52 protein-coding genes (2 of these 52 only partly in view) are annotated in these 55,212 nt (G+C 71.6%); 22 read left to right on the top strand and 30 right to left on the bottom strand.

Features of this window, described 5'->3' with window-relative positions; all coding sequences use genetic code 11:
• Positions 1–1,116: the 3' portion of an ROK family protein gene (locus tag ACIQ8J_RS22390; RefSeq protein WP_403273997.1), read on the top strand. 126 nt of this gene lie to the left of the window's left edge; only the last 1,116 of its 1,242 coding nucleotides appear in the window; its start codon lies beyond the left edge, outside the window; the stop codon is at positions 1,114–1,116.
• A gap of 9 nt (positions 1,117–1,125) precedes the next feature.
• Here the strand turns inward: ACIQ8J_RS22390 and xylA are convergent, their stop codons facing one another.
• Positions 1,126–2,295, bottom strand: a complete 1,170-nt coding sequence (xylA, locus tag ACIQ8J_RS22385) for a xylose isomerase (protein WP_403273996.1) — start codon at positions 2,293–2,295, stop codon at positions 1,126–1,128.
• A 165-nt stretch (positions 2,296–2,460) separates the two neighbouring features.
• Here xylA and xylB point away from each other — a divergent pair, with 165 nt between their 5' ends.
• Together xylB and ACIQ8J_RS22375 are read left to right on the top strand one after the other, a co-directional pair.
• Positions 2,461–3,942, top strand: coding sequence for a xylulokinase (gene xylB / locus ACIQ8J_RS22380; RefSeq protein ID WP_403273995.1), 1,482 nt, complete (start codon positions 2,461–2,463; stop codon positions 3,940–3,942).
• Between the two features lie 348 nt (positions 3,943–4,290).
• Entirely contained in the window at positions 4,291–5,070 is a 780-nt protein-coding gene (locus tag ACIQ8J_RS22375) for an ATP nucleotide 3'-pyrophosphokinase (RefSeq protein WP_403273994.1), read from the top strand.
• Between the two features lie 298 nt (positions 5,071–5,368).
• Here the strand turns inward: ACIQ8J_RS22375 and ACIQ8J_RS22370 are convergent, their stop codons facing one another.
• The gene (locus ACIQ8J_RS22370) at positions 5,369–6,241 is read right to left on the bottom strand and encodes a class II glutamine amidotransferase (protein WP_403273992.1); all 873 of its coding nucleotides are present in this window, start codon (positions 6,239–6,241) and stop codon (positions 5,369–5,371) included.
• Between the two features lie 303 nt (positions 6,242–6,544).
• Between ACIQ8J_RS22370 and ACIQ8J_RS22365 the strand changes: the two genes are divergently transcribed.
• On the top strand, positions 6,545–7,087 hold the full coding sequence (locus tag ACIQ8J_RS22365; RefSeq protein ID WP_403273990.1) for an ATP-binding protein: 543 nt from the start codon (positions 6,545–6,547) through the stop codon (positions 7,085–7,087).
• A gap of 95 nt (positions 7,088–7,182) precedes the next feature.
• Positions 7,183–8,277 carry a glutamate--cysteine ligase gene (locus ACIQ8J_RS22360; RefSeq protein ID WP_403273989.1) on the top strand — a complete coding sequence of 365 codons (1,095 nt, stop codon included), beginning with the start codon at positions 7,183–7,185 and terminating at the stop codon, positions 8,275–8,277.
• Between the two features lie 59 nt (positions 8,278–8,336).
• Here ACIQ8J_RS22360 and ACIQ8J_RS22355 read toward each other — a convergent pair whose 3' ends face one another.
• Complete coding sequence (locus ACIQ8J_RS22355) at positions 8,337–9,011, bottom strand: HAD family hydrolase (protein WP_403273987.1); 675 nt, start codon at positions 9,009–9,011, stop codon at positions 8,337–8,339.
• Between the two features lie 439 nt (positions 9,012–9,450).
• On the opposite strand from ACIQ8J_RS22355, the gene ACIQ8J_RS22350 reads away from it, so the two are divergent.
• Both ACIQ8J_RS22350 and ACIQ8J_RS22345 read left to right on the top strand, forming a co-directional pair.
• Positions 9,451–9,822: a VOC family protein gene (locus tag ACIQ8J_RS22350; RefSeq protein WP_403273985.1), complete on the top strand. Its 372-nt coding sequence runs from the start codon at positions 9,451–9,453 to the stop codon at positions 9,820–9,822.
• Between the two features lie 315 nt (positions 9,823–10,137).
• The gene (locus tag ACIQ8J_RS22345; protein ID WP_403273983.1) at positions 10,138–10,293 is read left to right on the top strand and encodes a DUF6131 family protein; all 156 of its coding nucleotides are present in this window, start codon (positions 10,138–10,140) and stop codon (positions 10,291–10,293) included.
• Positions 10,294–10,307: 14 nt separating this feature from the next.
• Here ACIQ8J_RS22345 and ACIQ8J_RS22340 read toward each other — a convergent pair whose 3' ends face one another.
• From ACIQ8J_RS22340 to ACIQ8J_RS22330, 3 genes are all read right to left on the bottom strand, one after another.
• Positions 10,308–10,850 carry an FABP family protein gene (locus ACIQ8J_RS22340; protein WP_403273981.1) on the bottom strand — a complete coding sequence of 181 codons (543 nt, stop codon included), beginning with the start codon at positions 10,848–10,850 and terminating at the stop codon, positions 10,308–10,310.
• A gap of 172 nt (positions 10,851–11,022) precedes the next feature.
• On the bottom strand, positions 11,023–12,468 hold the full coding sequence (locus ACIQ8J_RS22335; RefSeq protein WP_403273980.1) for a glyceraldehyde-3-phosphate dehydrogenase: 1,446 nt from the start codon (positions 12,466–12,468) through the stop codon (positions 11,023–11,025).
• Between the two features lie 110 nt (positions 12,469–12,578).
• A complete protein-coding gene (locus tag ACIQ8J_RS22330) occupies positions 12,579–13,691 on the bottom strand; it encodes an AI-2E family transporter (RefSeq protein ID WP_403273978.1) in 1,113 nt (370 codons plus the stop codon).
• Between the two features lie 651 nt (positions 13,692–14,342).
• Here ACIQ8J_RS22330 and ACIQ8J_RS22325 point away from each other — a divergent pair.
• The 3 genes from ACIQ8J_RS22325 (at position 14,343) to ACIQ8J_RS22315 (ending at position 17,436) form a co-directional block, all read left to right on the top strand.
• Positions 14,343–15,299 carry a hypothetical protein gene (locus tag ACIQ8J_RS22325; RefSeq protein ID WP_403273976.1) on the top strand — a complete coding sequence of 319 codons (957 nt, stop codon included), beginning with the start codon at positions 14,343–14,345 and terminating at the stop codon, positions 15,297–15,299.
• 170 nt (positions 15,300–15,469) lie between these two features.
• On the top strand, positions 15,470–16,921 hold the full coding sequence (locus ACIQ8J_RS22320; protein WP_403274064.1) for an amino acid permease: 1,452 nt from the start codon (positions 15,470–15,472) through the stop codon (positions 16,919–16,921).
• Positions 16,922–17,043: 122 nt separating this feature from the next.
• Positions 17,044–17,436, top strand: a complete 393-nt coding sequence (locus tag ACIQ8J_RS22315) for a DUF779 domain-containing protein (protein WP_403273975.1) — start codon at positions 17,044–17,046, stop codon at positions 17,434–17,436.
• Positions 17,437–17,490: 54 nt separating this feature from the next.
• Here the strand turns inward: ACIQ8J_RS22315 and ACIQ8J_RS22310 are convergent, their stop codons facing one another.
• From ACIQ8J_RS22310 to ACIQ8J_RS22275, 8 genes are all read right to left on the bottom strand, one after another.
• The gene (locus tag ACIQ8J_RS22310; RefSeq protein WP_403273974.1) at positions 17,491–18,666 is read right to left on the bottom strand and encodes a winged helix DNA-binding domain-containing protein; all 1,176 of its coding nucleotides are present in this window, start codon (positions 18,664–18,666) and stop codon (positions 17,491–17,493) included.
• The gene (locus ACIQ8J_RS22305) at positions 18,663–18,857 is read right to left on the bottom strand and encodes a hypothetical protein (protein ID WP_403273973.1); all 195 of its coding nucleotides are present in this window, start codon (positions 18,855–18,857) and stop codon (positions 18,663–18,665) included. Before ACIQ8J_RS22305 ends, ACIQ8J_RS22310 begins: the two co-directional genes overlap by 4 nt.
• A gap of 118 nt (positions 18,858–18,975) precedes the next feature.
• Positions 18,976–19,767 (bottom strand): phosphatidylinositol-specific phospholipase C/glycerophosphodiester phosphodiesterase family protein, encoded by a 792-nt coding sequence (locus ACIQ8J_RS22300; protein ID WP_403273971.1) that lies wholly within the window; start codon positions 19,765–19,767, stop codon positions 18,976–18,978.
• A gap of 240 nt (positions 19,768–20,007) precedes the next feature.
• A complete protein-coding gene (locus tag ACIQ8J_RS22295; protein WP_403273970.1) occupies positions 20,008–20,667 on the bottom strand; it encodes an ABC transporter ATP-binding protein in 660 nt (219 codons plus the stop codon).
• On the bottom strand, positions 20,660–21,616 hold the full coding sequence (locus tag ACIQ8J_RS22290; protein ID WP_403273969.1) for an ABC transporter ATP-binding protein: 957 nt from the start codon (positions 21,614–21,616) through the stop codon (positions 20,660–20,662). The genes ACIQ8J_RS22295 and ACIQ8J_RS22290 overlap by 8 nt, the downstream gene beginning before the upstream one ends.
• Positions 21,613–22,479, bottom strand: coding sequence for an ABC transporter permease (locus tag ACIQ8J_RS22285; protein WP_403273967.1), 867 nt, complete (start codon positions 22,477–22,479; stop codon positions 21,613–21,615). The genes ACIQ8J_RS22290 and ACIQ8J_RS22285 overlap by 4 nt, the downstream gene beginning before the upstream one ends.
• Positions 22,472–23,437 carry an ABC transporter permease gene (locus ACIQ8J_RS22280; protein ID WP_403274063.1) on the bottom strand — a complete coding sequence of 322 codons (966 nt, stop codon included), beginning with the start codon at positions 23,435–23,437 and terminating at the stop codon, positions 22,472–22,474. Before ACIQ8J_RS22280 ends, ACIQ8J_RS22285 begins: the two co-directional genes overlap by 8 nt.
• Before the next feature lie 32 nt (positions 23,438–23,469).
• Positions 23,470–25,065, bottom strand: coding sequence for an ABC transporter substrate-binding protein (locus ACIQ8J_RS22275; protein ID WP_403273965.1), 1,596 nt, complete (start codon positions 25,063–25,065; stop codon positions 23,470–23,472).
• 155 nt (positions 25,066–25,220) lie between these two features.
• Here ACIQ8J_RS22275 and ACIQ8J_RS22270 point away from each other — a divergent pair, with 155 nt between their 5' ends.
• Positions 25,221–26,075 carry a class I SAM-dependent methyltransferase gene (locus ACIQ8J_RS22270; protein ID WP_403273963.1) on the top strand — a complete coding sequence of 285 codons (855 nt, stop codon included), beginning with the start codon at positions 25,221–25,223 and terminating at the stop codon, positions 26,073–26,075.
• Here the strand turns inward: ACIQ8J_RS22270 and ACIQ8J_RS22265 are convergent.
• The 4 genes from ACIQ8J_RS22265 to ACIQ8J_RS22250 all read right to left on the bottom strand — a co-directional run bounded on the left by ACIQ8J_RS22265 (position 26,062) and on the right by ACIQ8J_RS22250 (position 29,715).
• A complete protein-coding gene (locus ACIQ8J_RS22265; RefSeq protein WP_403273962.1) occupies positions 26,062–26,385 on the bottom strand; it encodes a DUF664 domain-containing protein in 324 nt (107 codons plus the stop codon). The two genes, ACIQ8J_RS22270 and ACIQ8J_RS22265, sit on opposite strands and share 14 nt — an antisense overlap.
• Positions 26,386–26,462: 77 nt before the next feature.
• Positions 26,463–27,572 (bottom strand): acyl-CoA dehydrogenase family protein, encoded by a 1,110-nt coding sequence (locus ACIQ8J_RS22260; RefSeq protein WP_403273960.1) that lies wholly within the window; start codon positions 27,570–27,572, stop codon positions 26,463–26,465.
• On the bottom strand, positions 27,569–28,750 hold the full coding sequence (locus ACIQ8J_RS22255) for an acyl-CoA dehydrogenase family protein (RefSeq protein ID WP_403273958.1): 1,182 nt from the start codon (positions 28,748–28,750) through the stop codon (positions 27,569–27,571). The genes ACIQ8J_RS22260 and ACIQ8J_RS22255 overlap by 4 nt, the downstream gene beginning before the upstream one ends.
• Positions 28,747–29,715 (bottom strand): NADPH:quinone oxidoreductase family protein, encoded by a 969-nt coding sequence (locus tag ACIQ8J_RS22250; RefSeq protein WP_403273956.1) that lies wholly within the window; start codon positions 29,713–29,715, stop codon positions 28,747–28,749. The genes ACIQ8J_RS22255 and ACIQ8J_RS22250 overlap by 4 nt, the downstream gene beginning before the upstream one ends.
• Positions 29,716–30,235: 520 nt before the next feature.
• On the opposite strand from ACIQ8J_RS22250, the gene ACIQ8J_RS22245 reads away from it, so the two are divergent.
• The 3 genes from ACIQ8J_RS22245 to ACIQ8J_RS22235 all read left to right on the top strand — a co-directional run bounded on the left by ACIQ8J_RS22245 (position 30,236) and on the right by ACIQ8J_RS22235 (position 33,851).
• A complete protein-coding gene (locus ACIQ8J_RS22245; RefSeq protein ID WP_403273955.1) occupies positions 30,236–31,663 on the top strand; it encodes an alkaline phosphatase family protein in 1,428 nt (475 codons plus the stop codon).
• A gap of 168 nt (positions 31,664–31,831) precedes the next feature.
• The gene (locus ACIQ8J_RS22240) at positions 31,832–32,992 is read left to right on the top strand and encodes an ABC transporter ATP-binding protein (RefSeq protein WP_403273954.1); all 1,161 of its coding nucleotides are present in this window, start codon (positions 31,832–31,834) and stop codon (positions 32,990–32,992) included.
• Between the two features lie 184 nt (positions 32,993–33,176).
• Positions 33,177–33,851, top strand: coding sequence for an esterase/lipase family protein (locus ACIQ8J_RS22235; protein ID WP_403273953.1), 675 nt, complete (start codon positions 33,177–33,179; stop codon positions 33,849–33,851).
• A gap of 24 nt (positions 33,852–33,875) precedes the next feature.
• Here the strand turns inward: ACIQ8J_RS22235 and ACIQ8J_RS22230 are convergent, their stop codons facing one another.
• Genes ACIQ8J_RS22230 through ACIQ8J_RS22220 form a run of 3 tightly spaced genes read right to left on the bottom strand, consistent with a single transcriptional unit; the run spans position 33,876 to position 36,159 of the window.
• Positions 33,876–34,814, bottom strand: a complete 939-nt coding sequence (locus ACIQ8J_RS22230; protein ID WP_403273951.1) for an ABC transporter substrate-binding protein — start codon at positions 34,812–34,814, stop codon at positions 33,876–33,878.
• Positions 34,811–35,485 (bottom strand): ABC transporter permease, encoded by a 675-nt coding sequence (locus tag ACIQ8J_RS22225; protein WP_403273949.1) that lies wholly within the window; start codon positions 35,483–35,485, stop codon positions 34,811–34,813. Before ACIQ8J_RS22225 ends, ACIQ8J_RS22230 begins: the two co-directional genes overlap by 4 nt.
• Positions 35,482–36,159, bottom strand: coding sequence for an ABC transporter permease (locus ACIQ8J_RS22220; RefSeq protein ID WP_403273948.1), 678 nt, complete (start codon positions 36,157–36,159; stop codon positions 35,482–35,484). Before ACIQ8J_RS22220 ends, ACIQ8J_RS22225 begins: the two co-directional genes overlap by 4 nt.
• A 187-nt stretch (positions 36,160–36,346) precedes the next feature.
• On the opposite strand from ACIQ8J_RS22220, the gene ACIQ8J_RS22215 reads away from it, so the two are divergent.
• Positions 36,347–36,637 carry a hypothetical protein gene (locus ACIQ8J_RS22215; RefSeq protein WP_403273946.1) on the top strand — a complete coding sequence of 97 codons (291 nt, stop codon included), beginning with the start codon at positions 36,347–36,349 and terminating at the stop codon, positions 36,635–36,637.
• Positions 36,638–36,708: 71 nt separating this feature from the next.
• Here the strand turns inward: ACIQ8J_RS22215 and ACIQ8J_RS22210 are convergent, their stop codons facing one another.
• Positions 36,709–39,891 carry an amidohydrolase family protein gene (locus ACIQ8J_RS22210; RefSeq protein ID WP_403273944.1) on the bottom strand — a complete coding sequence of 1,061 codons (3,183 nt, stop codon included), beginning with the start codon at positions 39,889–39,891 and terminating at the stop codon, positions 36,709–36,711.
• Between the two features lie 122 nt (positions 39,892–40,013).
• Complete coding sequence (locus ACIQ8J_RS22205; protein WP_403273943.1) at positions 40,014–41,228, bottom strand: cytochrome P450; 1,215 nt, start codon at positions 41,226–41,228, stop codon at positions 40,014–40,016.
• A gap of 228 nt (positions 41,229–41,456) precedes the next feature.
• Here ACIQ8J_RS22205 and ACIQ8J_RS22200 point away from each other — a divergent pair, with 228 nt between their 5' ends.
• From ACIQ8J_RS22200 to ACIQ8J_RS22190, 3 genes are all read left to right on the top strand, one after another.
• Entirely contained in the window at positions 41,457–42,050 is a 594-nt protein-coding gene (locus tag ACIQ8J_RS22200; RefSeq protein ID WP_403273942.1) for a hypothetical protein, read from the top strand.
• On the top strand, positions 42,037–42,810 hold the full coding sequence (locus ACIQ8J_RS22195) for a class F sortase (protein WP_403273940.1): 774 nt from the start codon (positions 42,037–42,039) through the stop codon (positions 42,808–42,810). The genes ACIQ8J_RS22200 and ACIQ8J_RS22195 overlap by 14 nt, the downstream gene beginning before the upstream one ends.
• A 146-nt stretch (positions 42,811–42,956) precedes the next feature.
• Positions 42,957–43,859 carry a carbohydrate-binding protein gene (locus ACIQ8J_RS22190; protein WP_403273939.1) on the top strand — a complete coding sequence of 301 codons (903 nt, stop codon included), beginning with the start codon at positions 42,957–42,959 and terminating at the stop codon, positions 43,857–43,859.
• A gap of 28 nt (positions 43,860–43,887) precedes the next feature.
• On the opposite strand, the gene ACIQ8J_RS22185 is transcribed toward ACIQ8J_RS22190, so the two are convergent.
• The gene (locus tag ACIQ8J_RS22185) at positions 43,888–44,922 is read right to left on the bottom strand and encodes a sphingomyelin phosphodiesterase (protein ID WP_403273937.1); all 1,035 of its coding nucleotides are present in this window, start codon (positions 44,920–44,922) and stop codon (positions 43,888–43,890) included.
• A 192-nt stretch (positions 44,923–45,114) separates the two neighbouring features.
• Here ACIQ8J_RS22185 and ACIQ8J_RS22180 point away from each other — a divergent pair, with 192 nt between their 5' ends.
• Both ACIQ8J_RS22180 and ACIQ8J_RS22175 read left to right on the top strand, forming a co-directional pair.
• On the top strand, positions 45,115–46,194 hold the full coding sequence (locus ACIQ8J_RS22180; RefSeq protein ID WP_403273935.1) for a dihydrodipicolinate reductase: 1,080 nt from the start codon (positions 45,115–45,117) through the stop codon (positions 46,192–46,194).
• Positions 46,194–46,673, top strand: coding sequence for a carboxymuconolactone decarboxylase family protein (locus ACIQ8J_RS22175; RefSeq protein WP_403273934.1), 480 nt, complete (start codon positions 46,194–46,196; stop codon positions 46,671–46,673). Before ACIQ8J_RS22180 ends, ACIQ8J_RS22175 begins: the two co-directional genes overlap by 1 nt.
• Positions 46,674–46,717: 44 nt before the next feature.
• Here ACIQ8J_RS22175 and ACIQ8J_RS22170 read toward each other — a convergent pair whose 3' ends face one another.
• The 3 genes from ACIQ8J_RS22170 to ACIQ8J_RS22160 form a co-directional block, all read right to left on the bottom strand.
• Positions 46,718–48,367, bottom strand: coding sequence for a GMC oxidoreductase (locus ACIQ8J_RS22170; protein WP_403273933.1), 1,650 nt, complete (start codon positions 48,365–48,367; stop codon positions 46,718–46,720).
• Between the two features lie 72 nt (positions 48,368–48,439).
• Positions 48,440–49,531 (bottom strand): hypothetical protein, encoded by a 1,092-nt coding sequence (locus ACIQ8J_RS22165; RefSeq protein WP_403273932.1) that lies wholly within the window; start codon positions 49,529–49,531, stop codon positions 48,440–48,442.
• A gap of 112 nt (positions 49,532–49,643) precedes the next feature.
• Positions 49,644–50,708, bottom strand: coding sequence for an NAD(P)/FAD-dependent oxidoreductase (locus tag ACIQ8J_RS22160; RefSeq protein WP_403273931.1), 1,065 nt, complete (start codon positions 50,706–50,708; stop codon positions 49,644–49,646).
• Between the two features lie 81 nt (positions 50,709–50,789).
• Between ACIQ8J_RS22160 and ACIQ8J_RS22155 the strand changes: the two genes are divergently transcribed.
• Positions 50,790–51,383 carry a helix-turn-helix domain-containing protein gene (locus ACIQ8J_RS22155; RefSeq protein WP_403273929.1) on the top strand — a complete coding sequence of 198 codons (594 nt, stop codon included), beginning with the start codon at positions 50,790–50,792 and terminating at the stop codon, positions 51,381–51,383.
• Positions 51,384–51,464: 81 nt separating this feature from the next.
• Here ACIQ8J_RS22155 and ACIQ8J_RS22150 read toward each other — a convergent pair whose 3' ends face one another.
• Positions 51,465–52,241 carry a LysR substrate-binding domain-containing protein gene (locus tag ACIQ8J_RS22150; RefSeq protein ID WP_403273927.1) on the bottom strand — a complete coding sequence of 259 codons (777 nt, stop codon included), beginning with the start codon at positions 52,239–52,241 and terminating at the stop codon, positions 51,465–51,467.
• A gap of 58 nt (positions 52,242–52,299) precedes the next feature.
• Here ACIQ8J_RS22150 and ACIQ8J_RS22145 point away from each other — a divergent pair, with 58 nt between their 5' ends.
• Positions 52,300–52,716 (top strand): DUF5997 family protein, encoded by a 417-nt coding sequence (locus ACIQ8J_RS22145; protein WP_403273926.1) that lies wholly within the window; start codon positions 52,300–52,302, stop codon positions 52,714–52,716.
• Between the two features lie 81 nt (positions 52,717–52,797).
• Here the strand turns inward: ACIQ8J_RS22145 and ACIQ8J_RS22140 are convergent, their stop codons facing one another.
• Together ACIQ8J_RS22140 and ACIQ8J_RS22135 are read right to left on the bottom strand one after the other, a co-directional pair.
• On the bottom strand, positions 52,798–53,703 hold the full coding sequence (locus ACIQ8J_RS22140) for a hypothetical protein (RefSeq protein WP_403607932.1): 906 nt from the start codon (positions 53,701–53,703) through the stop codon (positions 52,798–52,800).
• Between the two features lie 35 nt (positions 53,704–53,738).
• On the bottom strand, positions 53,739–55,212 hold the 3' portion of the coding sequence (locus ACIQ8J_RS22135; protein WP_403273923.1) for a hypothetical protein. The gene runs 734 nt beyond the window's last position; 1,474 of the gene's 2,208 nt are visible here — the last part of the coding sequence; the start codon falls outside the window, past its right edge — the gene reads right to left on this strand; it ends in the stop codon at positions 53,739–53,741.

The following is a 55,212-nucleotide window of genomic DNA, read 5'->3' as shown; positions in this document are numbered from 1 at the left end:
CGGGTGGGGCTGACGCGGCCCGCCGTCTCCTCCCTGGTGGAGCAGTTGCTGGAGAGCGGTTTCCTCACCGAGGCGGGCAAGACGTTCAGCGGTCAGGCGGGACGGCCCGGCACGGTGCTCAAGCCCGCCCGCACGGGCGCCGCCGGACTCGGCGTCGAGGTCAACATCGACTATGTGGCCGTCTGTGTGGTGGACCTGGCCGGGACGGATCGGGTGCGGCTGACCGAGCACGTCGACAACCGGGGAGCGGCACCCGCCGACGTGCTGGCGCGTGCGGCGAGGATCGCCTCCCGCGCACTGGGCTCCGCCCATGAGCAGGGACTGCGGCCGGTGGGCGTGACGCTCGCCCTCCCCGGCCTGGTCAGTGGCGGCAGGGTCCGCCAGGCGCCCAACCTGGGGTGGAACCTGGTGTCGGCGCAGGACCTGTTCGCCAGGGCGCTGGCCGCGCGACGCCCCGCCGATTCCGCGCTGCCCGTCCGCTCGGAGAACGAGGCCAATCTGGCGGCGCTGGCCGAGCTGTGGTTCGGCGGTCTGGGAAGTGTCCGCAGTTTTCTCTACGTCTCTGGTGAGATCGGCGTCGGGGGCGCGCTGGTGATCGGCGGCGAACTGCTGCGCGGGGCGCACGGGTTCGCCGGGGAGATCGGCCACACGGTGATCGATCCGGAAGGCCCTTCGTGCCGGTGCGGTTCGCGCGGCTGCCTGGAGCAGTACGCGGGCCAGCGCGCGCTGCTGCGGGCCGCCGGAATCGACGAGAGCGCCGGTGCCCAAGGCGTCGCGCACCTCGCGCTGCGGGCGGGGAACGGCGACGCTCAGGCGGTGGCCGCCATCGAGCAGGCCGGTCTGATGCTGGGGCGGGTGCTGTCGGGGGCGGTGAATCTTCTGGACCCGGACGCGGTCGTACTCGGCGGAATCTACCGGGACTTGATGCCGTGGCTGGCGCCGTCGGCCGACCGGGTGCTGTCGGGACGGGTGGTGTCGGGGCTGTGGTCGCAGGACAGCGGCCGGCTGCGCGCCTCCTCCCTGTCGGGGGAGGCGGCGCGGGGTGCGGCCGCTCTGGTCGTACGGGATGTCCTGGCCGATCCGGCCGCGTGGACGGGGTCCGGGCCGGGCCACTGACAACGGCCCTCAGCGGGCCCCGAGCAGATGGTCCAGCGCCAGCTGGTCGAGGTGTTCGAAGGCCATGCCCCGCTCCCCCGCCGCCACGACGTCGAAGTCCTCGAAAGCGGTGCGGTCGGCGAGCAGTCCGGCGAGGCCGTCCTCGGCGGTGGGGCGGGCCAGGTCGTCCACGCGTGCGGCGCGCAGCGCCTCGCGCACCTCGGGGTCGGCGCGGAAGGCGGCCGAACGCGCCTTCAGGATCAGGTAGTTGCGCATGTTGCCGGCCGCCGAGGCCCACACGCCCTCGATGTCCTCGGTGCGCGGCGGCTTGAAGTCGAAGTGCCTCGGGCCCGGGTAGCCGGCGGATTCGAGCAGGTCCACGAGCCAGAACGCGTCGCGCAGGTTGCCGGAGCCGAAGCGCAGGTCCTGGTCGTACTTGATGCCGGACTGGCCGTTGAGGTCGATGTGGAAGAGCTTGCCCGCCCACAGGGCCTGGGCGATGCCGTGGGTGAAGTTGAGCCCGGCCATCTGCTCGTGCCCGGTCTCGGGGTTGACGCCGACCAGTTCGGGGCGTTCAAGGCGTTCGATGAAGGCGAGGGCGTGGCCGATGGTGGGCAGCAGGATGTCGCCGCGCGGCTCGTTGGGCTTGGGTTCGACGGCGAAGCGCAGGTCGTAGCCCTGCTCGGTGACGTACGCGCCCAGCAGGTCGAAGGCCTCCTTCATCCGGTCCAGGGCGACGCGCACGTCCTTGGCGGCGCCGGATTCGGCGCCCTCCCGGCCGCCCCAGGCGACATAGGTGTGCGCGCCCAGTTCCACGGCCAGATCGATGTTGCGGAGGGTCTTGCGCAGGGCGTAGCGGCGGATGTCACGGTCGTTGGCGGTGAACGCGCCGTCCTTGAAGACGGGGTGGGTGAAGAGGTTCGTGGTGGCCATCGGCACGACCATGCCGGTGGTGTCGAGCGCCTGCCGGAAGCGCTTGACGCGGGCTTCCCGCTCGGTGTCCGAGGCGCCGAAGGGAATCAGGTCGTCGTCGTGGAAGGTGACGCCGTACGCGCCCAGTTCGGCAAGGCGGCGGACCGAGTCGACCGGGTCGAGGGCGGGTCGCGTCGCGTCGCCGAACGGGTCGCGTCCCTGCCAGCCCACGGTCCACAGCCCGAAGGAGAACTTGTCCTCGGGGGTGGGGGTGAAGCTTTCCGTCATCGTCTGCGCCACCTTGATGCGGTCCGTCCGGCGGCCACCGGAGCCATTTGTTTTCTTGCTTACCGAATACTGCATGATCGCAACAGCTTCCGTAACCCAGAGGCTTCGCCTAATTTGTTGCCCTGACATTCAAATCGCCTCCCACCTCGCAAAGCAGGTCTCCGGATGACCCACAGCCCGGTCGTCATCGGCGTGGACAGCTCCACCCAGTCCACCAAGGCCCTGTTCGCCGACGCCGCCACCGGAAGGCCGCTCGCCGTCGGCCGCGCCCCGCACCGCGTCGACGGCTCGGCGGGTGCCCGGGAGAGCGATCCGGAGGACTGGTGGCAGGCGCTGCGCGAGGCCGTCGCCGACGGGCTGAAGGAATCCGGAGCTCCGGCGTCCGCCGTCACCGGCATCGCGGTCGCCGGGCAGCAGCACGGCCTGGTCGTCCTGGGCCGGGACCGCCGGCCGCTACGCCCGGCCCTGCTGTGGAACGACACCCGCTCCGCCCCGCAGGCCGCCGCGCTCACCGCGGCACTCGGCGGCCCGCACGACTGGACCGCCCGTACCGGATCCGTACCGGTCGCCGCGGTGACCGCCGCCAAGTGGCGGTGGCTGCGCGAGCACGAACCTTCAACAGCCGGTGCCTGTAAGGCCGTTCGCCTGCCGCACGACTTCCTCACCGAACGGCTCGCGGGCGTCGCCGCCACCGACCCGGGCGACGCCTCGGGCACCGGCTGGTACTCCACCGCCACCGGATCGTACGACCCGGAGGTCCTCCAACTCATCGGCCTGAGCCATGAGTTGCTCCCCGCCGTGGCCGCCGCCGGAGGCACCCGCGTCGGCAGCCTGACCCCGTACGCCGCCGCATTCCTCGGGCTGCCGTCCGGTATCGCAGTGGCCGCCGGGACGGGCGACAACATGAGCGCCGCCGTGGGCCTCGGGCTCGGCGGCGCCGGGCTCCTCGACCACCCCGTGCTCAGCCTCGGCACCTCCGGCACGGTCTTCGCGGCGACTCGCACCCGGCCCGCCAACCCCGCCGTCAGCGGGTTCGCCGCCACCGACGGCGGCTACCTCCCGCTCGCCTGCACCCTGAACTGCACCCTCGCCGTCGACCGGATCGCCGCCCTGCTCGGCCTCGACCGCGACGACGCGGCACCCGGCGGCGAGGCCGTCCTCCTCCCCTACCTCGACGGCGAGCGCACCCCGGACCTTCCCGCCGCCTCCGGGCTGCTCACCGGCCTGCGCCACGCCACCACACCGCAGCAACTCCTCGGCGCCGCCTATGAAGGCGCCGCCGTCACCGTGCTGCGCGCGCTGGACGAGGTACTGCGCGCCTGCGGCCTCGACCCCGAGTCGCCCGCCGTCGCGGCGAGGCCACTGCGCCTCATCGGGGGCGGCACGCAGGGGCGCATCTGGGTCGAGACGGTACGCCGGCTGTCCGGGCGCCCCCTCGTCGTCCCGGCCGGTACGGAGCTGGTGGCCGTCGGCGCGGCAGCGCTCGCCGCATCGGCCGCCTCCGGCGTCGATCCGGTCGCGATCGCCCACGACTGGGGTACCGGCCGTGGCACTGAACTGCCGCCCGTGGAGCGTGACTTGGAGACCTGGGCGCGGGTCGGCTCCGTACTCGAACGCGCCGCCCCCAGCCTGCTCGGCCACCCCTGAACCCCCGCACACGGAACGGACGTTGCGCGAAGCATGGCCTGGGCCGCGCAGCCGTCGTGGGAGCGGGAGGCGGCCGAACCCCGCGAGATCCTGCGTTCCTGGCCGATCCGGGCAAGGTCCCGGACCCGTATGCCTGCCGACTCCCCCAGTCGGCACGACGTGGGGCCGTCCAGGGTTCGGATCTCGTCGGGGTGCGGCGTGATCGAGCCAGATTCCGCCTGGTCGGGAGTGGCGCGATCACCTGGAGGGGGTGATTCCTGTTGGGTCTTTCGCCAGAGGCCGTCCGCCGCCCCGTGTCTCACCCGGGGCGGCGGACGGCTGTCACCGAGAAGGGAATGACTACCACCGATGAACCTCAGCCGTACCGTCTCGCGGGCCGCGACCGCCGCCGCCCTCGCCACCGCCCTCAGCGCGGCCGCCGTCCACGGAGCCGCCGCAGGGCCCCTGACCGACAAGACGAGCAAGTCCCACAGCCTCAACCAGCCTGCGGATGACGGGGGTTGGAGCGGTGAGGGCCTGACCCTGAACGCCTCCGACAATGCCGCGGTCAACGCCTTCTACGACCGGGCGCAGGAGGCCGAGCGGACCATCAGTCCCCAGGTGCAGGCGGCCGCGCGGATCAGCGGCGCCGACGTCATCGGCTTCGACTACCGCCTCAAGTCGCCCGACTCACTGAAGCGCAAGGTCGCCACCTCCCTGAAGGAACACCCCGGCCAGCAGGTGAACCAAGCGCTGGCCGAGATCAGGGACTCGGTGCGTTACACCCTCCAGTGGCCGGACGGCCGCTACACCCAGGGCGTCACCGTCGCCTCCCACGTACTGTCCGCCTGGGGCAACGACAGCATCAAGTGGTCCAACACCTGGGGCCGCGCCAAGGGCTACAAGGCCGTCAACTCCTCGTGGCGGGCGCCCAGTTCGCACCATGCCTTCGAGGTCCAGTTCCACACGCCCGCCAGTAAGCACGCCCAGGAGGTCACCCACAAGCTGTACGAGGAGCAGCGCCTGCCCACCACCACGCACGAGCGCGCCCGCGAACTCCAGGCGCAGCAGGACGCGATCTTCGCCGCCGTCCCCGTCCCCCCGGGCGCCGACCGCCTGACCGCCCCGGCACCCGTGCCCGTCGGCTGACGAGGGCTCGTTCGCGGACACACACGTGTGTGTCCGCGGGGCCAGAAGAAGATCCGGCGAGGCGGCCCGCACGCCCCCGCCCGGACGCCCCGCGTCGCGGTCGGCGGCGCTCCGCAGTGAACCGGCACGGAGACAGCGACGCGTTCGGCTTGCGAAGCGGGCGCGAACGACCCGTTCCGCAGAGATCACGTCAGCAGAGATCACGCAATCCGAGGAGTGACGTCATGCCAGCAGGTTCCAGCGGGAAGCGGCAGCTGCGCAAGGCCCTCGGCCGCTGACGCGCGGCACCGGCCCCGGCTCAGCCGCTCGGCTTCTGCGAGTCGGCGGCACGGGCGGACATGTCGCTGAGGCGGAGCGGGTGGGCCGGAGGGTCCGGGAGGGCGAGGCGCCGGTCCGCGCGGCCGTCGGGCGTGACGTGGAGCAGCTCGCCGGGCTCCATCAGGCGCCACTCCGGATGGTCGTCCATGCGTTCACTGGCGACGACGACGGACGGAGCGTCGGCGAGGTCGCGGGAGTGGATGCGCATTCGGCCGGCCGTGCCGCTGTGGTCCAGGTGCCGCTCTCCGTGCTGACCGCCCGCCGCGCGCTCCAGTACGTGGAGTTCGTGCGTACCGGGGTAGCGCAGTGCCCACAGTTCGTCCGGGGTGGTGAGGATGAAGTTGAGGGAGTAGACGGGCAGTTGGGCGGCGATCCATCCGGCGGCACGCTCGATACCGGCACCGATGTCGCCGTTCTGTCCGCGGATTTCCCGGGTGATCAGGGCGAAGAACCGTTCGGAATCCGTGTCGCCGCCCACCAGGGACAGGTCCGGTCCCAGCCGGGCATCCAGGGCTTCCAGGCCTTCGACCACCCCGTTGTGGGCGAACAGCCGCCCGTCCTGCTGGAAGGGGTGGGTGTTGCGGGCCGCCAGGCCGCCGGTCGACGCGAGCCGGATGTGGGCGAGGAAGGTGGCCGAGCAGACCTGTCTGGCCTCGCTCGCGAAGGCGCGGTCCTCGTACGCGGCGTCGGGGGCCTTGCGGACCTGGGGCGTGCCGTCGGGGCCGAAGTACCCCAGGCCCGTCCCGTCCGGGTCGCGATGGCTCTGCGCCATGAGGCTGTCCGGGGCGTCAAGCAGCCAGAACGTGGCACGGCTGCGGCGCGGAGCGCTGCTCAGTCCGAACAGACGACACATGGACGCCACCTCCACCGACCGGCACCGGACCCGGGGCCTGCCCCGGGCATCGTCCACCGGTGAAGGCATGAGCGCAACGTATGCCGATGAACGCGGCGTATGCCGGGGCTCGCGCGTGCCCGCAACGCAGGCCGGTTCTCCGCTCCCGCACACCGGCACGCCGCTCCTGTTGCGCCTGCCGCCGTACGGGGCAATCCTGGAGTAATCCGCGCTGTGCTCATTCGGCTACTTTTGGTAGCCCTTGCGTGGTGGCGGACGCTGAGAGCGGCAAGGCGAGCCGCTCCCGCCGACAAGGGAGCCGCAGTGATCACCATCGAACCTTCCCGCCAGTACACCCTGAGCCTGCACGCGACGCCGGACCGCATCCCCCAGATACGCCGGATCGTCGCCGCCCACCTGCGGCACTGGCGCCTCGAAGCGATCATCCAGCCCGTCAGCCTCGGCGTGTGCGAACTGCTCACCAACGTCCACCAGCACACCACCGGCGACCGCTACTGCGTCCTGCAACTGCGCTGGGCCCGCCGACAGCTCACCGCCTCCGTCACCGACACCGACCCGCGCCTGCCCCGCCTCCACGGCCCGCGGCCCTTCGCCGAACGCGGCCGCGGACTGGCCCTGCTCGCCCACCTCAGCGACAGCTGGGGCACCCACCCGACCACCCACGGCAAAACCGTCTGGTTCACCCTCACCGCACAACCCCAGGCACTGCACCCCCTCACGCCCCTGCCACCCAAACCCATCCTCACCACCACCGCCACGGCCACCGTCCCCGCAATACCCCTCGTCGACGTCCGGCCCCTTGCCGGTACGCAGCGGGCGGAATCGCCGTGCGTCCGCAACGCCTGAGGCTCCAGGCCGGGCCCGGCGGGGTCGTCCGGTCGGCGCCGCCGCGGGCGCCGGGGAGCCGGTACGGACGGCCGGAAGCGGGGTACTCAGATCTCGTGATCACCATTGGGGTCGAAGAGGAATATTTGCTGGTGGACCCGGATTCCGGGCTGCCCGCGCCGCTCTCCGACGAGGTACGTGCGGCCGCCGGCCTGGGACCGATCGTGCAGGAGCGCGAGGTCCAGCCGGAGCTGCTCCAGGCGCAGGTGGAGGTCGCGACGCCCATCTGCGAGACCCTGGACGAGGTGGGCGGTCATCTGCTGCGGCTGCGCCACGCCGTCGGCGCTGCCGCGGAGCAGCTCGGCTGCCGGCTCGCGGCGAGCGCGGCGGCCCCGCTGGCGGCGGAAGCCCCCGCCGCCGTCACCTGCCAGCCGCGGTATCAGGCTCTCCACGCGCGGGCCCCGCAGATCGTGAACGAGCTGCTGATCAACGGGATGCACGTACACGTGGCCATGCCGGACCGTGAGGTCGGCGTCGCCGTACTGAACCGGATCCGCGTCTGGCTCCCGACGCTGCTGGCCATGTCGGCGAACTCCCCGCTCTGGCGGGGCCGGGACACCGGTTTCGCGAGCTGGCGCACCCCCGTCTTCAGCCGCTGGCCGGTCTACGGCCCGCCGCCGGTCTTCACCGACCTCAAGGACTACGAGCGGCGTACCGGCGCGCTGCTCGCGTCCGGAGTCATCGCCGACACCGGGCAGTTGTACTGGCAGGCACGCCTGTCGGAGCGCTATCCCACGCTTGAAGTGCGCTGCCTGGACGTGCAGTTGAGGGCCGACGACGCGGTGATGTTCGCGGGCATCGTGCGCGCCCTGGCCGCCACCGCCCTGCGTGATTACAAGGACGGCGAGCCGGAGCCCGAGTGCGCGCAGGAACTGCTGCAGGCGGCGATGTGGCATGCCGCCCGGCACGGGCTGAGCGGCAAGCTGATCGATCCCACCGGCCGTCCCCGCAGCGCGGGCGACACACTGTGCCTGCTCACCCAGCACATCGCTCCGGCCCTGGAGGCATCCGGTGACAGCCGCGAGGTCGGCGCGCTCATCCACCGGCTGCTGCGCCAGGGCAACGGCGCCGACCGCCAGCGTCAGGCCCTGGCGCGAGATGGGATGCGGGCCCTGCTCGACCTCATCACCACCGAAGCCATCGCTCCGTGACCGCAGCCGCCCACTCCGCGGTTCGGGCGCCGCCCACCCGCCTTCGACCCGCCGGCGTCCTATTCCGCTCGCTCCAGCTGGGCGAAGATGCTGGTGTCCAGCCGCGAGAGCAGTTCCGCGGTGTCGCCGTACACGGCCTGCGCGCCCGCCTCTTCGAGGTCGGCTCGGGGGATGCCGCCCGCGAGCAGCGCGACGGCGCGGACGTCGGCCGCCCGAGCCGCCCTCATGTCCCACACCGTGTCGCCCACGAACACCGCCTCCGCGGCGTCCGTCTTGGCCAGCTCCAGCGCCCGGCGTACCGGATCGGGCGTCGGCCTGCCCTCGGCTGCGTCGTCCGCGCTCGCCACGCCCACGATGACGTCGTCGGCGTCGATGGCCCGGCGCAGGGCCCTCAGCTCCGCTCCCCCGGCCGAGGTGGCGAGCACGATGCGCCAGTCCCGTCCTGCCAGCTCCCTGAGCAGCTCGCGGGCGCCGGACAGCGCGGGCAGCCGCTCGAAGTAGGTGCCGTACAGAGCGGTGTGCGCGGCGCTGAGCCGCTCGTCCTCATCTCGGTCACGGTCCTCGCCGAGCAGGCGGGCGATGAGGTCGTCGGAACCCAGCCCGATCGCGCGGTGGATGTCGTGCATGGCGACGTCGTGCCCGGCTTGGCGGAACGCCTCCCACCAGGTGGTCACATGCAGATGGTTGGTGTCGACGAGGGTGCCGTCGACGTCGAACAGAGCTGCCCGTGCCATACGCCCCACGCCTTCCGATCCGTTGTGCGGGTGCCCCGCCCACTGCCGATCATGCCGCCATATCCCGGCGGGAACATCTCGGCCGACCCGATGCGCCTACGCGGAGGGCTCTTCAACGGGCCGTCACGTCGTCGGCGCGCTCCGCCGCGACCAGGCCGGCCGCCTCTGCGGCAGCGTCATCGCGACCGAGCCCGATCCGGATCTGCTCGACGCCTTCCCCCATGCACGGCGGCCAAGGCAAGCCCCGCATCGGGCAGTTGCCCATGTGCTACGGCTCCGGCCGGGACGCGGCGATCGCCCCCGCCCACGACCAGTTCCGCTGGGCGCGCGGCGGCCGGCCGGTGAACGCGGAACTCCCCGGCCCTGCGGCTTCGAGGCCACCACGCGATGTGTCACCCCGCAGCAGATCACCGAGGCCAATCCGAGGAGAGAAACTGACATGCCCATCGCAACGTACTGCCTCGTGGCCCTGGACTGCCCCGACCCCGAGGCGCTCGCCGGCTTCTACGCCGCGGTGCTCGGAGGAGAGGTGAAGAAGGACGGTGAGGACTGGTACGACCTGTACGCGCCCGGCGGCCACCGGATCGCCTTCCAGCGGGCGCCCGGCCTCACCCCACCGGAGTGGCCGCGCGCCGACCGCAACTCCCAGCAGCTGCATCTGGACTTCGACGTACCGGACCTCGAAGCGGCGCAGCAGTTGGTGCTCGCTCTCGGAGCGACCCCGCTCGACGTGGCCGACGGCAACGGCGAACGCGGCTTCCGGGTGTACGCGGACCCGGCGGGCCACCCCTTCTGCCTCTGCCGCCAGTGACCCCAAAGGCGCCCCCGCGCCCTCAGAACCTCAGCAGGTGGCGGGGGTGCTTCTGGCCGGGCCGGTCACCGCCGACCTGCAAGGCTGCCCGGTGGCGGTGGACCGGCTGCGCCGTCGACGCCGCCGACACCGCCGCGGGCGGCCAGGAGGTCGACGTCCAGCTCCGGCTGTCGACCGCGTAGCGCGGTCGGGGCCACGGCTCTTCGGACGGGCGCCGTCGTGCCGCACATCGCCGTGTCCATCACTCGCCATGGCCCAAGCGGCGGAACTACCCTGGGTCCAAGGCCGGAACTCTTCCGCAGATCGGAGGACATCATGATCGTCCTCGGAGTCATCCTGCTGATCATCGGCTACGCGGCCGGCTTGTCCATCCTGTGGACCATCGGCATCCTCTTCGTCGTCCTCGGCGGCATCCTGTGGCTGCTGGGATCCCTCGGACACGCGATCGGCGGACGGCGGCACTACTGGTAGCCGATCGGCGCGGCCTATCCCACTCGGTGCAGGGCCGCCGAGAGGTGGTGCTGCAACGGCTGGCCCACCGCCGCGAGGTCGTGGACGAACGTGAGCGTGTCGTCGTCGGTCAAGGCGTACCGGCGGCGGGTGCCGTTGACTTCCTTGGCGGTGGGGGTGAGGGCCACCTCGTGGGTGGAGAGGTCCACCGTGTTGCCGCTCGCCCGGCCGACCGCGATCTCCGCGATGCCGGTGGGCTGGGTGATGAGCGCTTCCACCCGGCCGTCCGGCTGGAGCCGCCACCAGCCGCTCTCCCTGGCCGACGGACGCAGCGGCGCGCCGTCCGCGTCGAGCAGCCAGGCCCTGGCCTCGTACCGGAGGAAGGGACGGCCGTCGTGACTGAAGGTGACCTCCTGCGCGTACGCGAAGTCCTCCGACAGCGTCGGGTATCCGCCCTGGCCCCGGCCGCGCCAGCTGCCCAACAGGCCGATCACGGGCGCGAGCAGCGCGTGCGGGGCGGGCGGCCCGTCGGGGCGGTGACCGTCGGGGTACGGGTGCTCCGGTGCGGGGTCGAACACGGTGTGCTCCTGAGGTCGGGCCGGTGTCGCGTGGAAGCCTAGGCTGCGGCTCCGCGCGGCGGCGGACAAGTGGCTCGGCCCGCTGAGGTGTCGGCGGCGGATGACGACGGGAGGGTGACCGGGACCGGTCACCCTCCCACTGCCGCTCCGTCCGCCGGACGGGTCGCCGGGATCAGACCACCGGAACCGGGTAGGTCGGGTACTCCACGCCGGACACGTGCTGGACGACGCGGATGACCTGGCAGGAGTAGCCGAACTCGTTGTCGTACCAGAGGTAGAGGATCGCGTTGTCGCCGTCGACCTTGGTGGCGCCCGCATCCACGATCGAGGCGTGGCGCGAGCCGATGAAGTCGCTCGACACCGCGTCCGGGGCGGTGGTGAAGTCGATCTGGCGCTTGAGCGGCGAGGTCAGCGACACGTTGCGCAGGTAGTCGAGGACCTCCTCGCGGGTGGTCTCGCGACCGAGGCGCAGGCTGAGGATCGCGATCGAGACGTCCGGCACCGGCACGCGGATCGAGCTGCCGCTGATCGGCGCCTTGAGCTCGGGCAGCGCCTTGGCCACGGCGGACGCGGCGCCGGTCTCGGTCATGACCATGTTGAGCGGCGCCGAGCGGCCGCGGCGGTCGGCGCTGTGGTAGTTGTCCAGCAGGTTCTGGTCGTTGGTGAACGAGTGGACGGTCTCCACGTGGCCGCGCAGCACGCCGTACTCGTCCGCCATCGCCTTCAGCGGCGGGACGATCGCGTTGGTGGTGCAGGAGGCGCAGGACAGGATCTGCTCGTCCGGCTTGATCGTGTCGTGGTTGACGCCGTGCACGATGTTGGGGACGTCGCCCTTGCCCGGCGCGGTCAGGACGACCTTGTCGATCCCGGGACGCAGGTGCTTCGACAGGCCTTCGCGGTCGCGCCACTTGCCGGTGTTGTCGATGAGGATGGCGTCCTTGATGCCGTACGCCGTGTAGTCGACCTCCGAGGGGTCGTTGGCGTAGATCACCTTGATCGCGTTGCCGTTGGCGACGATCGTGCTGGTCGCCTCGTCGACGGTGATCGTGCCCTGGAACTGGCCGTGGATCGAGTCGCGGCGCAGCAGCGAGGCGCGCTTCACGATGTCCTGGTCACCGCCCTGGCGGACGACGATGGCACGCAGCCGCAGTCCGTTGCCGGAGCCGGCCTTCTCGATGAGCAGGCGGGCGACGAGCCGGCCGATGCGTCCGAAACCGTAGAGGACGACGTCGCGTCCCTCGCGGCACTCCACCTTGTTGGCACCGACGGCGCCGGCGACGGCCTCGGCGGTGAACTCCTCCACCGAGAGACCGCGGTCGTCGCTCCGGTACGTCGCGGCGAGCATGCCGATGTCGATCTGCGAAGGGCCGAGATCGAGCGCGGTGAGGGCGTGCAGGAAGGGCAGCGTCTCGGTGACCGAGAGCTCCTCACCGGCGATCTGCCGGGCGAATCGGTGGGTCTTGAGGATGCTGACCACCGACTTGTTCACCAGGGAGCGGCTGTGCAGCAGGATCGTCACGTCCCGCTCCCGGTGCAGCTTCCCGATGATCGGGATCATCGACTCCGCGATCTCCTCGCGGTTCTTCCAGTTGGTGAACGAGTCGTCATTGACAGTCACAGGTTTATCTTTCGAGCTAGGCGGCGCTCATATGCTAACCCCACGCTTCTTTTGATCGTTCAAAGGGTGCCGCTTGCGCGCACACGCCACCGGGGGCGCCTCGCGGCGCCTCAGGACGCGTCCGTCCGGGAGAAGACGTGCTCCTCCAGGATCAGTCCGATGGCGACAGCGGCCGGGATGGCGACCAGGGCCCCGACGACGCCGAGGAGGGCGCCGCCGACCAGGACGCCCACGACGGTGACGAGCGGGTGGACGTCGACAGCGAACTTCATCACCCGGGGCACGATCAGATAGTCCTCGGCGACCCGGAATCCGATGTAGAAGCCGGCGGTCGCCAGGGCGACGGGCAGCGACACCGACAGGGCCACCAGGCTCACGACGACGCCGCCGATGGTCGTTCCGACGATGGGGATGAGGTCCATCAGCGCGATGAACACCCCGAGGGCTGCGGGGTACGGAACATCGGTCGCCACGCACCACACGAAGGTCGCCACCCCGGCGATCACGGAGGTGGCCACGTTGCCGAGCATGTAGCGCCCCACCCGGTTCAGGATCTCCTCGGTCACCTCCTGGGCGTGCGGGCGCCCGCCGGCCGCGACGAAGCGCAGGCCGAACCGCTTCAGTCCGGGCAGGAACACCATCACGTACACCATGACGACGAGCACGACGACAGCCGAGGTCACGACCCCGGCCACCACCTTCCCGGCGCCGAGCAGACCGCCGGCGAGACCGGCCGCGCCGCCCGAGGAGAGCTGCTGCTCGGCCTTGGCCAGCAGGTGGTAGCGGTCCTCGAACCTGCCGAGTGCGGAGTCGTGGTCCCGCAACTGCCGCAGCCAGCCCGGGACCGCTTTGACCAGCGCGTCGACCTCGTCGGCGACCGGGGGCACGACGAGGGCCAGGAACCCCGCGAAGAGCACGAGCAGGACGACCAGGACGACCGCGACGGCCCAGCTGCGGCGCAGCCGGCGCCGGGTGAGCCAGGCGACGACTGGCTCCAGAGCGATCCCGATGAAGACGGCGAGCAGCAACAGCGTGAGCAGACTGCCGAGCTGCAGCACGGTCTGCACGGTCAGCCACGCGAGCGTCGCTCCGAGGCCGAGGCCGAAGCCGATGGCGATCCAGGACCGGCCGCCCGGCGCCCTCCGCCGACGCCTCGCACGTCCGTCCCCGGCCGTCGGCGCCGGGTCGCGGTCGCCGCCGCTTCCGGGCCGGGCGGACGTCATCGCTGTCCGCCTGAAGCGGGTGAGGCGCAGGCAAGCGATGACTGCATCTGCCAGTACCTCTCGTCGAGGCCGGGAGGGGTCTCCGTGCTCGTACTGCCCGGACCGATCGCGGCGACGATCGGAGCCGGCCGCTTCCTGTTCCCGACCCTAGCCAGGTATCCCGTCGGCGGCCTTGCAGGCCGGTCCCGGCGCCCGCCATCCGGCTGAGCGCGACGGGCCGCCTCATGCCGCAGACGCAGGCCGGGCGCCCCCTGCCCCGCGCCGCCACCAACCGCGCTCGGACCACATCGGCGCCCATGCCGCCCGCTTCTCGCGGGTGCGGCCCCGCTCGGCGCCCTCGTCCTTCCCGGCAACCTCACGGGCCGGCCAACCCCGACTCCGAATATGCCAATTACATACCCTGCGGCCCCAAGCACGGTAATGGCCGCCCCACGAGGGAGCCAAGGGCCCGGGATTTACGAGGCGTTGGGAGCCGTTCCCGCAAAGGGATGGAGGCAGATATTCCGGGCGATGAGTTTCGATACGACTTAAGGATGAGTAAGGTGTGGCTCGCTGTCGGTGAACCTGCGCAAGGACTCGGGCTCCGGCTCAATTCCGCATGGCCGGAATTCATAGGGCGCAGGGTGTCGTCTGCGGGACGGGGAGAGGATCGTGGCTGCCGGCTCGTTCGAAGGACACTACGTGTGGCATCCGGCGGCCGACGATCGCGAGCTGGCACGAGCGTGCACGGACGTCAGGGCGGGGCGGTATCTGGGCGCCCACAACGTCCTCCTGGAGGCGCGCGAAGACTTCGAGGTGCGGGCCCACCGCTCGCTGGTCCTGGCGTCGGAGGCGGCCGACTCGGACCTGGCGGAACGCTGGATGGCCGAGGAACCGGGCCCGGAGGCAGCCCTGTTGGGGGCGCGGGTGGCGATGCTGCGCGCGTTGCGCATGGCGGACGCGCACGACGCGCGGGCGGGCGCACTGCTGCGCATAGCGCAGGCGGCCTGTGTGCGGGCGGCACGATTCCTGCCCCGGGATCCCACTCCGTGGGTGGCCCAGCTGGCGCTCGCCCGCATCGACGGTCCCCGCGACCCCGCCCCACGAGGACTGCTGACGGCGCCGCCGGGGCCCTGGCAGCTCTTCGCCCACGTCCTGCGCCTCGCCCCCTGGCACCGCGAGGCGCACCACCGCTTCCTGGCCTGCTTCTTCACCCGGCACGGCGGCTCGGCGAGCGCGCGCTGGGACGTCGCCTCGTTCCTCAGCCATCGGGCGCCGGCCACGTCGGCGCTGCGGCTGCTTCCGCTGGTCGCGCTGGTCGAGGACTACGACCCGAGCGCGCTCCTGGCCGACCACACCTGGCAACAGCCCCAGTGGACCACGACAACCCTCGGCATTTACCACAACTGGTTTCCGCAGACGGCCAGTTACCGGTTCACTCCGGTTCTCGATCTGGCGTATCTGGCGCATGCCCTGTTCATGGCGAACCGTGAATTCGAAGCGCGCGAAGTCCTCACGGCCATGGGCCCGTACGCCTCCCGCATGCCCTGGAGCGCGTTCGGCGACCCCGGCGAGCAGCTGACCAGGGCCCGGCGGTCCTGCGGACTCCCGATTCCCGCACCGGCCTGACCACGCCGGAGCGTTCACCGCCGCCCCTCCCGAGGATGCGGCAAGACCCACGCGCCCTTCACCCCACAGGAAAGGTTGCCACTGTGTCCGAGCAGACGTCCCGCACCCGCTCGAAATCCCGCGGGCGGGAAACAGCCGCCACGCTGGACGACGATGCCACCCTGCACGCCATGGGATATCCGCGGAAACTCACCCGCAGATTCCACGCCTTCGACAATTTCGCCATATCCTTCACCATCATCAACATCATATCCGGCATCTTTTCCGCATTCGGTTTCGGAATGGGCGCCGGAGGTCCGCGTATTCTCGTCTTCGGCTGGATCGGCGTCTCGGTCATGGTGCTGTTCGTGGGCGCCGCGATGGGGGAAATAGCGTCGGCCTATCCGACCAGCGGCGCCCTGTACTTCTCGGCCGGCAAGCTCGCCAAGCGGCACCGCGGCGCCTGGTCCTGGTACACCGGCTGGCTGAACTTCGTCGGCCAGGTCGGCGGCACGGCCGCCACCAACTACGCGGCCGCGACCTTCATCCAGGCGTTCATCGCGATGCAGTGGCCCTCGTACCAGGGCACCCCGCAGCAGACCGTCGGCATCGCGGCGGCCATCCTGCTCGTGCAGGCCCTCGCCAACACCTACACCGTGCAGCTGGTCGCCGTGGTGAACCGGATCTCCGTCTGGTGGCTGCTGGTCGGCATGGTGGTGATCGTCGTCGCCCTGACCGTGAAGCCCGGCTCCCACCAGCCGGTCTCGTTCGCGACGCACTTCGTCAACAGCACCGGGTTCAGCAACGGGCTGTACGCCGCGATGCTGGGCCTGCTCGTCACGAGCTGGACGTTCACGGGCTTCGACGGCAGCTTCCACATGTCCGAGGAGACGGTACGGGCCACCGTCAACACCCCCAAGGGCATCATGCGCGCCATCATCTACTCGGCGCTCACCGGTCTGGTCCTCATGCTCGCCCTGGTGTACTCGATCCGCGACTACGCGGCCGAGATCAGCGCGGAGGCGCCGCCGGTGCAGATCCTCATCGACGCGCTCGGCACGGGCACCGCCGAGCTCCTGCTGCTGATCGTCATCGGCGCCATGCTGTTCTGCGGTCTGGCCAACATGACCAGCAACACCCGCCAGATCTTCGCGTTCTCCCGCGACGGGGCGATGCCGGGCTCGCAGTGGTGGCATTCGGTGTCCCTGCGCACCCGCACCCCGGTCAAGGCGGTGTGGCTGGCCGCGGTCTGCGCACTGGTGCTGATCATTCCCGGCTGGTGGTCGCACACCGCGTTCACCGCCATCGTCAGCGTCAACGTGGTCGGCCTGTACCTGGCGTACGGCGTGCCGATCTTCCTGCGGCTGCGCCTGGACGACTTCGAGCCCGGCCCCTGGAACCTGGGCCGGTACGGCAGGCCGGTGGCGGCGATCGCCGTGGCCTGGATCGTGCTCAGCAGTGTGCTGTTCATGCTGCCGCAGGTCTCCCCCATCACCGCCGACTCCTTCAACTACGCGCCGATCGCGCTGGGCGCGGTGCTGCTCATCGCCACGCTCTGGTGGTTCGCCACCGCCCGTCGGCGCTTCCAGGGGCCGGTGAGCTACGGCAGCCCCGACGAGGTGGCGGCGATGGACCTCATCTGATCCGGACGGGTTGCAACCGGGTTGCAACGGGCCGCATGGTGAAGTGGTCGCCGTGTCTGCCCGGATCCGCACGGCACGGCCCGCAGGGGGCCGGTGCCGTGCGGCCGGAGGAGCGAGGAGAGATGACGCCCGCCGAGCACCCGCGCCCCGTCGAGCAGCCCGCCGCCGAACCGGAGCCGCCGGTCGAACTCACCCCGGCGGCAGCCGAGTTGATCCGGACGCTGCGGGCGGCCCACGGTCCGCTGATGTTCCATCAGTCGGGCGGCTGCTGCGACGGCAGCGCTCCCATGTGCTACCCGGAGGGTGAGTTCCGGACCGGCGGCTCGGACGTGCTGCTCGCCTCCCTCGCAGTGGAGGGCGTCGGCGAGCGCGTGCCGTTCTGGATCTCGAAGAGCCAGCACGAACTGTGGCGGCACACCCGGCTGATCGTGGACGTGGTGGAGGGGCGCGGCAGCGGGTTCTCGCTGGAGGCGCCGGAAGGAGTGCGGTTCCTCATCCGGTCCCGGCTGATCTGACAGCCCGTCACCGGATGGGCGCAACACGCCCTGTGTGCGGCCCAGTTGGGTCGGTCACCCGGCGAGTCGTCGCTCCAGCGGGGTGCGGAAGCTCGGCTTGACGCGTACGTCGCCGAAGAAGGCGGACAGCCGCTCGGTCTCGGCGGCGATCGCCGCGCGGGCGTCGCGCCCCAAGCCCGTCTCGGTGAGGAGTTCCGTGACGATCTCGCCGTCCGGGCGCTGGGCCCAGCCGCCGACAATGCGGCCGTTCCACCACACACTGGGGCCGATGTTGCCGTTGGTGTCGAAGAGTTCCGGCTTGTGGCCGGCGTCGAAGTACCAGTCTCGGGAGCGCCAGCCCATCGGGGTGGGGTCGAGGGCGGGCAGCAGCGCGGCCCAGGGCTCGGGCTCGGCGGGGGCGTCCAGGTGGGCGGGCAGGACATGGCCGGGCCCCTCGTCCAGGTCGGCCTCGACCGCCTCGGCGCGGGCCAGGGCCTTGCGCGTGTCGGTGAGCGTCCAGCCCGTCCACCACTTGACGTCCTCGGTGGTGGCGGGCCCGAACGCGGCCAGGTACCGGGCGGCGAGCCGTGCCTTCGCCTCGTCGGCGGGCAGCTCGGGGTGCGGTTCGGCGGGGATCCAGCGGAACTGGCTGGAGGCCCAGGTACCGAGCGGCCGGCCGCGCCGGATGCGGCCCTCGGCGGCCATCACCCCGAGGAAGCGGCTGGTGATGCGCGGCCGGGCCTCATAGGGCTTGCCCGCCGCCTGGACGATCTGCGACTTCAAGTCCGGTACGTCGTCGGCGAGTTGGGCGGCGGTGGCCTCGCCGCGCCGCTGGAGCGCGGTGAGGACCGCGTCCTCGGTGGCGGCGAACCAGCGGCCGTCGAAGCCGAGCTGCTCCTGGATGACCTTGGCGAGGTTCTTGCGTTCGCGGGCCGCCACGGCGCGGGCCGTCGACGCGTCGACCACCGGAGCGAGCTCGCGCGGCACCACGAACATGGTGCGCCGCATGCAGAGCATCCGCACCAGCGTCCGGTCCTCGTACAGGGCCCGTTCGAGCTCCCGCACGGACGGGTCCTTCAGCCGGGCCGCGACGGCGAGGTACACCGTCGCGGGGTCGGTGGCGTGCAGGCCGAGCAGCGCCTCGGCGACCACCTCCGGGGTGTTCGCGCGGGCGGCGGGGGCGAGCAGATGGCGGGCGCCGAGGCGGGCGCGCCGCTCATCGGCGGTGATCTTCCGGCGGGCCTTGGTCATGGTTTGAGGCTACCGACCACTCCCGCCGTCGCGTTCAGACCGTCCTGAATGGTGGGCGCCATGCTCGTCCCGGCCAGGAAGAAGCCGAGCAGGGCGCAGACGATCGCATGCGAGAGCTTGAGGCCTCCGCTGCGCAGAAAGATCACTGCGAGGACCACCAGCAACAGCACCACCGAGACCGAAACAGCCATGACGAGCCTCCTCCGCCGCGCCGGAATTGCGGCATTCGGGCGTCAGTGTGGCGGAGGAGGCGCGCTGGTTCGGCTCAAGACGTGTCCGCCGTACGGGTGTTGACTGCGCGTGACCCCGCTACTCGCCGTGGGCGCGCAGGAACGACTCCAGTCCGGCGAGGTCGTCGGTGTTGAACCAGTCGATGCCGGCCGCCCACAGCTCGCGCCACACCGCATCGCGCTCTGGTCCCGCGAGGTCGGGGGTGGCCCAGAACCGCAGCCGCCGGCGGCCCGCGTGGGTGCGGGCCACCAGGTCGTGCAGCTCGGCGCGTTGGGCGGCGGGGAACTCTCCGGCGCCGAGCCAGCTGAAGCTGTCCGTCCAACTGCCGCTGATGAGCGGGATGAACGAGGCGGTGGCGGCCGTGCCGAGGTCTTCGAGCCGCCCGTCGTAGAAGGCGTACCGCACCTGCTGCGCCTCCATCGGGACGCGCGCGCCGCGGTCGCCGGAGATGACGGGGGTGATGGCGCCGGTGCGCACCCTGCCGTGCGCGTACGAGCTGAGGAGGTGGCGGTAGGGGGTGAGGCGCCGGTCGAGTTCGAGGTAGGTGGCCGCGCCCTCGGTCTTGATGTCGATGAGCAGTTGGAGCGGGTGGTGGTAACCCCGGTACACCGCACCGTGGTGGGCCCTGATCAGCTTGCGGAGCGGGTCGAGGTAGAGGGATTCGAGGGTGCGGCTCGGGTCGAGCTCGGACGGGTCGTGGCCGACGAGGAGCTGGCCGTCGACAAGGAAGATGTCGGCCTCGACGCTGGTGAAGCCGTGCGCGAGCGCGTCGAAGAGGGGGTGGGTGTGCTCGTAGTCGTTGTGCGCGTGGGTTCGGCGCAGGGGTCTGGGCCCGGCGGGGCGCCCGTCCGCTCGGGCGGGGCCGGCCACGACGGGCACGGCGACGGCGGCGGCGAGGGCGGCGAGGGTACTGCGGCGGTGAGGTGGGCCATGTGTTCTCCCCGGGCTGGCGGGCGGACGGACGCGACCGAGTATGCGGGGCGTGCCGCTCAACTGGAGGGCCACCGCCTGGAGTTGGCCGGTCCACCGCCGGTCCGCCGCTCGCCGTTGCGGTGCGCGGAGCGCGCCCCCGCACCGGCGGGCGCGGCCGTTGTCCGGCCCTCACACCCTCTACTCCTCAGGCCGGTCCGCCCAGTTCACCGTCCGGTCGCACCAGCGCTCAAGGAGGATCTGGTCGTGGCCGACGGCCAGTAGGGACGCCGCCGTTTCGCGGCGGTAGCGTTCGACCGTCGCGACCAGCGCGGCCGTGGTCGAGGCGTCCAGCATCGCGGTCATCTCGTCGCAGATCAGCAGGCGCGGCCGGAGCACCAACGCCCGTGCCAGGCAGGCGCGTTGGAGCTGGCCGTCGCTCACCTCGTGGGCGTGCCGGGTCAGCAGGTCGCCGCCGAGGCCGACCGCGTGGGCCAGTTCGTCCACCCGTTCGCGGATCTCGATCCGCCGGCCGGTCGCCTTCAGCGGCTCGGCGATCAGGTCGCGCAGCCGCAGCCGCGGGTCGGCGGACAGCCGGGGCGACTGGAAGACGACGCCCACGGTGGTGCGCAGGGCGCGCGGGGCGCGGTGGCGGTGGCCGACGACCGTGGTGCCGTCGAGCACGACCGTCCCGGCGTCGGGGCGGTGCAGCAGGGCCGCGACCCTGGCGAGGGTGGACTTGCCGCAGCCGCTGGGGCCGAGCAGGCCGACCGCCTCGCCGCGTCCCACCGCGAGGCTCATGTCCCGCACGACGGGCTTGCCCCGCTCGTAGCCGGCGGTGATGTTGCTGAGCTCAAGCACGGCTGGGATCCTCCGCGTGGGCGTGGTGGCAGGCGGCCCGGCCGTCGAACCGCGGCTGGGTGCCGCAGAGCACGTCGGCCCGGTCGCAGCGGGCTGCGAACGCGCACCCCGCCGGAAGGTCCCCCAACTCCGGCGGCATGCCGGGGATGGGCCTGAATGATCGTTCCGGCAGGGCATCGAGCAGACCACGAGCGTACGGGTGACGGGGACCCGGCTCGCCGAAGAACCTGGTGGCGTCGGCGATTTCGACGATGCGGCCCGCGTACATCACGGCCACCCGGTCGGCGATCCGGGCGGCCGCCGCGAGGTCGTGCGTGATCATCAGGAGGGCGCGCCCTTCGTCCACGGTGCGGCGCAGTTCGTCGGCCGTGCGGTCGACCAGCGCGCGGTCGAGTCCGGTGGTGGGTTCGTCGGCCAGGAGCAGGGGTGCGTCGCCGATCAGGGCGAGGGCGGTCGCGGCGCGCTGGGCGAGCCCGCCGGACAGTTCGTGCGGGTAGCGGTCGAGGCGGTTCGCCGGGAAGGACGCCCGCCCGGCCGCGGCCTGCGCGCCGGCCCGCAGCCGCTTGCGCGGGGTCGGCGTCAACTCCCGTACGGTTTCCTCCAGTTGACTGCGTACGGTGCGTACGGGAGTGAGGTGGGCGGCCGGGCTCTGCGGTACGAGTCCGACGCGCCGGCCCCGCACCGTGCTCGCGAGGAGCCGCTCGTCGGCGGCCAGCAGGTCCGTCCCGTCGGCGAGCAGCGCGGCGCCCGCGGATTCGGCGTTGGCGGGCAGCAGGCCGAGCAGCGCGGAGGCGAGGACCGACTTCCCGCAGCCGCTCTCGCCGACGAGCGCGAGGCACTCCCCCGCCGCCAGGTCGAAGGAGGCGTCGGTGACGGCGGCGATGTGGCGGCCGCCGCGCATCCGGAAGCGTACGGAAAGGTTCCGCACGGACAGCGCGTTCCCGGTCACAGCATCAGCTCCGAGCGTCGGCGCGGGCTGAGCCGTTCGCGCCAGGCGCCGGCCAGGCCCGCGATGGCGAGGGTCGGCACGATCAGGAGGAGGCCGGGGAACAGCGTCGGCCACCAGTCGCCCGCGAGGAGCGAGCCGCGCGCGCTCTGCACGAGGTTGCCGAGGCTCGCCTGGTGGGTGGGCAGGCCGAGCCCGAGGAAGGACAGGGCGGATTCGTGCCACATGGCGTGCGGCACCATGAGGACCGCCGCGAGACCGGCCTGCGGCACCACCCCGGGGAGCAGATGGCGCACCGTCACCCGCCATCGGGAGGCGCCGCCCGAGATCGCCGCGTCGATGTGGGGCCGGGAGCGCAGCGACAGGATTTCGGAGCGGACGATGCGGGCCGTCGACAGCCAGTGCGTGAGGGCGACCGACACCACGACCGGCCACACCCCGGGACGGAACATCGCCACGACGAAGATGCCGAGCAGCAGATGCGGTACGGACGAGAACGTGTCGACCAGCCGCATGACGAGCCGGTCGGTCCAGCCGCCGAAGGCTCCGGCGACCGCGCCGACCGCCGTGCCGATGAGCGTGGCGGCCAGCGCGGCGACGACCCCGACCAGGAGCGAGACCCGCAGCCCGTACACACAGCGGAGCAACAGGTCGCGGCCGACGTCGTCGGTCCCGAACAGGTGGTCCCAGGAAGGTGGTTGGAGCTTCTGGGCGAGGTCCACGGCCTGCTGGTCGAGCTGGACCAGCGGCGGCACGAGGAGCACCACGAGCACCAGGAGGGCGATGATCGCGGCCGAGGTCCGCACCCGCACGGTGCGGGTGGAGCGGCGAACGCGCCCCCGTGGACGCCAGAGCACGTCAGCCATCGAATCCCACCCGGGGGTCGGCGAGTCCGTACAGCAGGTCCGAGAGCAGGTTGCCGAGGAGCACGGCGACGGTCGCGAGCACGGTGAGGGCGGCGAGCAGCGGGAAGTCGACGGAGGTCGCGGCCTGCACGGTGGCGGCGGCGATGCCCGGCCAGCTGAACACCGTCTCGACCAGGAGCGCACCGGTGATCAGCTCGGGGACGCGGGAGCCGATCAGCGTCAGCATGGGGAGCATGCCGGAGCGCAGGGCGTGCCCGGTGAGCACGGTCCGCTCGGCGAGGCCGCGCGCCCGCGCCCCGCGCACCGGGTCCTCGGCCAGCGCGTCGCCGACTCCTTGGCGTACGTACAGGAAGAACCAGGGCAGTTGGGAGAGGCCGAGCACGAGGGCCGGGAGTACCAGGTGGCTGAGGGTCTGCCCAGGGCTGACCGTGTCGCTGGCCGTGTCGGTGAGGCCGCCGGCCGGCAGCACGCCGAGCTTCAGGGCGAAGAACCAGATGGCGAGCAGCCCGAGCCAGAAGGCGGGGGCGGCTTCGAGGGTGTACGCGGCGGCGCTGACGCAGCGGTCGAGCAGGCCGCCGCCGCGCCGTGCGGCGAGCACGCCGAGGACCGTGCCGAGCAGGATCGCGAGCGCGAAGGCCGCGGTGGCGAGCAGCGCGGACCAGCCGATGCGTTCGGCGATGACGTCGGCGACGGGCTGGCGCAGCACGCTGGAGTCGCCGAGGTCGCCGGTGAGTGCCGAGGTCAGCCAGCTCCACCAGCGTTCGACGAGCGGCTGGTCCACGCCGAGGTTGGCGCGCAGCTGGTCGAGGTTCTGCTGCGAGGCGGTGAGTCCCGCGGTGCCCGCGTACGCCTTCACGGGGTCGAAGGGGGATGCGGCGGCCACCGCGAAGACGCCGAAGGTGACGGCGAGCAGGACGGGCGCGGCGGACCCGAGCCGCCGCCCCGTCAGCCGCGCCATCGGCCCCCAAGGGAGCCTGCGCACCGGGGAGTTCACTTCTTCGGCGCCCACTTCTCGACGTCCCACCACGGGCCGGAGGCAAGGCCGTGGTCGTGCGGTTCGACCTGCGTGGTCAGCCCGTCCCAGCGGTCGTTGACGACGTAGAGGTGGTCGATGTGGGTGAGGAAGGTGTAGCCCGGATTCTTCGCCAGCTCGCGCTGGATGGTGTCGTACGCGGCCTTGCGGACCGTGTGGTCACCGCTCTTGCGGGCGTCGTCGAGGGCCCGGTCGACGGTCGCGTTCCCGTAGGAGGCCATGTTGTTGAAGCCGTCGCCCGCGAGCGAGGACTTCAGCAGGTTGTACTGGTCGAAGTCGGGGTCGCCCGGCGAGCCGCCGCCCGCGAGGACCGCGTCCTGCTTCATGCGGGGTTCGATGACCTCCCAGGTGCCGGCCTGGGTGGTGATGTCGAGGCCGGCCTTCTTGGCGTCGGAGGCGTAGGCGAGGGCGTGATCCTGGCGGAGCTTGTCGCCGGAGAGGTACCAGAGCGGGAAGGCGGCCCGCACGCCGTCCTTCTCGCGGATGCCGTCGGCGCCGGGCTTCCAGCCCGCGTCGTCGAGGATCTGCTTCGCCTTGCCGAGGTCGTGGCCGCGCTCGGTGCCGGCGGCGAACCATTCGCTGCCGGTCGGCACCGGGCCGTAGGCGGGCTTGCCCGAGCCGTCCAGGATCCGGTCGACCATGGCCTGGCGGTCGACGGCGAGGTCGAGCGCCCGGCGCACCGCGGTGTCGCCGGCGACCTTGTTGCCGGTGGGCAGGGTGACGTTGCGGTAGTCGTAGGTCTTCGCGGCGTACGTCTTGCGCCCCTTGTCGCCCTTGAACGTCTTGGCGAGGTTGGGCGGCAGGATCGCGCCGTCGAGGTCCCCGGCGCGCAGCCGGGTCGCCCGCACGTCGTCGTCCTTGATGCTCGCCATGGTGAACTTCTTCACCGCGGGCGCGCCGCCCCAGTAGGAGGGGTTGGCGGCGAAGGTGATCTTCTCGCCCTTCGACCACTTGGTGAGGGTGTACGGCCCGGTGCCCACGGGCGCGCTGGAGAAGGCGCCGGAGTTGACGTCCTGCGGGGCCGCGACGCGCTCGGGGACGACGGGCAGCACGGTCCGCTCGGCGAACGGGGCGTAGGGGTACTTGAGGGTGAAGACCACCGTGTCGTCGCCCTTGGCCTCGACGGACTTCACGGCGTCGAGCTCGCCCTTGGACGGGTTGTTGGTCTTCGGGTCGAGGATCTTGGTGTAAGTGAAGACGACGTCCTTGGCCGAGAACGGCGTGCCGTCGCTGAACTTCACACCCTGGCGGAGCTTGTACGTGTACGTCAGCCGGTCCGCGCTCACCTCGGGCAGCGCGATGGCGAGCGCGGGCCGCAGCTTCATGTCGCCGTCGAAGGCGAGGAGCCCGTCGAAGAGCTTGGAGTTGCCGTCCTTGCCGTAGCCGAGGAGCGGGCTGAGCGTCTCGGGCTCGTACGCGATGCCGACGACCGCCGAGTCCTTCGCGCCCTTCTTGCCGGTGCCGCCGCCCGGGGTCGAGCAGGCGGCCGCTCCGATGGCGAGCGCCCCGGCCAGCACCGCGGCGGCCGTGGCACGTATGGAACGGGCGGTCATGCGGCCCACACCCCTTGTTGAAGATCAACCTCTATTGCGAACAAGTCGCAATTAAACCGCATGTAAAGGAGTGGTCAAAAACGGACGGCCGGGACGGGGTCCTGTGGCATAGCCTCTGGCTGCACCGCCCACCGCCCGACCCGACGAAGGATTGTGTGAACGACATCGATCTCATCGCCCAGGCACCGTCGATCGCCGCTCTGATGGCCGCCGCGCAGATCAGCCCGGACGTCCAGCGCGCCCAGACCGCCTACCGCGCTGCCCTGGTCGCCGCCATGAACGTGCCTGCCGGGGCTTCGGTGCTCGAACTCGGCTGCGGGCAGGGCGACATGACGGCCGTACTCGCCGAGGCGGTGGGGCCGGACGGCCGGGTCGTCGCCCTCGACATCGCGGACCCGTCGTACGGCGCTCCGGTGACTCTCGGGCAGTCGGCCGAGCACCTCAAGGCGAGCCTGCTCGGCGCCCGCGTCGACTTCCGGTTCGGCGTGGACGTGCTCGACGGATCGGTGGACTTCCCCGACGGGGCCTTCGACCACGTCGTGCTGACGCACTGCTCCTGGTACTTCGCCTCGCTCGGCCGGCTGCGCGAGGTCCTGGCCCGGGTCCGGCCGTGGGCGCGGCGGCTGTCCTTCACCGAGTGGGACCTGGCACCGCGCTCCACGGATCAGCTGCCGCATCTCCTCGCCGTGCTCATCCAGGGCCAGATCGAGGCGAGCGGCTCACGCGGCGAAGGCAACGTCCGGACGCCGTTCTCCCGCGAGAGCCTGCTGCGGCTCCTGCCGTCGGCGGGCTGGGAGGCGGTGGCCGAGCACTGCGTGGACACGGCCCAACTCCAGGACGCGGACTGGGAGATCGACGCCTGCGCCCTGCTCCTGGACTCCGCGGAACGGATGGCCGCCCTGCCCGTTCCGGTCCGGGATCTGGTGCTCAGCCAGGCCGATGTGCTCCGCGCCGCAGCGAGGAAACGGGGGAACACGCCGCTGCCGTCGTACTCGGTCACCGCCCGCTGACAACGGCCTCGCGGAGCAGGTCGGCGTGGCCGTTGTGGCGGGCGTACTCCTCGATCATGTGGGTCAGGATGTGGCGCGGGGAGATGGACTCGCCGCGGAACTCCACTGTGCCGTCAAGGGAGTTGAAGGCCGCGACCGCGGCTCGGGACTCCTCGCACGATGCCCGCCAGGCGGCGAACGCCTCGTCCACGTCGGCGTCGGCCACGTGGAACTCGCCGAATTCACCGTCGGGGGTGCGGGGCCAGAACGATGTGATCCGTTCGCCGTTCAGCACGAGGCGGAACCAGCTCCGCTCGACCTGATCACCCATCGACCGATCACGCCAACGGGCGAGGGAGCCGGGCCTTTCCGTCCGGGAAGTGGACGAGGAGAGGCCCGGCTCGCCCGTCAGGGGGCTCGGAGGTCGACCAGTTCGGCGATCGCCGCCCGGTGCTCTCCGGCCGAACCGAGCGCGATCTGGGCCGACTTGGCGCGCTTGAGGTACAGGTGCGCCGGGTGTTCCCAGGTCATGCCGATCCCGCCGTGCAGCTGCACGCACTCCTCGGCGGCGTGGACCGCGACCCGCGAGCAGTACGCCTGGGCGACCGCCACCGCGAGCGGCACCTCGGGGCTGCCGGTCGCCAGGGCGTCGGCGGCGTTGCGGGCGGCGGCCCGCGCGGAGACGACCTCCAGCCACAGTTGCGCCATGCGGTGCTTGAGCGCCTGGAAGGAGCCGACCGGACGGTTGAACTGCTTGCGGTCGCGGGTGTACGCCACCGTCTCGGTCAGGCACCACTCGGCGACCCCGAGCTGCTCGGAGGCGAGCAGCCCGGCCCCGGCGAGAAGGCCCCGGCGCACGGCGGCGGGCGTCGAGTCCGCGTCGGCGAGCAGCGTGCCGCGCACGCCGTCGAGGGCGACGGCCGCGAGCGGGCGGGTCAGGTCGAGCGGGGTGAGCGGGGTGACCGTCACCCCGGCCGCGTCGACGGCGTACAGGCCCTGCCCGGTGGGCACGAGCAGCACGTCCGCGGTGGCGGCGTCGGCGACCGCGGTGACGGTCCCTGCGAGCGCGTCCGGCAGCCGCCCCGACTGCGGGCCCGCCGAGAAGGGCACGACCAGGGCAGCGGTTCGCCGCCCCGTCGCCAACTCCCTTACCAGATAGGTGACTTCACCGTCGGCTGTACCCAGCGCGAGCAGCGTCTCGGTGGCGATGACGGAACTGGTCAGATACGGGACGGGGGCGACCGCGCGGCCGATCTCCTCCAGGGCCACCGCGGCCTCGCGGTGCGAGGCGCCCTGTCCGCCCAGCTTCTCCGGGACCAGGAGTCCGGCCAGGCCCATCCCGGCGCCGAGCGCCCGCCACAGCTCCTTGTCGTACGGGGTGGCGGACTCCGCGCGGGCGAGCGCGGACGGGGTGTCCGTGCGGTCGGCGAGCAGGGAGCGCACGGCGGCCCTGAGGTCTTCCTCGGCCTCCGAGTAGAGCAGGTCGGGGGTCGCTTCCGCGGTGGTCTGTGCCGTCATCGGGCCAGGCCCTTCCATGCGACGTCCTTGTCGTTGCGCGGCTCGGCGGGCAGGCCGAGGACGCGTTCGGCGACGATGTTCAGGAGCACTTCGCTCGTGCCGCCCTCGATGGAATTGCCCTTGGAGCGGAGGTAGCGGTATCCGGCGTCGCGGCCGGTGAAGTCGACGAGCTCGGGCCGGCGCATGGTCCAGTCCGAGTACAACAGGCCGTCCTGGCCGAGGAGTTCGACCTCAAGGCCGCTGATCTCCTGGTTGAGGCGGGCGAACGCGAGCTTCATGCCGGAGCCCTCGGGACCCGGCTGGCCCGCCACCAGCTGCTGGCGCAGCCGCTCGCCGGTGAGCCGGGCCACCTCGGCCTCCACCCAGAGGGTGAGCAGCCGCTGGTGCAGGTCATGGGTGCGCAGTTCGGGGCGTTCGCGCCAGGTCCGGGCGGCCGGGCCGATCATGCCGCCCTCGCGCGGGATGCGCATGCCGCCGATGGAGACCCGCTCGTTCATGAGGGTGGTCTGGGCGACCTTCCAGCCCTCGCCGACCTCGCCGAGCCGGTGCGCGTCGGGGATGCGCACCCCGGTGAGGAAGACCTCGTTGAACTCGGCCTCGCCGGTGATCTGCCGCAGTGGCCGCACCTCGACACCGGGGTCGGTCATGTCGCAGATGAAGTAGCTGATGCCCTGGTGCTTGGGCAGACCGGGGTCGGTGCGGGCGATGAGGATGGCCCAGCGGGCGAGGTGGGCGCTGGACGTCCACACCTTCTGCCCGTCGACCACCCAGGTGTCGCCGTCGCGTACGGCACGGGTGCCGAGCGCCGCGAGGTCGGAGCCCGCGCCCGGCTCGCTGAACAGCTGGCACCAGACCTCCTCACCCACCCACAGCGGCCGAAGGAAGCGCCGCTTCTGCTCATCGGTGCCGTACTTGAGGACGGTCGGGGCGGCCATGCCGAGGCCGATGCCGATCCGGCGGGGGTCGTTGTCGGGCGCCCCGGCCGCCGCGAGTTCGGCGTCGACCACGGGTTGCAGGGAGCGCGGCGCGTCCAGGCCGCCGAGGCCGGCCGGGTAGTGCACCCAGGCGAGCCCGGCGTCGAAGCGGGCCCTCAGGAAGTCGAGGGGCTCGGTGGTGGCGGGCGGGTGTGCGGCGAGCAACTCCCGTGTACGGGAGCGGAGTTCGGCGGCGTCGGTCATCGGGCGGCTCCGTCCGGGAGGACGACCACGCGGCCGGTGGTCGTGCCGTCGGCGACGCGCTGCACGGCGGCCGCGGCGTCCTTCATCGGCACCCGCTCGCTGATCAACGGCTTGACCGCACCCTCGGCTGCGAGCTTGGTGAGCTGCTCGTGGCAGCGCAGGACCGCTGCCGGGTCCTGCTGGTTGTACAGGCCCCAGTGCAGGCCGACGATCGAGTAGTTCTTGACGAGGGCGTGGTTGAGCGCGGGGGCGGGGATGTTTCCGCTCGCGAAGCCGACGATCACGATCCGGCCCTCGAAGGCGACGCACTTCGCGGACTTGGCGTACGCGTCACCGCCCACCGGGTCGAAGACGACATCGGCGCCGCGCCCGCCGGTGGCTTCCTTCACCGCGGCCACGATGTCGTCGGCGCGCCGGTCGATGACCGCATCGCACCCCAACCGCCGTGCCACAGCGGCCTTTTCGGGGCCGCCGACGACGCCGATCACCCGGGCCCCGGCGGCCTTGCCGAGCTGCACGGCCGCGCTGCCGACTCCCCCGGCGGCGGCGTGCACCAGCAGCGTCTCGCCCTCCTGGAGGTTCGCCCGGCGGTGCAGTGCGAACATCGCGGTCTGGTAGCCGATGTGCAGCGCGGCGGCCTCGGCGTCGTCCAGCGCGTCGGGCGCGGGCAGCAGGGCCGCCTCGTCGGCGACGACGTAGTCGGCGAGGCCGCCGTGGGGCAGCGCGGGCGTCGCGATGACGCGCCGCCCGTCGGCCGTCTCGCCGCAGATCTCCACACCCGGCGTGAACGGCAGCGGCGGGCGGATCTGGTACTGCCCGCGGCAGAGCAGTGCGTCGGGGAAGTTGATGTTCGCGGCACGCACCCTCAGCAGGACCTGGCCCGCGCCCGGCACCGGCCGGTCGACCTCTTCGAGCCGCATCACCTCGCCCGGCTCGCCGTTCTCGTGCACTCGCCATGCCTGCATTCGGGGCCTCCACACGCTGGGCGCGATACGGCTGCGTACCGCTGAGTACGTTCCACTGCTCCGCGGCATACTAAGCGGTCGCTTGCCCCCTTGGAAACAGCCGGGCCCGTTTCGGCCACCCGATGCCGCGATGGCCTGGTGCGCGACGCCGGCGCGGTGCGGCGCCGACCGGCACGCACGCGGCCATGACGCGGGAGGCCGCACGGCCGGTGCACCCCGGGCCGCCAGGGCCTCACCCCCGCCGACCCGCCGACCCGAGGTGTCGATCATCGGCCCGCCGCTTCCTTATGCTGACTGTTCGTCAGATTTGTCGAGATCAAGGGACGTCCGGGCAGGGCGCACCCCCGCTGGAAGGGGCACGGTCCAAGACGGGTGAGGCTCCGGCCAGCGCTTGGCGAAGCTCTTGCTTTTCGTTGGGCGCGAGTTCACCGGTTGCCTCCGCCGCCCCCACCGAACGGCGGGAGACTGACTGGCAGGTCCACGTCACTGGTCTCAACCGACAGCTCTGGAAGGGGCGTTCATGGCCGAGTTGACACGACGCAGACTTCTCGGATCGGCAGCCGGGGCGATCGGCGGAGCGGCGGCGCTCAGCCTGCTGCCACCGAGTGTGCAGAAGGCCGTCGCCGCCGGGGCGCCGCGCCGGGGCTCGCTGCGGGACATCGAGCACGTCGTGATGCTGATGCAGGAGAACCGGTCGTTCGACCACTACTTCGGCACCCTCTCCGGCGTACGCGGGTTCAGCGACCCGAACGCCCTCAAGCTGCCCAACGGGCGTTCGGTGTTCTATCAGCCGGACACGGTGAACCCCCGGGGCTACCTGCTGCCCTTCCACCTGGACACGCGCAGCACCAGCGCACAGGCCATCCCGTCCACCAGCCACGCCTGGTCCGTGCAGCACCAGGCGTGGAACGGCGGCAAGATGGACCGGTGGCTGCCCGCGCACCGCAAGGCGGACGGTGTCAACGGGCCCTATGTGATGGGCTACTACACGCGCGACGACATCCCGTTCCAGTTCGCGCTCGCGGAGACGTTCACCATCTGCGACAACTACTACTCCTCCGTCTTCGGCCCGACCTGGCCGAACCGCCTGTACTGGATGACGGGCACCATCGACCCGGGCGGCACCAAGGGCGGTCCGGTCCTGAGCAACTCCGCGCCCAAGCCGTACCGGTGGACGACGTACGCCGAGCGGCTCCAGGCCGCCGGGGTGAGCTGGAAGGTCTACCAGCAGGACGACAATTACGGCTGCAACATGCTGGAGCAGTTCCAGACCTTCCGCGACGCCAAGCCCGGCTCCCCGCTGTACCAGCGCGGGGTGTGCCGGCAGCCCGAGGGCACCTTCGAGGACGACGCACGGGGCGACCGGCTGCCGGCCGTCTCCTGGATCATGCCGACGAGCTACCAGTCCGAGCACCCGGACTATCTGCCGGCCGCCGGCGCGGACTTCGTGGCGCAGAAGATCGAGGCCATCGCGTCCAACCCGAAGGTGTGGGCGAAGACCGCGTTCATCCTCAACTACGACGAGAACGACGGCCTGTTCGACCATGTGGCCCCGCCGACGCCGAGAGCCGGCACGGCGGACGAGTTCGTGGGCGGGCTGCCCATCGGCGGCGGCTTCCGGGTCCCGGCCATCATCATCTCGCCCTGGACCGTGGGCGGCTGGGTGGCGAGCGAGGCCTTCGACCACACCTCCGCGCTACGGTTCCTGGAAGCGTTCACGGGCGTCAAGGAACCCAACATCAGTCAGTGGCGCCGCCACACCTTCGGCGATCTAGCCTCGGCCTTCCGGTTCAGCAGCGCCCCGCCCCGGCCGCCGCACCTGCCGGACGACACGGCGGCTCAGCTGACGGAGGCCAAGCGCGAGGTGGCCACCCTGCCGAAGCCGACGCTGCCGGGCGCCGACCAGTCCTTCCCCAAGCAGGAGCGGGGGCAGCGGCCGCACGTGTAGACCCGTCCCGACGCGTGACGCCTCCTCCGCCCGAATGCTCCCAGCCGGGCGGAGGAGGTTTCTCCGGCTCAGCCCGTAGCGCTGGCGGAGGGCGTCGACCGCCCGGCGCCCGCACTCCCCCGGGCCCGCCCGGGTGCGGGCCCGGCCCGCGCCTCCTAGCGTGGATCCATGATCCGGTTCGAGCAGGTCAGCAAGGTCTACCCGGACGGCACCAACGCCGTCGACGACCTGTCCTTCGAGGTCGCGGAGGGCGAACTGGTCACCCTCGTCGGCCCGTCCGGCTGCGGCAAGACCACCACGATGATGATGGTGAACCGGCTCATCGAGCCGACCGCCGGCCGGATCCTGGTCGACGGCGAGGACATCGCCACGCTCGACCCGGTGAAGCTGCGCCGCCGGATCGGTTACGTCATCCAGCAGGTCGGGCTCTTCCCGCACCGCACGGTCCTCGACAACACGGCGACCGTCCCGGCGCTGGTCGGCTGGAAGCGGGCGAAGGCGCGGGCACGGGCGGCCGAGCTGCTCGACCTCGTCGGCCTCGACCCGGCGACGTACGGGCGGCGCTACCCGGCGCAGCTCTCGGGCGGCCAGCGGCAGCGCGTGGGGGTCGCGCGGGCGCTGGCCGCGGACCCGCCGGTCCTCCTGATGGACGAACCGTTCGGCGCGGTCGACCCCGTCGTACGCGAACGGCTGCAGAACGAGTTCCTCGGCCTCCAGGCGACCGTGCGCAAGACGGTGCTCCTGGTCACCCACGACATCGAGGAGGCGGTACGGATGGGCGACCGCATGGCGGTGTACGGGGCCGGGCGCATCGAGCAGTTCGACACCCCGGCCTCGGTGCTCGGGGCGCCGGCCACCCCGTACGTGGCCCAATTCGTGGGCGCGGACCGGGGGTTGAAGCGGCTGTCGGTGACGACGGTCGAGCCGGACGATCTGGAGCAGCCGCCGGTCGTCCGGCTCGGCGAGCCCGCGGGGTCCGCCGCGGCCCGGCTGCGCGCGGAGGGTGCGCGCTGGGCCGTGGTGCTCAACGAGTCGGGCGATCTGCACGGCTGGGTCGGGGCGGACGAGCTCGCGCCGGCCGGCACCGGTTCGGTCGCCGACCTGGCGCGGCGCATGGAGGCGTGGGTGCCGGTCGGGTCCCCGCTCAAGCAGGCCTTCAGCGAGATGCTCCAGTACGACGCGGGCTGGGTGGCGGTCCTTGACGGCGCCCGCTTCCTCGGCGTCCTCACCCCGGCGAAGCTGCACGAGGCGCTGCGGCGGTCGATCGACGCGGATGCGCTGGGGGTGGCGCGGGCGGAGGTCGACTTCGACTCGATCGCGGACGCGTGAGGGGGAGCGCACTTTTCCGCCCGCCCGCCCGTTCGGCAGGGCTGAATAGGCTCGGCCCCTTGGGGCTCCGCCCCAGACCCCGCTCCTCGAACGCCGGAGGGGCTGGATTTTCCCGCTCCTCATCCTCTTACGTTCCTCGATGCACCTGGCTACCATCCGGTACCCCCATCCCGCTGGAGCCGCCATGCGCCTCGCTGTGACCGTCACCGCGCTCGCCCTGTTCACCAGCGCACTCGCCACATCTCCTGCCGCCCACGCCACGGCCGTTCCGGTCCCCGTCGTCTTCGTGCACGGCCGCAACGCCGACCCCGGCGTCTGGGGCACCATGAAGGACCGCTTCAAGCAGGCCGGTTACCCCGACGGGCGGCTGTTCGCCTGGGGGTACGACTCCTCCCGGTCGACCAATGAGGTCCTGGCCGGGCAGTTCGCCGCGTACGTCGACTCGGTGCGCGCCCGGACCGGCGCCTCGCAAGTGGACATCGTGGCGCACAGCCAGGGCAGCCTCCCCACCCGCTGGTATGTGAAGTTCGGCGGCGGCGCGGCCGTCGTGCGGCACTGGGTCTCGCTGGGCGGGCCCAACCACGGGACCAGTCTGGCCTGGGCGTGCGCGATCTGGGATCAGGGGTGCCGGGACATGACTCCGGGCTCGTACGTCGAGAGCAATCTGGCAAGCGGCGACGAGACACCGGGGCCGGCCAAGTACGCCACGTTCTGGTCGGACTGCGACGGCTTCATCCTGCCCAACAGCAGTGTGCCGCTGTCCGGTGCCGTCAACACCGACGCGGGCTGCCTCGCCCACAACGACCTCCTGACGGACGCCCCCACGGCTCAGGGCGTACTCAACTTTCTTGAGCAGTAAGTCAGTTGGGCAATTGGCGCGCCCTCAGATCAGGCCCTTGGACTTCAGATACGTCCTGGCCACGCCCTCGGGCAGTCGGCGCCAGCTGTCCACCTGCTCGTTCAGGGACGCCAGATCGGCCGTGGTCAGAACGCTGTTGAGTCCACCGAGGGCGCGCGTCACCCCCGCGCTGCCCGCCCGCGAGCGGTTCACCACCGGGACGATGTAATCCGCGTTCTGGAGGTGCTTGTCGTCCGCGAGCAGCACCAGGCCGAAGCTGCCGAGCGTGGCGTCCGTCGTGGTGGTCAGGACCATCTGGTCCTGACCGCTCTGGACGGCCTGTTTGGCCGGTGTGGTGCCGACGCCCTTGGGGTCGACGGCGGTGATGTCGATGCCGTACGTCTTCTTCAACCCCGGTTCGCAGTACGGGCGTTGGACGCATTCGTCGCCCGCGGCCAGTCGTACGGGGAGCTTCGCCGCGCCGAGGTCGCTGAGCGTCGTGAGGCGGTGCTGCTGCGCGTAGGCCGCCGCGACGGCGAACGCGTTCTGGTCCACCGCCCGGCCCGGGTCGAGGACCGTCAGACCGCGCGGGGCGGCCAGGGCGCGCAGGGCCGTCATCGTGCGGTCCAGGTCCGGTGAGCCGACGGGCTTGGCGTTCGGGCCGTGGGCCTTGGCGTTCAGCCAGTCCGCGAAGGTCGCCGCGTACTCGGGCACGACATCGATCTGGCCGCTCTCCAGGGCGGGTTCGTAGATCTCCCGGTTGGTGACCGAGAGGATCTTGGTGCCGTAGCCCGCCCTGCCGAGGAGCAGGGCGTACATCTGGGCGAGCAGATCGCTCTCGGTGAATCCGGCCGAGCCGATCGTCAGGTGTCTGCTGTCGCCGGGCGGCGCGGTGACCGCGCCCTGCTTCTCCAGACTCGGCCCGGTGGTGCAGGCGGCGGCAGCCGTCAGGGCGAGCGCGGCCGGCAATAGGCGCGCCCTCATTCGCACCCGCCCCTCGCCCAGTGCGGCGCGAACCGCTGGACCGCCTCGAAGACCGCCTCGACGACGAGCGCGAAGACCGCCACGAGCACGGCGCCCGCGACGACTTGGGGGGTCGAGGCGAGGTTGAAGCCCGCCGTGATGATCCGGCCGAGCCCGCCGCCGCCCGCGAGGGCCGCGAGCGTGGCGGTGGCGACGAGCTGTACGGCGGCGATCCGCACCCCGGTGAGGATCAGCGGCAGAGCGAGGGGGAGCTCGACGCGGAGCAGGAGTTGGCGTCCGGTCATGCCCATGCCCCGGGCCGCGCGCACCACGTCGCGGTCGACCTCGCGCATGCCGACGTAAGCGTTGGTCAGCAGCGGCGGTACGGCGAAGAGGATCAGCGCGACGATGGTCGGCCACTCGCCGTGCTTGCCGAGCGGGGTCAGCAGGAGCAGTACGAGGACGGCGAAGGTGGGTACCGCCCGGCCGATGTTCGAGAGGTTGACGGCGAGCGCCCCGCCCTTGCCGAGATGGCCGAGCACGAGCGCCACGGGCAGCGCGATCAGGCAGCTCAGGACGAGGCACACCGCAGTGAGCCAGAGGTGTTCGCCGAGCCGGTGCCAGATGCCGTTCTCGCCCGACCAGTGGGCGGCCGAGGTGAGCCACGACCAGGCGTCGGAGAGGGTGGTCACGCCGGTGCCGCCCTGGTCCACGGGGTGAGCAGCCGCTGGATGCCGAGCAGCGCCAGGTCGGCGGCGACGGCGATCACCACGCACAGTACGGAGGCGGTGAGCACCTGTGCCTTGAAGTAGGTGTTCATCCCGGCGTAGATCAGGTTGCCGAGACCGCCGTAGCCGACGATGGCGCCGACCGTCACCAGGGACACGGCGGAGACGGTGGCGATGCGCAGTCCGGCCATGGCGGCGGGCAGCGCGAGCGGGAGTTCCACGGCCAGGAGCAGCCTGACCGGTCCGTAGCCCATGCCGCGCGCCGCCTGCCGGGTGTCCTCGGGGACGGCCCGCAGTCCGGCCAGGATGTTCCGTACGAGCAGGGTCAGCGAGTACAGCACGAGCCCCGCGATGACGATGGACGCGGACAGCCCGTACAGCGGGAGCAGCAGCGAGAACATGGCCAGCGACGGGATGGTGTAGAGGACCGTCGTCACGCCGAGTACCGGACCGGCGGCCCAGCGCCAGCGGCGGGCCGCGACGGCCAGCGGCACGGCGATGACCAGGCCGAGCAGGACGGAGACCGCCGTGAGGCGGAGGTGCTGGAGGACGGCGTCCCAGAGGATCTGGCTCCGGGTCGAGAGGTAGGCGCCGCAGATCCAGTCGTTGTGCGCGAGGCAGTCGTCGGGCGCGGTCACCCGTTCATTGGAGCCCGGCACGGCCGGCGGCCGCGCGTGGTGGTGGGCTGTTCGGGCGTAGCGGGCAGCCGCACCGTCGGCCGCTCGCATTGTGGTCGTGCGGCGAAAGCGGGACCCTTGGGGTATGCGCGGCCGGGAGTCACCGGTGCGTCGAAAGCACCCGCCCGGTCGGGAAGGGGTGAGTTTCGTGCGCGTACTGTTGCGGGCCGAGCTGGACACCGAGAAGTCGAACGAAGCCATCCGGAACGGGACCATGCAGAAGTCGATGCAGTCCGCTCTGGAGGCCCTGCGTCCCGAGGCCGCCTACTTCACCGCCGAGAACGGCTGTCGTACGGCGTACATCATCTTCGATCTGGCGGACCCGTCGGCCATGCCGAAGGCCGCCGAGCCGTTCTTCCTGGACTTCGGCGCCAAGGTCTACTGCTCTCCGGTCATGAATGCGGAGGACCTGGAGAAGGGTCTGGCCGCCCTTGGCTGACCCGTCCGCCCCGCCCGGCGTCCCGCGACGGCCGGGCCGGGCCACCTGAGTGACCCGGACCCGTAGGTGCGTCAGACGCCGGGGTCGCAGCATCCGTCGCGGCGCATCAGGCGCCCCACTTCCAGCCAGTCGGCCGAGGCCGCCGCGTGCCGCTCGTGCGGCTGGAACGCGGCCACCAGATCGGCGGTCGTGTACGGCACGCCTGCCTTGAACACTCCCGTCGTGCGCACCAGGGTGTCGAAGTCCGTGAACGGGTCGCCGTCGACCACCGTGAGGTCGGCGAGCTTGCCGCGCTCGACCGTGCCGAGGTCCCCGTCGGCCCCGAACAGCCGGGCCGGAAGGACGGTCGCGGTGCGCAGGGCCGCCGCCGGGGAGAGCCCGCCCCGGTGCAGGGCGCGCAGGCCCAGGTGCAGCGAGAGGCCGACCGGGACGAGCGGCGAGTCCGTGCCCAGGGCGACGAGGCCGCCCCCTTCGAGGACCCGGCGGTAGACGTCGGTCTCCGCGCGCAGCGTGGCCAGTTGGGCCGCGGTGGGCGGAACACCCGCCGACTGCCGTACGGCCGCCGAGTCCCACGGCGGCATCACGGCGGTGACCCGGGGGTCGTCGGCGAGCGCGGGGTCGGCGCCGACCAGCGGCGTCGAGGTGAACGGGGTCACGACGAGAGCGAAGTTGATTCCGTGTGCCGTGTAGATTTCAAGGACGTCCTCGTAGGCGCGCCCCGTCGCGCTGGTCGCGTGCCCGAACTCGGCGCGCTGCGTGGCCAGCAGATGGGTCGTCAGATCCTGGCCGACCTGGACGCCCGGCGAGAGCAGATGGCTTCCGGACCGCACGCCGAGCCGATCGTGGGCGAAGCGCGCAGCTTGCTCCATGACCCAACTGGGCGCCCGGACATAGGTTTTGACGAAGTCCCAGTCGAGGGCCGCGCCGCGTTCCAGGGAGCGCCGCAGCCCGTCCTCGGTGCGGTGGGCGCGGCCCATGCTGTAGGCGACCCGGGATCCGTCGAGCAGCTCCCCGGTGGTGAAGAGCCTGGGCCCGGCGAGCTGGCCGGTCGCCACCGCCTCGCGGATCCGGGCCTGTTCGTAGGAGAAACCGCCGAGCGACACGGCGGTGGTGATGCCGTAGCTGAGCTGGCCGACGGTCTGGCGGCCGCCGTAGGTGCTCTGCCACGGGTGGGTGTGGGTGTCCCACAGCCCGGGGACGACGGTGCGGTCCGAGGCGTCGACGTACCGCGCCGACCCGCGCTTGCGGTGCGGTTCGACGGAGGTGATCCGTCCCGCGCGGACGATGATGTCGACGTCGTCGCGAACCGATTCGCCGGTGCCGTCCCAGAGCCGTCCGGCGTGCACCACGGTGTCGGCGGGTGCGGGCCTGCGCTGGTCGAGGGGTACCCGGACGGTGCGCGCGGCGCCGCCGTCGACGCCGATCAGCCGCAGCCGGGTGCCCGACAGATAGAGCAGCGTCCTGGAGTCGCCGGACCAGGAGGGGTGGTCGGCGGGTTCGGTGGTGAGCGTGCGCGGCGGGCCCTGCGGGGTGCCGTCGGGCGCGACGGGCAGCAGGCACAGCGCGGATTCCACGATGACCGCCATCCAGCGGCCGTCGGGCGACCAGACGGGCCCGGAGTCGTAGCGGTCGGCGATGGAGACGTGCGGGGCCACGGCGTGCAGCCGGTCCGTGCCGGTGACGGTGTCGACGACCCGGATGACGTTGTAGCCCTCGCGGAAACGCAGGTTGAGGCGGTTGCGGTCGCAGAGCGCGAGGTGGCGGCCGTCGGGCGACCAACTGGGCCGGCCGGGCAGCCCGCCGCCGCCGAGCGGGGTCACCAGGACGCGTTCCGTACCGCTCGCGAGGTCGCGGACGATGAGCCGGCCGGTCATGTCGATGGCGGCGAGCCGCTGTCCGTCCGGTGAGAGCGCCGGGTGCACCCGGCCGCCCGTCGCGAGCGCGCTCTCCTCGCCGGTGGCGAGGTCGCGCCGGTAGATGCCGAGCAGCCCGTCGCGGTCGTCGGCGTACAGGAGCGAGTGGCCGTCGCGCGCCCAGACCGGGCCGAGCAGATAGCGCGTGGGGTCCGCCTGGCGCAGCCGCTGGGGCGGCCGGGAACCCGAAGTGTCCGCGATCCAGAGCGAGTTGAGGGCCGCGAACGCGATGCGCGTGCCGTCGGGCGAGAGCGCGGGCAGGTGGATGCCGCGCACCGGGCGCACCCGCTCCTCGCCGAGGTCGTACGACTTGACCCGGTAGCGCGGCCGGTCGACGGGCAGCACACCGTCGAAGCGGACGGTCTCGGCGTCCGACGGATTCTCGGGGCGTACGAATGTGAAGCGGCCGTCCACGGTGAGGAGCAGTTCGCCGTCGGGGGTCCAGCGCGGGGGCACGGGGGCGAGGTCCCCGGTGACCGGGACGGGCTTGCCGTCGACCACAAGCGTGCAGGACGCGTTCGGTGCCGCGGTGGTGCGCAGATAGGCGAGTCGGCGACCGGCGCGGTCGAGGGCCGGGGTCATGACCTGGGCGTTCTCCGTCTCGGTGTGCTCGACGGTAACGGCGCCCGATCCCCCGGCGGCAACGGAGGCGACGGTTTTGGCGTCCACGCCGAGTCCGAACGGCGTGCTGACGGCGGTGCCCCGCACGAACAGGATCCGCCGGCCGTCGGGCGACCAGGTGGGGTCGAAGTCCTCCCACGGGCCGTCCTGCGAGGGGCCGTCCTGTCCGGGGAGGCCGGTGATTCGGGTCAACTGGCCGGTGCGCAGGTCGAGTACGTGGATGCGGTACGGGCTGCCGGATACCGGGTCGCCGCCGCGCTCGGAGGCGAAGGCGATGCGGGTGCCGTCGGGCGACCAGGCGGGGCCGCGGTCGTCCCAGGGGCCGTCGGTGCGCCGGCGCACCTCCGATCCGTCGGGCCGCATGGTCCAGATGTGATAGCCGCCGCCCTTGTACGCGCAGAACGCGATGAGCGCGCCGTCCGGGGCGTGCACGGGCCTGGTGGGTTCAAGCCCCGCCGGAGTGAGGGGTTCGGCCTTGCCGCCGCCGCGCGGCACCGACCACAGGACGTCCTGGACTTCGGCGATCAGCCGGTCCCCCGCGGGCGCGGGGCTCGCCGAACCGTTGGTGGCGGCCGTGAAGGACAGCGAGAGACCGGTGCGCGATCCGGCCAGTGCGGGCACGGCACCGACGGCGGTGACGGCCCCGGCCGCGCCCGCGGCGGCGAGCAGTTGGCGGCGGGAGAGGGAGAAAGCGGCGGCAATGGTGTGGTCACGATCCATGACACAGCACGCTCGCGCACCGTGCGGCGCAGGGGCAACACCGCCATTCACGCCAAACAGGTATGACCCCCCGTCAACCCCTCGAATAATTCCCGTACTTGAGCCGGGCCTCTCGGCCGGCCCTACGAGCCCAACCGGACGGGCAGCCGCTTGAGGGCGTGGGACCGGAACGAGGTACGCCATGCGAGCTGATCGGCGGGGCAGTCGAGGGCCAGCCCAGGGAAGCGCCGCACCAGCGTGCCGAGGGCGGTGCGCAGTTGCATGCGGGCCAGCGCGGCGCCGAGGCAGTAGTGCATGCCCTGTCCGAGCGCGAGGTGCGCGGTGTCCGCGCGGTGGATGTCGAACCGCTCGGGGTCGTCGTAGCGTGCCGGGTCCCGGTGGGCGGCGGCGAGGCACAGCAGGACGGTGTCGCCGACCGGGACGGTGACACCGCCGATGTCGATCGGCTCGGTCGGGAAGCGGCGGATCGCCATCTGGTTGGGGTTGACGTACCGCAGGAGCTCCTCCACCGCCTGCGGCATCAGACTCGGGTCGGCGCGCAGCGCGGCGAGTTGCCCGGGGTGGTTCAGGAGGACGAGCAGCCCGCCGCTGATGACGTGCTGGGTGTTCTCGCTGCCCGCCATGAGGATGAGGAAGGCGAGGGAGACGAGTTCGTCCTCGCTGAGCCGGTCGCCCTCGTCGCGCGCGGCGATCAGTTCGGAGAGCAGGTCGTCGCCGGGCTCGGCCCTGCGGGCGGCCACGAGGTCGAGCAGGAAGCGGTGGATGTACTGGATCGCCTCGACCAGCTCACCCGAACTCCCGGGATCCAGCATGGTGTTGACCCGGTCCGAGAAGGCCCGCCAGTCCGCTTCGGGCACGGCGAGGAGATCGCCGATGAGCGTCAGCGGCAGCGGGTTGGCGAACGCGGAGACCACATCGGCCGAGCCGTCCGCCTCAAGCCGTTCGGCGAGGCGGTCCGCGAGCCGCCCGGCGGCGCTCTCGATCCGCTGCCGCATTCCGTCGACGTAGCGGGGCGTGAAGGCCTTCGAGACGAGCCGGCGCAGCCGCAGATGGTCGTCGGGGTCGATGTTCAGGAGGTTCGCGTCCAGCGCGGGTGGCAGCGAGAACCCCTGGTAACCGTTGCCCGCGTGCGCCTTGTTGACCGAGAGCCGGGGGTCGGCGAGCCCCGCGCGCACGTGCTCCTCCCCCAGCACCAGCCACACCGGCGACCCGTCGGGCAGCCGTATGCGATGGACGGACCCCTCCTTGCGCAGCCGCTCGTACGTCGCGTACGGATCGGCGAAGTGGTCGCGGTCGAACGGCTGCGGAAGGCTCTGGTCCGAGGCGGGCTGGTTCACACGGGGTCCTTGGGCTGGTCGAGCGGGCGGGTCGAAAGCCCACGATACGTTCAGCCGAGTCGCATGCTCAGCGGCAGCCTCACGCCGAACGACGGGGGTTGTGTGGGTCGTACGGGTGATATCCGACGGCTTTCTCGGCGAGGCGGCGCCGCGGCACGGCGCGGGCGTGAAAAGAGAGTCAGGCAACGACCGATTTGTATGACCATCATTCGAATCAGAGGAAACCGTATGCCTGCCCCAGCACTCTCCCCTCGCGCACGCACGCGTGCCACCGCCGTCACGGCGCTCACCGTCGCGGCAACCGCCCTCACCGGTACCCCGGCCGCTCTCGCCGCCCCCGGCGACAACGGCGACATCATGATCCACGCGGTGGGGACGCCCTTCACCGACCTGCGCAACGAACCGAGGGTCTGCAGCTTCTACCTCGACGCCTTCAACTTCGATGTCGCCCAGGGCGTCACCTGGGACATCAGCACCCAGCCCACCAGGGTGGGCGGCGCCACCCTGTCCGGTGCCATCACGCTCGCGATCGGCGTCGGACACACCCTGCCGCTGACGCTGCCCGACGGGCAGTACAAGGTCGTCTGGAGGGTCATCGGCGACAACGGCGCGGGCAAGGAGAAGGCCTTCTCGGTCGACTGCGCGGGGACCCCCATCTCCAATGGCCGTGCCCCGCACGGCGGCGTGCACGCGGGCGGCGGCGGTCTCGCCGAGACGCCGGGCATCCCGCAGGCCGGGGCCGTGGCGGGCGTGGGACTGGTCTCGGTGGCCGGAGTGCTGTACATCCGCCGACTCCGCCGCCGCCCCGATGGCGCAGCGTAGACGCGCCCCCACCACCCGGCACCGGACGCGCGCCTACCGCCTGACGAGGACGGCGGCTCTGACCCTGTCCCTGGTGGTGGGCGGCGTCTGGTGGGCCCAGGACGACGAGCCCGCCCCGGCGGCCGTCGTCGGCGCCGGGTCCCGCGACGTCGAGGCGGCCTCCGCGCCGTTCGGCGACAGCCGGGGCCCGGCGTCCCCGCGCCCGGCGCCACCGAGCCCGGCGTCCCCGAGCCCGGTGGCGCCGCATCCGCTGCCGCCGTCCCCCGCGGTCTCGCTCGCGGTGCCGTACCTCGGCATCAAGGCGCCGATCGTCGCCCTCGGGCTCGACGCCCAACAGCGCCTGACCACCCCGCCCGTGGACGATGCCAAGGTGGTGGGCTGGTATCAACAGGGCCCGTCTCCGGGCGAGTTGGGCACGGCCGTCGCCGTCGGACACCGCGACACCCGCACCGGGCCCGCCGTCTTCGCCTCCCTGAGTACGCTGCGCCCCGGCCGGCTGGTGGAGGCCCGCCGCACCGACGGCCAGGTCGCCGTGTACACCGTGGACACCGTCAAGACGTACGCGAAAGCCCGCTTCCCCGACCAGGAGGTGTACGGTCCGACAGGCCGTCCGGAGCTCCGGCTGATCACCTGCGGCGGCAAGTTCAGCCCGAAGACCGGCTACGAGAGCAACCTCGTCGTCTTCGCCCACCTGAGCCAGGTGCGCCCCGCCCCGCACTCCCAACTCGCGGCCGGAAAGCGCCCTTTGGGGAGGCAGTGACAGCGCGCGGTTATTGACACGGTCGTCAATGACATGGACATTACTAGTCGCTCATCCGGCTCCCCAGCGCCACACCCACGCGCCGGGAGCCGTGCTCCACCCCCCACCCTCGTCACATCCATGACGCACGGTCCTGGAGGAGCCAGATGAAGAGACGCAGAACCGCCCTGGCCGCAGCCCTGTTCACCGCCGCCGCGGGGCTCGGCGCGATGCAGAGCGCCGAGCCCGCCGCCGCCCGCCCCACCGCGGCACCCTCCCCCAACGCTCCCCACCGCGGCACGGTCGCCGGGGCGCGCACGCCGGACCGGAATCCGGCGAGGGACCGCGCCGTCCAGGCGCTGAAGAAGGGCCGCGCCACCAAGTTCCGTACAGCGGCGGCCGATCCCACGCACAACTGGTGGGGGATATTCCCCCAGCCCGGCACCCACGACGGCATCACGGCCACCCACACCGTGGACCCGGACTACCGGGTGAGCAATGCCGACAACTTCACCTACGCACCCACCACCAAGGCGCAGAACTCCTGCATGGAGGTGGTCACCGCCTACTGGAACAGCGGCAACGAGATATGGGCCTGGGACTGGTGCGGATCGGGCGGACCGGCCAAGACGGTCCCGATCGACGCGGACTTCAAGGCGAAGTACACCCAGCCCTCCGGCTCGGGACTCGCCTACAGCGTCCAGTTGGCGCGCGACAGCGGGTCCGGCAACCAGTGGTCGTCCTACCTCTACAACTACCGCTCCGCACAATGGGAGTTGCTGTACCGCCAGTCCGGGCAGGACCAGAGCGGGCTGGACCACGGCTGGGACATGTTCGAGATCTACGCGAGCGTCAACCCCTCCACCGGGGTGGGGTACTACTGCACCGAGGCCCAGAACACCGTCTTCGACAGCAGTGCCATAGAGCTGCGCAGCCAGGGCGCCTGGAAGCCCGCGAGCCCGGCCGACTCGCCGTGGACCGAGCAGAATCCCTCGGGCCAGGACTTCCTGTGTCCGCAGCTGCGCTTCATCCAGGCGGGCGCCGACGACCACTGGACGGTACGCCAGTAGTCGCCGCGCCCCTTTCCGCGCCCGGGGGTCAGCCGAGCTGGAAGGTCGCCTCGACCGGGTAGTGGTCGCTGGGCGAGCGGGTGTCGAGCTGCCCCGGCGCCCAGCCGGCCTGCGGGTCGAAGTCGGCCGTGACGTCCGGAAGGGCGGAAGGCACCGGGCGGCCGGGGGCGTTGAGGTAGCCGAGGTAGTCCAGGTTGTCGCGGTAGTCCTTGGGGAAGGTCTCGACATCGGCCATGTACTGGCACCAGGCCGACACCGAGCAGTCCATGGTGGTCGGCGCGGCTCCCGCCGCCGGAGTGCCGAGCGAACCGCCCACGGCGGACTGGGAGTTGGTGAAATCGCCGCGGGACTGGCCGTGGGTGTACTCGACGTTGAGGTCGCCCCCGATCAGCACCGGTGCCGAGGCGCCCACGACCCCGTTCACCCAGTCGCGTATCTCGCCGAGCTGGCCCAGGCGGGTCTTCTGGGTGGTGTCGGTGGAGGTGTTGGACTGGTCGGCCTGGAGGTGGGTGCCGACCACCCATGCCTTGGTGCCGTTCTTGTCGATCTGGGCGAGCGCGGCGCCCTTGTTGGCGTTGTAGTCCCAGGTGCCGGAGGTGGAGTTGCTGAAGACATGGGCGTACTGGGCGGTGATCGGGTACTTGGACAGGATCATCGTCCCGCCGTTGATCACGAACCACGAGTTGGAGCAGTTGCCGCTCACGCCGTTCCAGCCGCCGCCCGAACAGGTCTGGCCCACCACCGGGGTGCGGTACGGGTAGAGGTCGGCGAGCTTGGCCGAGATGTCGTCGGTGGACGTGTGGTTGAACAGCTCGTCCAGGACCACGACGTCCGCGCTGTGCTGCCGGATGATCGACTCGATGACCGGGGTGCGCTGGGCCGCCTTCTCGTTCTGCGTCGAGTCGACGATCGCCGTTCCCAGGTCGACGTTCCACGCGAAGACCGAGAGCGTGGGAGCGCCGTCGGCCGCGTCGGCGGTCGGCGCGAGCAGGACCGCGCCCCCGGCCAGGGCGGCCGCCGTGGTGAGGGCGGTGAGGGCGGAGGCGGTTTTGGGCGCGCGCATGGGAGGGCTCCTGATGGTCACTCTGCGGTGGGGGAACGGCGGAACTGTAGCTACTGGCGAGTACATCCGGAAGAACTGCGGCTGACCCATCCATGGCGACCAGATGTCCCGGCGATCATCGAGGGGCGTCCCGCCGCACATTTTCCGGGCACGCCACTAGGAACCTCTGGGCCCGCTCGCTACCCTCCGCGCATGATTTCCACGGTTGTCTGGGGTACCGGCAATGTCGGCCGTGCGGCGATACGCGCGGTCGCGGCCCATCCGGCGCTGGAACTCGCGGCCGTGCTCGTCCACAACCCGGCGAAGGTGGGCCGGGACGCCGGTGAACTCGCCGGGCTGGCATACGAGTTGGGGGTCCTCGCGACGGACTGCACGGAGGCCGTGCTGGCCTCCGGACCCCGGGCCGTGGTGTACGCGGCGTCCGGTGACATCCGGCCGGACGAGGCGCTCGCCGATGTCACCCGGGCGGTCCGGTCCGGAGCCGTGGTCGTCACCCCGGCGCTGTATCCGCTCTACGACCGCCTCGGCGCTCCGCCGGAATTCCGGGACCCGGTCCTCGCCGCGGTCGCAGAAGGCGGCGGATCCCTGTTCGCCTCCGGCGTCGACCCGGGCTGGGGCAACGACGTACTGCCGCTGCTGATCAGCGGGCTCGGCACCACGGTGGACGCGATCCGCTGCCAGGAGATCTTCGACTACTCCACGTACGAACAGGAGGAGTCGGTCCGGTACTTGGTCGGCATGGGGCAGCCGATGGAGTACGAGCCCTTGATGCTCGCACCGTCCGTTCCGACCATGGTGTGGGGCGGGCAGATCCGGCTGATGGCGCGGGCGCTGGGCTGCGAGGTGGACGACATCCGCGAGACCGTGGAGCGGCGCGCGCTCGACACGACGGTGAGCACCCGGACCATGGGCACCTTCGACGCCGGCACGCAGGGCGCGGTGCGGTTCGAGGTGCGGGGCATCGTGGCGGGCGAACCGCGCATCGTCATCGAGCACGTCACCCGCATCCATGCGTCCTGCGCACCGGACTGGCCGGTGCCGCCCGCCGGCGGCGACGGGGCCCACCGGGTGGTCATCGAGGGACGCCCGCGCATCGAGGTCACGGTCGAGGCGACGGACGAGGGCGAGAACCGGTCGGCGGGCGGCAACGCCACCGCCGTCGGCCGTCTGGTGAACGCGATCGACTGGCTGGTGGCCGCGGACCCCGGACTCTACGACGCGCTCGACGTCCCACTGCGCCCGGCAGTCGGCAGACTCGGAAGGAAGCAATGATGAGGATCGACATCCCCCAGGGCCAGGAGCCGATCGGGTACGTGTGGGGCGACATGGTTCCCGGCATCGGCATGGCCGCCGCGAACTTCTCCCTTTCGGTGTACGCCCATACGACCCTGGGACTGCGGGAGTTCGAGGCGGCGCGGCTGCGGATCGCGCAGATCAACGGGTGCCTGTTCTGCCTGGACTGGCGGACCGACCGGGACGGCGAGAAGGTCGAGGAGGGCTTCGCCGACGCGGTCACCGAGTGGCGCAGCACCGAGGACTTCGACGACCGGACCCGGCTGGCCGCCGAGTACGCCGAGCGGTACGCGCTCGACCACCACGGCCTCGACGAGGAGTTCTGGACCCGGATGACCGCGCACTACAGCCAGGTCGAGATCGTGGAGCTGAGCATGAGCATCGGCTCCTGGCTGGCGTTCGGCCGGCTCAACCATGTGCTCGGCCTCGACTCCGTGTGCGTGCTGCCCACGCAGTGAGCAGGGGCCGCCCGGCGATTCGGGCGGCCCCCTGCGTCGTGCCGTCACCGGAGATCGGTGGCGACGATCTTCTCGATGTTCCGTTCGGCGAGTGCCGTGATGGTGACGAACGGGTTGACGCTGGTGTTGCCGGGGATCAGCGAGCCGTCGATGACGTACAGGCCCGGATAGCCGTACAGGCGACCGTAGTTGTCGGTGGCCTTGTTCAGGACCGCGCCGCCCAGCGGGTGGTAGGTGAGTGTGTCGTTCCAGATCTTGTAGACGCCGAAGAGGTCGGTGCGGTAGATCGTCCCCTCCGTAGCGTTGATCTTGTCGAAGATCGTCTTGGCCATGTCGATGGACGCCTGCTTCCAGGCGGTCTGCCAGTCCAGGTCGACCTGGCCGGTCGTGGGGTTCCAGGAGAACGTGCCGCGGTTGGGGTTCTTGGTGATCGACAGGTAGAACGAGGCGTACGTCTCGATGCCGGTGGGGAGCGGCGCGACTTCGGCGAACGCGCCGCCGGCCGTCCAGTTGTCGATGCCGCCGCAGGGAATGGCCGCCTGGACCGCGCCGGTCGGATCCCACAGGTAGTTGGCTCGGCCGCACATGACGTTGCCGTTGTCGCCCCAGGTCCGGCCGACCTCGCCGTTGAGGTCGGGCAGTGCGCCGGTGGCCTTCAGCTTCACGAGGAGCTTGCTGGTGCCGACGCTGCCCGCCGCGAAGAACACCTTGTCCGAGGTGACGGTCTTGGTGGCGGTGACATCGCCGTTGGTGTCGAGCTGTTCGATGACGACGGTGTAGCCGCCGCTCGGACCCGGGGCGACCGAAGTGACCCTGTGCAGCGGGGAGATGGTGACCTTGCCGGTCGCCTTCGCCTGGGCGAGGTAGGTCTTCTGGAGCGACTTCTTGCCGTAGTTGTTGCCGTACAGGATCTCGCCCGCGACGGCCGACTTGGGGACGGTTCCGGCCGCCTCCTGCTTCATGTAGCCCCAGTCGTACACGTCGGGCACGAAGACGAAGGGGAAGCCCGAGCGCTGGGCCTGTTTGCGGCCGACACGGGCGAACTGGTAGCAGTCGACCGTGTCGAACCAGGCCGGGTCGATGAGGCCGGACCCGAGCCCGGCGTTGGCGCGCGGATAGTAGGTGTTGTACATCTCGTCGGGGTCGACCGACGGGAGGATGGCGCCGAAGTTCTCACGCCTGGGCGTGACCGCCATACCGCCGTTGACCAGTGAACCGCCGCCGACGCCGCGGCCCTGGTAGACGGTGATGCCGCTGAAGTCCTCGGCGTCCAGGATCCCGGTGTAGCGGGGGATGTCCCGGTCGATCGGGATGCCGAAGAAGTTGCTCAGCGGCTGCTTGGTCTTGGTACGGAGCCAGTAGGAGCGGTAGTCCGGGGCGGTCGTGTTGCAGAAGATCTTGCCGTCGGAGCCGGGGGTGTCCCAGGCCATGCCCATCTCGACCATCTGCACGTCGACGCCCGCCTGCGCCAGCCGCAGCGCGGCGACGGAGCCGCCGTATCCGGTACCGATCACCAGGGCCGGGACATGGGCCCCGTCGCCGATCGGAGCGGCGGTGCGGGAGACGGTCCGCGCATGGGCAGCGGTGGCCGGACCGGCGACAGCCGCAAGCCCCAAAATAGAACCAGTTCCTGCAATGAATCTTCGGCGTGAAACCCCCTGGGAACCAGGGTCATGCGTGGTAGTGTCACTCATGTGACATTCCTCACTCTTGATGGAGTGAGAACAGGTTCTACTGGCGCTGGCTTGATAAGTCACTAGAAACCTCTAGGTAACTTGCGGCGGCCTGCGGTCGACCGGAGTGACCGGCGTACGGATGGCGACCGGCGTGCGCCGCGCCCCCGACCACGGGGCCGGCACGGCGTCGATGTCCCGCGCGAGACGCTGGGCGAGCGCCTCGTAGTTGACCCGCCACCCGCGGAAGTGCGGCCACGCCTCCTCGGGGCTGCGCTCCGCGGGATAGCCCTGCTCCCGCATGCGCTCCACCCCCGCCAGGAAGTCCGCGTAGCCGAGCTCCAGCGGGCCGTCCGGATGCGGGTCGGGGTCGTAGGGGATGCCCAGTGTGTCGGCGATGTCGCGCAGGCACACGAAACCCGCGCGCAGCGCCATCCGCACCTCGGACTGCGGCTGCGAGGGGTTGAAGGCGAGCCGCAGTGCCGCCGCGTCCATCACCGCGAGGAGGGCGATCAGCCAGTTGCGGGTCGCCTTCGGGGACCGGAAGTGGATGAGGACCGGGTAGGTGGTGTGGCTCTCGCCCACCTCGGCACTCCACCGCTCCCAGTTGCGGAACAGTTCGCCGACGCTGCCCACCAGCTCGACCTGCGCGTACCGGGCGAGGATCTCCGGCCCCCAGGGCGGGCTGCCCGCGCGGGCCTGGAGCAGGGTCACTTCCGTCTCGCGGCGCTGGTAGGCGGCATACAGCGTCGGCAGATAGCCGACCTGGAGGCCGATCACGATCGGCCCGGTGGCCGCCGCGCAGAAGTCGATCGCGTTCAGGGTCACTCTGTTGCTGGTGGCGAAGCCGAGGGTGAAGAGCGAGGAGCCGGACTCGGTCAGCGAGTCCCGCAGCCCCAGTCCGCTCACCGCCGCCTCAAGCAGTCCGTAGCCGATCATGAAGAATAGGAGCCAGCCCATCAGGGTGACCACGATGGACAGCGGCGCCACCGGGGCGAGCACCCGGTCCTTGGCCTCGGCCCCGTGCATCAGGTCGGCCACCCGCTGGAACGGCCAGCGCACCGAGCGCTGGACGAGCCGCGTGAAGCTGGACCGGGTCGGCCGGGGAATCACCAGGGTGCGCAGCACCGAGGAGAAGATCCCGAGCACGAGGACGGCGCCGACGACGCCGAACACTGCTCTCACCGCGACTGTGTTCCTTTCCGGTACGCCTCCGGGCCCTGCCCCTCGCCCGGCCACAGGAAGATTACGTGCCGTCAGCACCGGGCGGGACGCACCCCGCGGGCCGGGCCGCAGGTCACAGGCCGTGGCGACGGTCGCCCAGGACCACCTCGCAGACCTCGCGCTCAAGGTGTGCGGAGAACGGCGCCCGGCGGGCGGCGACGGCGCGACGGGTCTCCTCGGCGATCAGGTCGGCGTTGATGGCCGCCCCGGCCCGCACCCCCGCCGCGGCGGCCGCGATGACCTGATCGGTCGGGTTGGCCACGTTGCCGGCCACCCACACTCCGGGTACGGCGGTCGCGCCGCTCGCGTCGGCGTCGATGCGGCTGCCGATCACCTGCCCGGCCATCTCCAGATCGGTGGGCTCAAGCCCCAGCGAGGCGAGCAGCTCCGCCCGTGCGGTCAACTTCGTTGATACGACGAGTACTTGACGGGGAATCGCCTTCCCGGTGTCGAGGCGTACTCCGTGCAGACGGCCGTCGCGCGCCTCCAGCGCGGTCACTTCGCCGGCCACCACACTGACGCCCCGGGCGGCGAGCTCCTCGTACTGCTGCTCGTCGGGTTCGCCCATGGTGTGCAGGAAGAGCGTGATGTCCGTGCTCCACTGCCGCCACAGCAGGGCCTGGTGCACGGCGAGCGGTCCGGTGGCGAGGACCCCGATCGCCCGGTCGCGCACCTCCCAGCCGTGGCAGTACGGACAGTGCAGTACGTCCGTGCCCCACAGCTCCGCGAGTCCCGGGACTCCGGGGAGTTCGTCGACGATGCCCGTGGTCACCAGGAGCCGGCGCGCGCGGAGTTCGCCGCCGTCGGCGAGGGCGACCCGGAAACCGCCGCCTTCGAGCCGCTCGGCCGCGATCGCGCTGCCGCTGATGAACTCCCCTCCGTAGCCGCGTACTTCGGCGCGGCCGTCGGCGAGGAGCTCGGCGGGCGGGGTGCCCTCGCGTCCCGGATAGGCGTGAACGCCGTCGGCCGGGGCGTTGCGGGGCTGCCCCGCGTCGACCACCAGGACCGAGCGCCGCGCCCTCGCGAGGGTCAGCGCCCCGCCCAGTCCGGCGGCGCCGCCCCCGATCACCACCGCGTCGTAGTGCTGACGGCCGCCTTCGGGCGTGCTGTTCATCGAGTGTTCCGTTCGCTCGTTCATGTGCGACACCTCCAATGCCGCGATGCTGCTCCCGGCCCTTCCCGTTTGACAAAGTTGGTTGCCGTTGTGGCAAATGGAGGGATGGCCCAAGACGACCTCACCGACGTACTGACCGGCGTGGGACCGCGGCTGCGGGCGCTGCGGCGAGCGCGCGGCAGCACCCTGGCCCAGGTCAGCGAGGCGACCGGGATCTCGCTGAGCACCCTGTCCCGCCTGGAGTCCGGGCAGCGCAAACCGACTCTGGAGCTGCTGCTTCCGCTGGCCAGGGAGTACCGGGTGCAGCTGGACGAGCTGGTCGGGGCCCCGGCGACCGGCGACCCCCGCATCCACCCGCAGCCCTTCACCCGGCACGGCCAGACCTTCGTACCGCTGACCCGGTTCCTGGGCGGGCTGCACGCCTACAAGCAGATCGTCCCGCCCCGGCAGGCCCCCGACGGAGTGCGGCCCGAGCTGAAGGTGCACGAGGGCTACGAGTGGCTGTACGTCCTGTCGGGGCGGCTGTGGCTGGCGCTCGGCGAGCACGACCTGATCCTCACCGCGGGTGAGGCCGCCGAGTTCGACACGCGTACCCCGCACGGCTTCGCCAACGCGGGCGACCGGCCCGTCGAGTTCCTCTCCCTGTACGGGGCGCAGGGCGAGCGCATGCACGTACGGGCCCAGCCCACCGGCGACTGACCGCTCGGCTCAGCACCATCGGCGGCTGCCGGATCTTCCTGACCGGGGCCGTGCTGAGCGCGGCCGACCGGGCAGGGACGGCTACGGCCGACGGCGGGGCTTGCCTCGCTTGGCGTTCTTCGGGGTGGCGGAGCCGCCGCGCGGGCTCTTGCCGGTCGGCTTGCCGCCGGTCGACTTGCCGGCCGCGGGCTTGCGCTGCGCGCCGCCCTTGTCGGGGCGCTTCTGCTTCGGCTGTTCCGGAGTCCGCGTACGGCCGCGGGAGCTGTTGACGGTCCGTCCGCGGACGATCCCGATGAACTCCTCCACCAGATCGGTGGTCTCCTCCTCCGGCCACGACAGCGCGACCCGCGACTCGGGCGTGCCCGTGACGGGCCGGTAGGTGAGGTCCTTGCGGTGGTGCAGGCGGGCCAGCGACTGCGGGACGATCAGGAGTCCGACTCCCGCCGCCACCAGCTCGATGGCGTCCTCCGTCGTGGCGGGCCGCTCGATCGCGGGCAGGCCCGGCGGACGCTCCCAGTCGAGGGTGTCGTCGAGGGGATGCAGCAGGATCTCGTCGGCCAGGTCCTCGGCGGAGACCTCCTCGACCGCCGTCACGGGATGGTCCTTGGGGACCACGACGACCGTCGTCTCGGTGTAGAGGGGGATCGCGCTGAGATCCGTACGGTCGATCGGCAGCCGCACGAACCCCGCGTCCGCGCCACGGCTCCGCAGGACGTCGGGGGCTTCGGCGGCGGACACCGTGGTGAGGGTCAGGGGGACGTCGGGCAGCCGCTCGTTCCAGATCCGCACCCACTTGCTCGGCGTCACACCCGGAACGTAGGCGAGCCGGAACGATGGGGGTTCTTGCGAGCCTGTCACTCCGCCAGGTTACCGGTCGTGGTCGGAGGTATCGCACATGCTCGCTACTCTTGACCCCATGACGTCGCACCAGACCACCCAGACGATGAAGCCCGCGACCGCGGCGAAGAAGCTGGGTGTGTACCTTGAGGCCACCCCCGCCGAGTTCCAGGAGGGTGTCGTCTCGCGCACCGAGCTGAACGCCCTGCAGGCCGACCCGCCGCAGTGGCTCCAGGACCTGCGACGCACCGGCCCGCACCCCCGGCCGGTGGTCGCGGCGAAGCTGGGCATCTCCATCGCCGGGCTCGCCCGCGGCGGGGTCACCGAGGCCCTCACCACCGAGCAGATCGACACGCTGAAGCAGGACAACCCCGAGTGGCTGCAGAAGGAGCGCGCCACCCAGGCCGAGGTCCGCAAGGAATCGGTGCGCATCAAGGAGAAGAACAAGGAGAAGAGCGCACAGCAGGCCGACCAGCCCCGCGCTCCCCGCTCCTGACCCTCCACCGGCACCCATGGGGGCGTACGACACCTTCGGGGGACGTACGCAAGCGCCGCTGACCGGCGATCGTGCCGCTGGTCAGCCGCGCCGTGCGATGGGCGGGGGATCGGCGCGGCCGATCTCCTCCAGGTTGGCGCGGTAGATCTCAGCACCCACGGTGTCCCGGCACCGACGGCATTCGTGCAGCGCCCGCTCCGTCCATGCCCTCGCTTCGTCGCGATCGCCCGCGTAGAAGTGGTTGAGCCCCATCAGTCCGTAGATCTTGCCGAGGTGGCGTTGTGCCGCCGCGTCGCGGGGCCAGGTCGACGCCTGGGTGAGGAGTTCGCGCAGGAGGCGGTTGCTCTCCGCGAACCGTGCTCGGTCGCTGAGCTTCTGCGCGCGTGTCAGGGTCTCCCGGCAGGCGCCCAGCCGTTTTCCGTCGGGTGTGCCGAGCCGCAGTTCGCGTGCCGCGAGCAGGGCCGCCAGACTCGTGGCCGTGTCCGCGACGCGTCGTCCTCCCGCCTGCTGTGCGAAGGCGTGCGCCTGGCGCGCGTGCGCGATGGCCGTGTCGAGGTCGTTCCGTCGGGCGGCGCAGTCGCAGAGCCTGCCGTGGATGTCCGACGTCCAGCCGCTGTCCCCCGTGAACTCGTCGAGCACTTCGCGCAGCAGGGCCTCGCAGGCCTCCTGCTCCCCGTCCTCGGCCAGCAACTGCGCCTCGTGCACCTTCTCCTGGGGGCTTCCCGGACGTTCGGCTCCCGCGAGCCGGCGCAGCGACTCGGGATGGCCGAGAGCGTCCAGTTCCCGGGCCACCCGCAGGATCATCCGGAGGTAGGGCCGCGCCTGTTCCGGGCTCTGCCGGAAGGCGTCCGCCACGTGCTGCGGAGCCCGCAGCCACTCTTCCCGGCCTGCGTCCAGAACGACGGCGTACTGCTCGCACAGCGCCCGGAACCTCGCATCGTCACCCGCCCGATGGGCGGCGTCCAGGGCGCCCAGCACACGTTTCACATCGCCGTCCGCGGACCGCCCCCGGCGCGCGGCGCTCACGCGACCGGGGCTTCCGGCTGCAGGAGGTGGCGGTACAGGTGCATGTACAGCAACCCGGCCGGGTGGCCCGGCACCCTCTCCCACCCGGCGAGGACGGCACACGGCGGTTCACCGGGTGCCACGTCGCCGACGATCTGCGACACGTTCTCCGCGTAACGGTTCAGAGAGACGGTGACCGCCGGGATGCGTGCCTCGCCCAGCAGTTTGCCCAGCGCCTGGCCCACTTCGCTCGCCACCGGACCGGACTTCCCCACGAGGACCCACACATCGGCGTCGACGCTGCGCACGCCCAGTCGGCCGTCCACGCGGTGGCCCACCGGAACCGGGTCCACCGCGGTCCAGCTCCCCGAACCCACCCGCACGCCCAGCAGCCTCTCCAGTTCCTCGCACCGCTGCCGTACCCAGGAGGAGATCAGCACGGCCTCTCCCTCGCATTCCGCGACGACCGCGACGTGGCAGACCGGCCGTCGGTCCGGCCGGGCCGGGAGCTGCCAGTACGGTGGCGCGTCGGGCGCCCGGCCGTCACCGTGCCCCTCCGGTGCGTAGCTCCGGAGGTCGAGCGCGCCCCACCAGTCGAGTGTGCCGATGGTCCGCGTCCGTGGTTCGCCGTCGACGGGCAGGTTCCCGCCGTAGTCCGGCGACGGTATGAGGACGTCTCCCCGGCCCATCACGGGCAGCGGAAACACCCCGGTGACCAGGGAATGCGGACTCCGGCGGCCCGGCGGTACCGCGACGGAGAGCATGCCGTCGTAGATGTGGGGAAGGTCGGCCGGGTCGGCCATGGACAGGCCGAGCCGCCGCAGGCACCCATCGCGCGACTGGAGGCGGAACACCTCGGTGTCCAACAGACCGCGCCAGATGACGAGTTGGCGGTCGAGGACCAGGCGCTCCAGTACGTCGGCGTCGGCGCCCGGGTCGCGCCGCCGCGCCGACTCGGTGGCGGGCAGCACGTCGGGGCGCCCGCTGACCGTGTTCACCAGTGCCGTCGCGGCCTCCAGGCTGCACCAGGCCCGGCCCAGGTAGTCCGCCACGTCGTCCAGCACCACCAGGGTGCGCCCGGCGCACTGCAACAGGGGCAGCGAGCGCAGGGTCCGCCGGAAGCGCAGGTCCTCCTCGGGGGTGCGGGGAGCCTGCGGGACGCAGCTGTAGTCGTACCAGAGCCGGATCCTGGCCAGCAGGGGTCGCAGTCCGGGCAGTTGACCGAGCAGACCGTGCAGCCGACTCAGCCCGGCGTCGTCGCGGGCGTGCGCGGCGCCTTGGTCGACGGCGTCCGCATCGACGCGGTCCACTTCCTGGGCCAAGGCGTCAAGTGCCGCCTGATCCAGGGCAGTTCGGAGCACCCCCACCACGAGGGACTCCACGAGGTCCGAACCGGCCGCCCCGACCGGGGCGTTGAGGACGCGGGCCACTCTGCGGGGCGTGTGCAGTCCGCGCCGGTGGGCGACCCGTACCGCTTCGCACAGCGCGGCG

It is taken from the genome of Streptomyces sp. NPDC094147 (assembly GCF_044764265.1).
Classification (GTDB): domain Bacteria; phylum Actinomycetota; class Actinomycetes; order Streptomycetales; family Streptomycetaceae; genus Streptomyces.
Note: the sequence above shows the minus strand (reverse complement) of the source record. Positions and strands in the feature narration are given on the sequence as shown.

Coding starts and splice junctions, on each gene's coding strand:
- ACIQ8J_RS22160 (WP_403273931.1), bottom strand. CDS start 50,708: ATGAACGAGCGAACGGAACACTCGATGAACAGCACGCCCGAAGGCGGC.
- ACIQ8J_RS22355 (WP_403273987.1), bottom strand. CDS start 9,011: ATGGCACGGGCAGCTCTGTTCGACGTCGACGGCACCCTCGTCGACACC.
- ACIQ8J_RS22255 (WP_403273958.1), bottom strand. CDS start 28,750: ATGACCGACGCCGCCGAACTCCGCTCCCGTACACGGGAGTTGCTCGCC.
- ACIQ8J_RS22245 (WP_403273955.1), top strand. CDS start 30,236: ATGGCCGAGTTGACACGACGCAGACTTCTCGGATCGGCAGCCGGGGCG.
- ACIQ8J_RS22240 (WP_403273954.1), top strand. CDS start 31,832: ATGATCCGGTTCGAGCAGGTCAGCAAGGTCTACCCGGACGGCACCAAC.
- ACIQ8J_RS22185 (WP_403273937.1), bottom strand. CDS start 44,922: ATGCGCGCGCCCAAAACCGCCTCCGCCCTCACCGCCCTCACCACGGCG.
- ACIQ8J_RS22345 (WP_403273983.1), top strand. CDS start 10,138: ATGATCGTCCTCGGAGTCATCCTGCTGATCATCGGCTACGCGGCCGGC.
- ACIQ8J_RS22170 (WP_403273933.1), bottom strand. CDS start 48,367: ATGAGTGACACTACCACGCATGACCCTGGTTCCCAGGGGGTTTCACGC.
- ACIQ8J_RS22180 (WP_403273935.1), top strand. CDS start 45,115: ATGATTTCCACGGTTGTCTGGGGTACCGGCAATGTCGGCCGTGCGGCG.
- ACIQ8J_RS22285 (WP_403273967.1), bottom strand. CDS start 22,479: ATGGCTGACGTGCTCTGGCGTCCACGGGGGCGCGTTCGCCGCTCCACC.
- ACIQ8J_RS22350 (WP_403273985.1), top strand. CDS start 9,451: ATGCCCATCGCAACGTACTGCCTCGTGGCCCTGGACTGCCCCGACCCC.
- ACIQ8J_RS22375 (WP_403273994.1), top strand. CDS start 4,291: ATGAACCTCAGCCGTACCGTCTCGCGGGCCGCGACCGCCGCCGCCCTC.
- ACIQ8J_RS22155 (WP_403273929.1), top strand. CDS start 50,790: ATGGCCCAAGACGACCTCACCGACGTACTGACCGGCGTGGGACCGCGG.
- ACIQ8J_RS22310 (WP_403273974.1), bottom strand. CDS start 18,666: ATGACCAAGGCCCGCCGGAAGATCACCGCCGATGAGCGGCGCGCCCGC.
- ACIQ8J_RS22235 (WP_403273953.1), top strand. CDS start 33,177: ATGCGCCTCGCTGTGACCGTCACCGCGCTCGCCCTGTTCACCAGCGCA.
- ACIQ8J_RS22195 (WP_403273940.1), top strand. CDS start 42,037: ATGGCGCAGCGTAGACGCGCCCCCACCACCCGGCACCGGACGCGCGCC.
- ACIQ8J_RS22175 (WP_403273934.1), top strand. CDS start 46,194: ATGAGGATCGACATCCCCCAGGGCCAGGAGCCGATCGGGTACGTGTGG.
- ACIQ8J_RS22250 (WP_403273956.1), bottom strand. CDS start 29,715: ATGCAGGCATGGCGAGTGCACGAGAACGGCGAGCCGGGCGAGGTGATG.
- ACIQ8J_RS22320 (WP_403274064.1), top strand. CDS start 15,470: ATGGGATATCCGCGGAAACTCACCCGCAGATTCCACGCCTTCGACAAT.
- ACIQ8J_RS22230 (WP_403273951.1), bottom strand. CDS start 34,814: ATGAGGGCGCGCCTATTGCCGGCCGCGCTCGCCCTGACGGCTGCCGCC.
- ACIQ8J_RS22370 (WP_403273992.1), bottom strand. CDS start 6,241: ATGTGTCGTCTGTTCGGACTGAGCAGCGCTCCGCGCCGCAGCCGTGCC.
- xylA (WP_403273996.1), bottom strand. CDS start 2,295: ATGACGGAAAGCTTCACCCCCACCCCCGAGGACAAGTTCTCCTTCGGG.
- ACIQ8J_RS22265 (WP_403273962.1), bottom strand. CDS start 26,385: ATGGGTGATCAGGTCGAGCGGAGCTGGTTCCGCCTCGTGCTGAACGGC.
- ACIQ8J_RS22330 (WP_403273978.1), bottom strand. CDS start 13,691: ATGACGTCCGCCCGGCCCGGAAGCGGCGGCGACCGCGACCCGGCGCCG.
- ACIQ8J_RS22260 (WP_403273960.1), bottom strand. CDS start 27,572: ATGACGGCACAGACCACCGCGGAAGCGACCCCCGACCTGCTCTACTCG.
- ACIQ8J_RS22210 (WP_403273944.1), bottom strand. CDS start 39,891: ATGGATCGTGACCACACCATTGCCGCCGCTTTCTCCCTCTCCCGCCGC.
- ACIQ8J_RS22190 (WP_403273939.1), top strand. CDS start 42,957: ATGAAGAGACGCAGAACCGCCCTGGCCGCAGCCCTGTTCACCGCCGCC.
- ACIQ8J_RS22315 (WP_403273975.1), top strand. CDS start 17,044: ATGACGCCCGCCGAGCACCCGCGCCCCGTCGAGCAGCCCGCCGCCGAA.
- ACIQ8J_RS22305 (WP_403273973.1), bottom strand. CDS start 18,857: ATGGCTGTTTCGGTCTCGGTGGTGCTGTTGCTGGTGGTCCTCGCAGTG.
- xylB (WP_403273995.1), top strand. CDS start 2,461: ATGACCCACAGCCCGGTCGTCATCGGCGTGGACAGCTCCACCCAGTCC.
- ACIQ8J_RS22145 (WP_403273926.1), top strand. CDS start 52,300: ATGACGTCGCACCAGACCACCCAGACGATGAAGCCCGCGACCGCGGCG.
- ACIQ8J_RS22200 (WP_403273942.1), top strand. CDS start 41,457: ATGCCTGCCCCAGCACTCTCCCCTCGCGCACGCACGCGTGCCACCGCC.
- ACIQ8J_RS22280 (WP_403274063.1), bottom strand. CDS start 23,437: ATGGCGCGGCTGACGGGGCGGCGGCTCGGGTCCGCCGCGCCCGTCCTG.
- ACIQ8J_RS22275 (WP_403273965.1), bottom strand. CDS start 25,065: ATGACCGCCCGTTCCATACGTGCCACGGCCGCCGCGGTGCTGGCCGGG.